The sequence below is a fragment of the Nocardia sienata NBRC 100364 genome (assembly GCF_001613205.1).
GTDB lineage: Bacteria > Actinomycetota > Actinomycetes > Mycobacteriales > Mycobacteriaceae > Nocardia > Nocardia sienata.
In genome coordinates this window covers 1-55367 of record NZ_BDBX01000029.1, presented here as the reverse complement: position 1 = coordinate 55367, position 55367 = coordinate 1, and the positions used below count along the sequence as shown (strand labels likewise).

Below are 55367 nucleotides of genomic sequence, written 5' to 3'. Positions count from 1 at the left end.
CCGGGCGCGCGGGCGTGCCGAAGACCTGCTGGGTCAGCCGGTCCAGATCGCGGAAGGGATCGGTGCGCATCAACATGGTCGCCACCTCCAGTTCACTCCTTCATTCTCGAAGAGAAACCAGATAATCTATGTCAACCGACACAAGTAATATGTAGCACTCGGGAAACCGGAGTGCAAGTGTCTTACGAAGAAAATATGACCGAGGGGATGGTGGAAAGAGGTGACGGGTACGAACCGCCACGTCCGCTACCTGCCCGGATCGGGGCAGGGCGTGTACGCGATATCGGTGGCCGCGGAACTGGCCGGCGTCGGAGTACAGACACTGCGGCTCTACGAGCAGTACGGACTGATCACCCCGGTGCGCAGCCCCGGCGGCACCCGCCGCTACAGTCCCGACGATCTGCGACGCCTACAGCGCATCACCGAATTGGCCGGGCAAGGAATACAACTCACCGCGATCGGACGCATCCTCGAACTCGAAGACGCCAACACCACGCTCCGCGAAACCAACGCCGCTCTCACCGCCGAACGCGACCGACTCCGCGACCGCGAATCCTCATAACCGAAGTCGCCCAGATCATTCGGCAGTTCTGGGCGTGCGGCGGGGGTGGCCCCGCACACCGCGGACGGCATCTCCCGATTCCGGTATCCGATCCCGAAATCGACCATTACGCTGCCAGCATGCGAACGCTCGGGGTGTTGTTTCTGGTTGTGTGCGGCTCGGTCCTGCTCACCGGCTGCGGGGACGACTCCCATTCCAGCACCGCGGACCAGACGATGTCCTTCGAAGGCGGTGCGCCCGCACCCGCCACCGCGCCGGGGATCCGGGTGCAGAAGGCGCCGAACCGGGAGCAGGCTCCTACCGCCCCGCCGGATGCCGCCGACCGAACCGCCGATCGGAAAGAGGTCGTCACCGGCACGGTCGACCTCACCGCCGACGATCCCGTCGCGGCCGCGCAGACACTGGTCGACCGGGTGGCCGAACTGGACGGGCGAGTCGACCAGCGCACCGAGAACCCCGGAACCGCCGACGACGATCCACACGCGAATCTGGTCGTCCGCATTCCGGCCACCGATACCGACGCGTTCATCGACGGCCTGAGCGATCTCGGCGAGATCACCCAGGTGAGTACCAATCGGGACGACGTCACGCTGCAGTGGCAGGATCTCGACGCCCGGATCACCGCACTGCGGGCCTCGGTGGACCGGTTGCGCGATCTCATGGCGCGTGCGGCCAACACCGCCGATCTGATCGCCGCGGAGGAGGCGCTCGCCGACCGGCAGGCCGAGCTGGACAGCCTCACCGGCCAGCGGCGTTACCTCGACGATCAGATCTCGCTGTCCACTCTCACCGTCGATATCCAGAGCACGGCCGAGAAGACAGGCGAGGACGGGCCCGCCAATTTCTGGGACGGGCTCGTGGACGGCTGGAACTCCCTGTTCGACTGGCTGAAGGGCGCGGTGGTCTTCATCGGCCAGGCGCTACCGTGGCTGGTCTTCCTCGCCCTCCTCGGTGCGATCGTCGGCGCCGTCCTCGGGTTGGCCCGCCGGCTGAGCGCCGCCCGTTCCGGCGCTCGAGCGGCCGGGAGCTCGACCGCGCCGACCCGGGCTCCGGCGCCCGAGGCTCCGCACACCACTGTCGTGCCCGCGGACGCACCGAACAGGATCGCTGCGGAGGTGGACAAGCCCGCCGAGCACACGGACCTGACAGCAACGGGCGCGGGCGAGACGACGAAGGGCGGAGACGAGACGCCGCAGAGTGCAGATCGAGCCGCGAAGGGCGCGGACGAATCCATGCCCACCGGGGACGAGTCCGCCGAATCGGACGGCCCGGACGCGGACCGGGCCTGACCGGTGCCCACCACGGTCCGCGCGGTGATCAAACCGAACAGCCGGAAGGGCCCGCTGGTCGAAACCCTGCCCGACGGCACACTGCAACTGTGGGTACGCGCGCCGGCCGTGGAGGGAAAGGCCAACCGGGCCGCGGCCGAACTCCTGGCCGCGCATCTCGGCGTCCCGAAGAGCGTGGTCCGGCTCACCGGCGGGGCGACCTCCCGGCACAAACGGTTCGAGATCGACGACTGATCGGACCGGTCAGACCGCGCCCGGAAAACCGTGCTGCCGCCATGCCTCGTACACCGCCACCGCGGCCGCGTTGGCCAGATTCATCGACCGTCGGCCGGGCAGCATGGGGATACGCAACTCGGCGTCGATGTGTTCGTCGGCGAGCACCTCCGCCGGTAGACCCGTCGGCTCCGCGCCGAACAGCAGTATGTCACCGGGCCGGTAGGCGATATCGGTGTGCGCGGTGGTGGCGCGGGTGGTGAACGCGTACACCCGCTCGGGTCGCAGCTGCTTCCACGCGGTCGCCAGATCCGGATGCACTGTCACCGAGGCGAGGTCGTGATAATCCAGTCCGGCCCGGCGCAGTTTCGCCTCCGACATATCGAAGCCGAGCGGTTCGATCAGATGCAGCTCACTGCCCGTGCCGGCGGCGAGCCGGATGGCATTGCCCGTATTACCCGGTATGCGCGGTTCATGGAACATCAATCGGAACACAGCCGACCAGTCAATCAGGTGACGGCGGCGCCGCGGCGATCGAGCCCGGATGATCGGCCGGTGACCGCAACGGTGCCGGACAATTCGCCGGCGCGGGCCACACCGTCGCCTCAACGGTCTGACCACAGCAAATGCGATCACCGAGGTTGTGCGGGTGCCGCACAGGGCGCAGGTTGAGGCAGCGTACCGTAGGGCCGCCCACTCTGCAGGAACCCGCTTCCGGTGGTCGAATGGGCTGTCCGATTCATTCCGGAGGGAGAAATATGGCCGTGCTGCAGGGCCACGGAAATCCAGGCGACGACGCGAGCGGCGTGAGCGATCCGGGTGCCGGCCCGGAGAAGCTGAGCCGCCAACTGGCGAACCGGCATATCCAGCTGATCGCGATCGGCGGCGCGATCGGGACCGGCCTGTTCATGGGCTCGGGTAAGACCATCTCGCTTGCCGGCCCCTCGGTGATCCTGGTCTACATGATCATCGGCTTCTTCCTCTTCTTCGTCATGCGGGCGATGGGGGAGCTGCTGCTGTCGAACTCCGGGTACAAATCGTTCAGCGATTTCGCCGGTGACCTGCTCGGCCCGTGGGCGGGGTTCTTCACCGGCTGGACCTACTGGTTCTGCTGGGTGGTGACCGGTATCGCCGATGTGGTGGCGATCGCCGGGTACGTCTCCTATTGGTGGGCGGATCTGCCGCTGTGGATACCGGCGCTGGTCTGCATCCTCGTCCTGCTGGTACTCAACCTGCCCACGGTGCGCGCGTTCGGTGAGACCGAGTTCTGGTTCGCGCTGATCAAGGTGATCGCCATCGGCGCGCTGATCGTCACCGGTCTGGTGATGGTGATCACCGGTTTCACCGGCGACAGCGGCACCACGGCCTCGCTGGCCAACCTGTGGAACGACGGCGGCTTCTTCCCGACCGGACCCATGGGTTTCGTGGCCGGCTTCCAGATCGCTGTCTTCGCCTTCGTGGGTATCGAACTGGTGGGCACCACCGCGGCCGAGGCCAAGAATCCCGAACGCACGCTGCCCCGCGCGATCAACTCCATCCCGGTGCGCGTCCTGCTGTTCTACGTCGGCGCCCTGATCGTCATCTGCGCGGTGACTCCGTGGCGTGAGGTCTCGGCCGACGAGAGTCCGTTCGTGGCGATGTTCTCCCTCGCCGGGCTGGGTGTCGCCGCGAGTGTGGTGAACTTCGTGGTGCTGACCAGCGCCACCTCGAGCGCGAACTCGGGTATCTACTCGACCTCGCGGATGGTGTACGGCCTGGCCGGTGACGGGGATGCCCCCGCGTTGTTCGGGAAACTGTCCCGGCGCAAGGTCCCGGCCAACGCCTTGCGCTTCTCGTGCGCGTTCCTGCTGATCGGGGTGGTGCTGCTCTACGCCGGACAGTCGATCGTGGAAGCGTTCACCGTGGTCACCACCATTTCGTCGCTGTGCTTCATGTTCGTCTGGACGATGATCCTGGCCAGCTACCTGGTCTACCGGAAGCGGCGGCCGCATCTGCACGCCGCGTCGACGTTCAAACTGCCGGGCGGTGTGCCGGCGGTCTGGGCGGTGCTGGCCTTCTTCGTGTTCCTGGTCTGGGCGCTCACCCAGAAGACCGACACCCTGCAGGCCCTGCTGGTGACCCCCATCTGGTTCGCGGTGCTGGGAGTGGCCTACCTGGTGGTGCGGCGCAGTCCACACCATGCCGCGCTGCGCGAGCGGCATCGGGAGAAGGTTCGCGCCGAAAACGCCGCGCTGCGCTGATCGCTCTGTCCCGGGCGATGCCGTGGGCGCGCCGCGCCGCCCGGGAGCAGGCGCATCGACGTGGGCGGGGTGCACCGGCCCCGCCGGGCCGGCGCACCCGCGTTCCAGGACCCCGCTCGCGAAGGCCCCTGTCGGACTGCCCGTGAGGGCGTCGCCTGGACATTCGGTGTACCTGTGCGGGACTACGAACCGCCTGTGCAGACCTGATCGGCCGGATCTGGAACAATCGCCCCCGTGACCGACGCCGCGACCCCGACCCACGACGATCCCGGCACCGGAAGCCGATGGGCCGGTTTCCTGCGTTGCCATCTGCCTATGGTCGTGGTGGCGGTGGTGGTGCTGATCGCCGTGGTGTTCGTCGCGCAGGATCGCTGGCGCCGTGGTGCCTTCTTCTTCGGCGGCGCGACCCTCATCGCGGCCGCATTCCGACTGTGCCTGCCGACTGCCCGGGTCGGCCTGCTCGCGGTACGCAGCAAGCCGTTCGATGTGGGCGCGCTGACCCTGCTGGGTGGCGCGGTGGTCTTCCTCGCCGCGACCATCAACACCCTCGGCGTGGGCTGAACCGGTCCGGTTGCCCGTCGGCGCTCAGCGTCCGGCGCGGGCCAGGTTCATCGTCTGGACCAGTAGTTTGCCGATGGCCGCCGCTTCGGTGAGGAAGGCATCGTGGCCGTCCCGCGAGGAGATCACCTCGAAATGCCGGCAGCCCGCCAGTCCGTCGGCCAGTTCCTGCTGGGTGTGCAGCGGGTACAGCCGGTCGGAATCGATACCGCCCACGATGCACGGCACCTCGGTGGCGGCCATCGCCGCCTCGATACCGCCGCGGCCGCGGCCGATATCGTGCCGGTTCATCGCCTCGCTCAGCAGCACATAGGTCGCGGGGTCGAAACGCCGGCCCAGCTTCTCGGCCTGGTACTCCAGGTAGCTCTGCACCGCGTAGCGGCCGCCGTCCCAGGGGTCCTCGCCCGCCTGCGGGCTGTTGGCGAATCGACTGTCCAGTTCGGCCTCGGTGCGGTAGGTGAGGTGCGCGATCCGGCGCGCGATACCCATTCCGGCCATCGGCGCGCGGCCGGTGCCGTGGTAGTCGCCGCCCTGCCAGTCCGGGTCGCTGGTGATCGCCGCGATCTGGGTGCTCTGGGTGCCGATCTGGTCGGCGGTGGCCCGCGGGCCCACCGCGAGGATCAGGGCGGCGGCCAGGCGCTGCGGAGCGAGCAGCATCCATTCCAGGACACGCATACCACCCATCGAACCGCCGATCGCCGCGGCCAGCCGGGGCACGCCGAGCAGGTCGAACAATTTCAGTTCCGCGGCGACCTGGTCGCGGATGGAGATCCCCGGGAACCGCGAACCCCACGGTGCGCCGTCCGGTGCGAGCGAGGCCGGGCCGGTGCTGCCCTGGCAGCCGCCGAGGACATTGGTCGCGACGACGCACCACTCGTCGGTGTCGACCGGAGCCCCCGGGCCGACCATCCCGTTCCACCATCCGGCCTGCGGATGGTCATCGTCCGGGTCACCCGCGACGTGGGAGTCACCGGTCAGCGCGTGCTCGATCAGGACGATGTTGTCCAGGGCCGGGGACAGTTCCCCCCAGCGTTGCACGGCAAGCCGCACCTGGGGCAGCCGGGCGCCGTTCTCGAGGGTGAGTTCGCCGATATCGACATATCCGAGGGTGCCGTCGGGCGGCGGTAACTGGGCCACCGGCCGAGCGGTGGTCGATTCGGTGCCCACCTTCACGCGAGGGCTTCCACGGAACCGGGGGACGGTACTGATGCTCGGAGCGTATGAATCGCCGCTACGGATCCGCCCGGATGGGCGCGGAGGCCGCCGGGTGCGACCACCGGTCGCCGGCGGGTGGCTCCGGCAGCGGTCGCACCACGAATACTGTGATCGGTCATATCGTGCTCCAGAAAATGGGGGGCTTCTCGTCGAATCGGGACAATGCCGCGGTCAACGCGACCAGCACCGGCACAAATCGACGACCTCCTGACGTGCGCTTGCTCCCGGCTCTCGGGAGCCAGGTCATCACCCGGAGCACCCCACCGCAGCAGGAGGGTTGCCGGCCAGCGAGCCGGGGCTTGGTGCTGGCGCTCATGACCTGCCGAATATGGTAGCGGGGCGCCGATAGGGATCGAAATCGGCATACGCGCCCACCAGGTAATCTTGTGGCGTGTCTCACCCATGTGAGATCTCACGACCGGGGCTGGCTGCACCGTGAGACCGCCACAAGCAGTACGCTCGTCTTGGTTACACCAGACGTCTCGTGGACAACGCGGGATGTATACGTTGTCTGTTGAACAGCTGGGGTCCGCTCACAAGCGTGTTCGCCTGGCCGTGCAATGAGGGCACCAGTCTTAGGAGGACACGAAGATCCATGTCCAAGATCAAGGTTGAAGGCACCGTCGTTGAACTCGACGGCGACGAGATGACCCGGATCATCTGGCAGTTCATCAAGGACAAGCTGATCCACCCGTACCTCGATGTGAACCTCGAGTACTACGACCTCGGCATCGAATACCGCGACAAAACCGACGACCAGGTCACTGTCGACGCCGCCAACGCCATCAAACAGCACGGTGTCGGCGTCAAATGCGCGACGATCACCCCCGACGAGGCCCGCGTCGAGGAATTCGGTCTCAAGAAGATGTGGCGCTCGCCCAACGGCACCATCCGCAACATCCTCGGCGGCACCATCTTCCGCGCGCCGATCATCATCTCCAACGTTCCGCGCCTGGTGCCGGGCTGGACCAAGCCGATCATCATCGGCCGTCACGCCTTCGGCGACCAGTACCGCGCCACCGACTTCAAGGTCTTCCAGGCCGGCACCGTCACCCTCACCTTCACCCCCGAGGACGGTAGCGAGCCCATCGTGCACGAGGTCGTGCAGATGCCGGAGGACGGCGGCGTCGTGATGGGTATGTACAACTTCAAGAAGTCCATCGAAGACTTCGCGCGCGCCTCGTTCAACTACGGGCTGCAGCAGAACTACCCCGTCTACATGTCGACGAAGAACACCATCCTCAAGGCCTATGACGGCATGTTCAAGGACACCTTCGAGGCGGTCTTCGAAGCCGAGTTCAAGAGCCAGTTCGAGGCGGCCGGTCTCACCTACGAGCACCGGTTGATCGACGATATGGTCGCCTCCTCCATGAAGTGGGAGGGCGGCTACGTCTGGGCCTGCAAGAACTATGACGGCGACGTCCAGTCCGATACGGTCGCGCAGGGCTTCGGGTCGCTCGGCCTGATGACCTCGGTGCTGCTGACTCCGGACGGCCGGACCTGTGAAGCCGAGGCCGCGCACGGCACGGTCACCCGGCACTACCGCCAGCACCAGCAGGGCAAGCCGACCTCGACCAACCCGATCGCGTCGATCTTCGCTTGGACCCGCGGCCTCGAGCACCGTGGCAAGCTGGACAACACCCCCGAGGTCATCGGTTTCGCCCAGACCCTCGAGGATGTGGTCATCAAGACCGTCGAGGGCGGGCAGATGACCAAGGACCTCGCGCTGCTGGTCGGCGGCGACCAGGGCTACCTCACCACCGAGGAGTTCCTGGCCGCGCTGGACGCAAACCTGGCCCGCGCGCTGAGGTAGGGCCATTCGAACACGACCTCGCCTCCGGGGCCGCCGGGCATGTGCGCCTCGCGCGCCGGTTCCCAGGGAGGCGGGGTCGCGGTGGCCCCGCCGGTTACGGCGGACCGGCGCCTGATGGACCTGGGACGCGGCGGGTATGCCTCGGTGCGGGAAGCTGCTGCTGATTGGCCGACGCGGAAATCGCGGGCCAGTATTGCCCATGCCATCACCGCCGTGCGAGTGCGCAAACAGAGTGAATCCGGTTCGCCGCATCCCCCCGATGGGGTCGCAATGACCGAGCGAGTGCGCCGGGTCATCGGGGAGGCGGTCAAGCGGCTGGGCGCGGTGGCCACCGGAACCTGTGGCGGGCTCAGGCGCTTTTATCAGAGCTCCGGCTCCGGGGTCCATGTCGATGTATCGGTGAAGACGAGCGCGGAGGCCGCCGGCCGCGACCTCGTTACGGACACCGAGGTGCGTACCGCGGTCGGTCGTCCGGTCGTCGCGACGTCACCTTTGATGTCGGTCGACGAATTCACTGCTCGTCTGCGCGCCGCCGAGCGTTCCGGAGAACCGGAAATCCGATCGGGGGAGATGGCCAGTACGAAGAACGGTGCCGAGCTCATGGTGTATCCGGATGGATTCGAGGCGGTACGAAGGGTCGGCCTCAGCCCGGCCCGGCGGTCCGCCGAAATTCTCGTAGCCGCGGTCGGTCGTGCGATCGGCGCCCCGGTCGCACCGGTGATCGCGGGGGAGGGCGGCATTCTGCTCATGCAGCGACTGCCGGGGCGTGTCGTGCCAGGAACCAGCGCGGACCCCGGGGCTCGCGCTGCCATGGAGGCGGTCAAGGATTCACCTGGCGCCCGAAAACTCGGTGAACTGGATGTTCTCGTCCGCAACTGGGACCGGCCCAACAATTGGCTGCTCGACGGTGACCACGTCTTCGGGTACGACCACGAGGAGGCGTTCCGTGCAGACTGTGACTTCGACTCGGAATCGAATCCGTTCACGAGCCACTACGCGACGCCGAGTCCTCGCGGCGCGCAAGAGTGGAACGAGTGGAAGCCCAATGATCTGAGCCGGACGGAATTGAGTCGGGACGCCGCCGCGATCGCCGCTCTGCGGCCACTGTTCGAAGAACATGCCCGGATGGATTGGGCCGTCGAAGGGGAGCCCCTGACCTGGTACGACAATGTTGTCTCGCGCCTGGACCGGTTGCGCGAGCATGCCACGCAGCCGTGACCCCCCGCCGCGAGTGCCCGGCAGTCGGCGTCCGCGGCCTCTCACGGATTTCGCTGGATCGCAGCGCGACGGGCCGAGAACTGGCAGGGTGTCAACAAGGTGGACGCGACGGTGTGTCCGCCCGGTGGTTTACACCGTAATGCTGCTGGTGATTCCGGAGGACGACGATGTTCGAATGGTCCGATACCGACCTGATGGTCCGCGACGCGGTGCGGACGTTCATCGATAAGGAAGTGCGCCCCCACCTGGACGCGTTGGACAGTGGGGAGATGCTGCCCTATCCGATCCTGCGCAAGCTGTACGCGGATTTCGGTATCGGCGCCATGGCCGAGGAGGCGCTGAACAAGCAGCTGGCGGCGAAACAGGCGGCTGCCGACGGGATGGAGAAGCCGGCCGCGGCGGACAAGGACGGGTCCGGGTCCGGCGGCGGTTTCGATCAGCAGACGATGATGGCCGTGCTGACCAGTGAACTGTCCGGCGTCTGTATGGGTCTGTGCAGTTCACTGGGGGTGAGCACCGGACTCGGCGGCGCCACCATCCTGTCCCGGGGCACCCTCGCCCAGCAGCGACGGTGGGTGCCCGATATCGTCAGCCTTCGCAAAATCGCGTGCTGGGCCATCACCGAACCCGATTCCGGCTCGGACGCGTTCGGCGGGATGAAGACCTACGTGCGACGTGACGGCGAGGACTACATCCTCAACGGTCAGAAAACATTCATCACCAACGGTCCCTTCGCCGACACCCTGGTCGTCTACGCGAAACTGGACGAAGGCGACGGCACCCCCTCTCGCGACCGCAAGGTGCTCACCTTCGTCCTCGACGCGGGTATGGAGGGGCTCACCCAGGGCAAACCGTTCAAGAAGATGGGTCTGCACGCCTCGCCCACCGGGGAGCTCTTCTTCGACAACGTCCGTCTCGGCCGCGACCGATTGCTCGGCGAAACCGAGGAGCACCGCGGCGGCGACGGCCGGGAGAGCGCCAAATCCAGTTTCGTGGCCGAGCGGGTCGGCATCGGGTTCATGGCCCTGGGGGTGATCAACGAATGCCTGCGCTTGTGCACCGATTACGCCCGCAACCGGAAACTGTGGGGCCAGGAGATCGGCCGCTTCCAGCTCATCCAGCTCAAACTGGCGAAGATGGAGGTCGCCCGGATCAATGTGCAGAACATGGTGTTCAACATCATCGAGCGCGGGCGCGCCGGTAAACCGCTGAGCCTTTCGGAGGCCTCCGCCGTGAAGCTGTACTCGTCGGAGATCGCGACCGAGGTGGCGATGGAGGCGGTGCAGCTGTTCGGCGGTAACGGCTACATGTCGGAATATCGGGTGGAGCAGCTGGCTCGCGACGCGAAATCGCTCATGATCTACGCGGGCAGCAACGAGATCCAGGTGACGCACGTGGCGAAGGGGCTGCTCGGACACTGAGACTCGACCGGCGACGCCGCCTCCCTGAGCGGCTGTTCGAGGAACCGAGGTGCCTCGCCGGAATGGTCGGTGAGCTGCACCGGATGCTCTGAACCGGGCGGCGACCCCAACACCTCCGATCGCCATTGCCCCGGGGAACGCCCACCCCCTTGGCGCCGCGTCTCGCGAGGCCCACAAAGGGTCGAGGTCCGTCCCGCCGCAGGCGGCGCCGATTACACAGCGCGCAGGTGGTCGCGGCTGGCGTAGATGTGTTCGGCTATGAGATTCGCGATCCGGTCGGGAGCCTCCAGCATGGGCACATGCCCTGCCCGGTTGAGCATGATCCGGTCCGCGGCCGGCGGCAGCTCACGGAGGAACCGGCCTCCGTGGGCCCGGGCCGGGAGGACCCGATCGGCATCGGCGAGGATCAGTCGGACAGGGGTCGTGATGTCGGACATATCCGCCAGCGACGGCCCGCGCAGTGTGCCGAGGGTGAGCGCGGGCAGCGCCGGGCAGTGCAGCGCGGCCAGGATCACCGCCGTGATGTCCGCGCGGGAAACCGCCCGGGTGTTCTTGGTCAGCAGATGGGCCATGGCCCACCGCAGGATCCGGCTCTCGGTCGGGAAATCGCCGAGCCGACGGAGGATTTCGGCGAGCGGGATCATCGGCGCGATCTTGGCGGCGGCGCGGATCTGGAGCGGCGACGGGGTTTTCCAGCCGCCGGCCGGGGCGATCGCGGTGAGTGTGCGGGCCCGGCCGCGGCGGGCCAGTTCGAATCCCACCCAGCCACCCAGCGAGTTGCCGGCGATATGGCAGGTCCGCCAGCCGAGATCGTCCAGCTGCGCTTCGACCCGGTCGGCCAGGGTGGCGGCGGAGTACCTGCCATCGGAGAACTCCGGCCCGCCCCAGTGCCCGGCCAGGGCCGGGGTGAAGACCTCACAGCGGGCGGCCAGGAGTGTGGCGGTCCGCTCCCAGCAGTGCGGTGAGAGCAAAACGCCGTGGAGCAGCAGCAGCGGCGCGCCTGAACCCAGGTGCAGAGCCTTGACCGGCTCGGGCAGCGTGGTTGCGGAGGTGCCTGACATCGATGTCGTCACCCCTTCCTGGCAAGTAGCGGTGACCTGTCATTGTACGGTCGATCGGTGCCGTACATCCTTTCCACTGTCAATGTCAACGGGGTCCGGGCGGCCGCGGGCAAGGGGCTGCTCGCCTGGCTGGCCCGAACCGAGGCCGATATCGTCTGCCTGCAGGAAACGCGTGCCGACGATGCCCAGGTGGCCGCCGCTCTCGCGCCCGCGCTGGACGACGGGTGGTCGCTCGCCCACGCCGAGCCCGGTGCCAAGGGCCGGGCAGGGGTGGGGGTGCTGGCGCGGCGGCCGATGCGAGCGGTGCGGGTCGGGATCGAACCGGACAGCGAGTTCGCCGCCACCGGCCGCTACCTCGAGGTGGACTTCGACGACGTGACCGTCGCGAGCGTGTACGTCCACACCGGAGAGGCGGATACGCCCCGGCAGGACGAGAAGTACCGGTTCCTCGACGAACTCGCCGCCCGGATGTCCACCCGCACCGGGGCTTTCGTCATCGCGGGCGACTGGAATATCGCGCACACCGAACGAGACCTGAAGAACTGGAAGGGAAACCTGACGAAATCCGGGTTCCTGCCCGCCGAACGGGCCTGGCTGGACCGGCAACTGGCGGCCGGATACGTCGATGTCGTCCGGGAACTCCACCCGGAGGGTGACGGTCCGTTCAGCTGGTGGTCGTATCGTGGGCGCGCGTTCGACAACGACACCGGCTGGCGGATCGATTACCAGCTGGCGACGCCGGAGGCCGCCGAGCGGGCGAAGCAGGCGGTGGTCGAACGTGCCGCGACCTACGCGCAGCGCTGGTCGGACCACGCTCCGGTGACCGTCCAGTATCGATGAAGGGGTAGCCGTGCGTGCGCAAGTTGTGAAGGTCCTGTCGGCGGTGGGCGCGGTGCTGGTGGCCGTCGTCGTCGCCCTGCTCGGTACCCAGGGGGGTGGGGACGACAGCGGGTCGCCGGCGGCGGCTCGGTCGGGGACCACGGTGACCTCCACATCGGCCGTTCCGAAGCCGGCACCGGGCCGGACCACGGCGTCCGATGCTCCGGTGGTGTCGAAGGTGGCCGGGGTACCCGACCGTGCCTACGCGACGCTCGAGGAGATCGATGCCGGGCGCTGGCCCGGTTCGGCGAACGCACCGGGTACCAAGGGCGGTGTCCCGTTCGGGAATCGGGAGGGCCGCCTGCCTGCCACGGGTTCCGCGGGCAAGGCCGTCGAGTACCGGGAGTGGGACGTGAACCCGAAGAAACCGGGGCAGTCCCGTGACGCCGAACGCATCGTCACCGGAAGCGATGGATCGGCCTGGTACACCGGCGACCACTACGACACCTTCACCAGGATGCGCTGATGGCCGAACCTCTCCTACTGGCCGATTTCCTCGCTCTGCCGCGCCACGGAACGCCGACCGGCGTCGCGCCGCCGGCCGTCGGTTCGGCGGCCGTGGACGCCGCCGAGTTCAGCAGGGTGCGCTACGGCGCGCCCGCCGGCTATCAGGTGCGCGAAGTCCGCGGCAGCCGGATGCGCACGGTCGCGGCATTGTTCGACGAATTCGCCGCGGCCCTGCAGTTCCCGTACTACTTCCGGCCGAACAAGGACGCGTTCGACGAATGCCTGTTCAACCTCGAGGATCTGCTCGGGGACGCCACCGGCTATGTGGTCGCCGTCCGCGATGCCGAGCAACTGCTCGCGGATGCGCCGGGAGAGCGGACGTGGTTCGATTCGGTACTCGCCGCATGCGCGGAATTCTGGATTTCGCGGGAGGTGGCGTTCCGGGTCGTGCTGCAGGGGGCGCCGGAGGGGCTGACCGCGGTCCCCGTCCGCGTCTGACGGCCTCGCGGTGCGGGCGGTTCAGTTGCCGCGGTGCGCGAAATCCTCGCCGAGGAGGACGAAGACGTCGGTGGTGTATTCGATCAGCTGGTCCCGGTCGATCGGCAGATCCCCGCGCACCCAGCCGGTGAGTGTCTGGACCAGCCCGCCCACCAGATAGGTGGCCCGGAAATCGATCACCGGGTCCGGCGCCGGATCGCTGACTCCATAGAACTCGATCCCCTCGCTGGCCACCAGCCGGGCGAAGACCCGGATCGTCTCGGTGGTGCGCGCCCGCAACTGCGGGGTCGCCATCGCGGCGACCATGGTGACCTCGGTCTTGCGGGGATCGTCGGTGAGCAGATGGATACCGGCGGTGATGGCCGCGTGCGCCTTGGCCCGCGAGTCGTCACCGGCGGTCTGCAGAGCCCCCGCGATCGCGATCACCAGTTCCTCGGCGATACCGTCGACCAGCGCGGTGAGGACATCGTCCCGGCTGCCGAAACTCTCGTAGTAGTAGCGCTCGTTGAGCCCCGCCTCCGAGCACATCCCCGACACGGTGAGCTTGTCCAGTCCCTGGGTACCGATGATCTCGAGTGCCGCATCGAGCAACGCGGTGCGCCGCCCGACCCGCCGTTCCTCCGCGGACAGACCGCCATAGGTGCGCTGCGCTGCCATAGCTGGATTTTATGCGCGTCGGCGAACACGGCAATTTGGGAACAGTCCTTGCCAGAAATGGCACAACTGGTGGATGCTATTGCCAGATGCGGGTGCGCAGTGCTCGACGTGGAGCGGACCAGGAGGCTGAGATGGCCGTGGACACCGGATACTTTTCCGACGACTCGATGATCAGGCGGGTTATGCGCAAGCGCGCCGTAGGCCTCACCTACGGATTGCGGGCGCTGGTGATCGGCGCGGTCAACCCCCTGCTCTACGTGGGGACCGCCGAGTCGACCGAGCATCGCGACACCCCCTACACCCGGCTCGCGCTCACCGGGAAACTCTTCGAAGCCGTCTTCTTCGGCACCCGGGAGGAGGCCGACCGGGCGCTGGAGTTCACCGGGAAGAAGCACGCGAAGGTGAAGGGCCGGCTACCCGAGGACGCGGGCGCGCACCACCCGGCGGGTTCGGCCTACTCCGCCTACGACCCGCAGCTGAGCTTCATGACCATGGCGTTCACCTTCGAATCGGCCGAGGTCATGTACGACCTGCTGGTCCGGCGGCTCAGCGATACCGAACGCGAGGACCTGTACCAGGACTATGTGCGCTGGGGTGAGCTGTTCGGTATGCCGCGGGAGGCGGCGCCGATGGACTACCGGGCGTTCCGGGCGTACTTCGACAGCTACCTGGCCTCCGACGAGCTGTTCCTCACCGACGAGGCGCGCATGGTGGGCAACTACCTTTCCGGGCACACGGTGCCCTACCCGCAGCGCGCGCCGGGTCGGCAGGTGAGTTCGGCCTACTACCTGCTGGTCCAGGGCAGCCTGCCGGGGCGGATCCGCGAAATGTACGGGATCGAGTGGAAACGTACCGACGAGATCGCCTACCGCGGGCTGACGCAGTCGGTGCGCAATGCGCACAGCGTGCCCTCGGTGCTGGTACCCCGGCCGGTGAAAGCCGCGCTCAACGGGCCGAGCGCACCGGTGTACCGGCTGATCACGAAGCAGGAGCAGCGGCTGGCCCGGGAGGGGAAGCGCAGTATGCCCGGTATCGATCCGCGCAACTGGGTGGAACGAAATTCGGCGTGAACCACATGCGAAGATCGGGGCATGTCCAGTCCTGCGCAGACCCCGGCCGCCGGGGAACGTAAACAGCGGGTGCTTTCCGGTATCCAGCCGACCAGTGCCTCGTTCCACCTCGGGAACTATCTCGGTGCCCTGCAGTACTGGGTCAATATGCAGGACGAATACGACACGCTGTACTTCATCCCGAATATGCACGCGATCACGGTGGTGCAGGATCCAAAGGAACTGCGCCGCCGCACCCGGGTCGCCGCGGCGCAGCTGCTGGCGCTGGGTATCGACCCGCAGCGCTCGACCCTGTTCGTGCAATCACAGGTCCCCGAGCACGCCGAACTGACCTGGGTGCTGAATTGCCTCACCGGGTTCGGCGAGGCGAGCCGCATGACCCAGTTCAAGGACAAGTCCGTGAAGCAGGGGGCGGAGAACACCACCGTCGGCCTGTTCACCTATCCGGTGCTCATGGCGGCCGATATTCTGCTCTACCGGGCACATCAGGTACCGGTGGGGGAGGATCAGCGCCAGCATCTGGAGCTCACGCGCAATCTCGCCCAGCGGTTCAACAGCCGGTTCAAGAAGACTTTCGTGGTTCCGGAAGCCCATATCGTCAAGGGCACCGCGAAGATCTACGACCTGCAGGATCCCACCGCGAAGATGAGCAAGTCCGCGAGTTCGGACGCGGGTCTGATCAACCTCCTCGACGACCCCAAGGTGACGGCGAAGAAGGTGCGTTCGGCGGTCACCGATACCGAGCGCGAGATCCGCTACGACGTAGAGCGCAAGCCAGGGGTCAGCAATCTGCTGGTGATCCTGTCGGCGCTGACCGAGACGCCGATCGTGACGCTGGAGAAGGACTACACCGGCCGCGGGTACGGGGACCTGAAGGTCGACGTCGCCGACGCGCTGGTCGAATTCGTCACGCCGCTGCGTGCGAAAGTGGAAGAGTACATGGCGGATCAGGGTGAACTCGATCGCATACTCGCCACAGGAGCCGAGCGTGCGCGCGAGATCGCCGGCAACACTCTCGCACAGGTTTACGACCGGGTCGGTTTCCTGACCCACTGATTCCGGTCCGCGGCCGTGCGTGTGGCGATGAGGGGCGCGAACAGTGCAGGTGATCGACAACGGCAAGGCCGCAGTCCAGCGTATGATCGGACAGCGGCCGTGGCTCGACCATCTGGTGCGCGCTGCCGGTAGATATCAGAATCAGCGCGGGGACTACTACGCGGCGGGTATCACATATTTCACTGTGCTGTCGCTGTTCCCGCTGCTGATGATCGCTTTCGCCATCGCGGGTTTCGTGCTCGCGGGTAACGCCGACCTGCTGGGCGAACTGCAGGAGAAGGTCGTCGAGAACATCCCGGGCGAGATGGGTGATCAGCTCAACGACCTGATCGACCAGGCGGTGAACTCGCGCGGGACGGTGGGTGTGCTCGGTCTGCTCACCGGGTTGTACTCCGGTCTCGGTTGGATGGCGAACCTGCGCAAGGCGCTCACCGAACAGTGGGAGCAGCCCTCGGACGAGGACAACTGGCTGCGCACCAAACTGTCGGATCTGGGTGCGCTGCTGGGGCTTTTCCTCGCGATGGTGGTGTCGCTCGGGTTGTCGGCGGTGGCGTCGAGCCGGCTCGGCGTGCAACTGCTCGAACTGGTCGGGCTCGACGAGATGCCCGGGGTGCGCTGGCTGCTGTGGCTGCTGTCCACGGTGCTCGCCATGGTGGCCTCGTGGGCGCTGTTCGCCTGGATCATCGCCCGGCTGCCGCGCGAGCCGGTCACACTGCGCAGCGCACTGAAGGCCGCGGCGCTGGCGGCGGTGGGCTTCGAGGTCTTCAAGAACATCGCCGGGATCTATATGCGGTCGGTGCTCAACAGTCCGGCCGGTGCGGCCTTCGGCTCGATCATCGGCATCATGGTGTTCAGTTATGTGGTCTATCGGATCATTCTGTTCGCCACCGCCTGGGCCGCGACCGCGCGGGAAAACGAACAACTGGCCTCGGTGCCGGTACCCGGGCCCGCTGTGATCCGGCCACGAATGGACAGTGGCCGGTCGGGGTTCTTCGGTGGTGCAGCACTGTTCGGCGTGGGCGCGCTCGTCACCCTGGGAATCACCCGGTTGCGCCGCCGCCGGCGCGGCTGACTCGCGCGCCCGGACTCGCGCGGCGCGGAAGTCGCCGGTCCACCGACTGTTCGGTCATATTTCACCTCGGCGGGCCGATCCCCAACTGCGGGCGACCGATGGGCGACACAGGTGAATCCTGTGCTGGGCGAATCGGTCCTTGTGAGGGGCCAGGCGGTCGTATGCGCCCGGGGAAGGCGCTGGTGTCACTCCACGGATGAGTGCCTGTCGACGGCGAATACGGATATTTCGAATCGCATGACGGATGTTCCGGCGCGGTGCTTGTCTTATCGTCCGATTCGAGGCGGCTGAATTGCCGGAAATTCGCCAGGGCGCACTGTCTTTGGCGTGCCGCCGAGTAGAGGAGGACCCGGTGGATTCCGAGGCGTCGACCCGGCATCCCGCACCCGAGGTGGTGCGCCCGGCGGATTCGAGGCGGAGCACCCGTTGGCCGTCGCATTAGCAGACAAGCGGAAACCACCGAAGTTTCCCGCGGAAGTATGGATCATTTCGATCACCACCTTTCTGAGCAGGTCGGTCGGCTTTCTGGCGCTGTTCTCCACGGTGTTCTACAAATCCATGGGACTGAGTGCGTCGGCCCTGACCCTCGCACTGTTCGCGGGCGGTTTCGCCGGTGTGCTCGGATCGGTCGCCGGCGGCTGGTTCGCCGCCCGTTTCGGCTCCACCGATGTGCTCATCGCCGGTTCCCTGCTCAATGCGCCGCTGCTGTACCTGCTCGGAATGTCGACGACCGATCCGGTGCCGGCCATTGTGCTCGCGTCACTGAGCGTGGCGGTGACGCAATCGTTCTCGGGGCCGGCGGCGGCGCTGGTGACGGGATCGGCCTACGAGGGAAATACCGTTACGGTGGTCGCTTTCCACCGTATTTTTCTCAGCAGCGGCGTCACGGTCGCTCCGATCATGGTCTCCGCGGTGGGCGAGAACAATTTTCCGATGCTGTTCTTCCTGTCCGCGCTCGGGTCGGCGGGTACCGCCGCGTTCCTGTTCTCCGAGCGCTCGAGGCTCCGGGGTGCCGAGGCGCTGGCGGCGGCGCGGGAACGGAACGCGTCCGTGCCCGCCCTCGTCTCCGATTCCGCGGCGGCACCGTATGACCCGTCCCGAGTGTCGCGTCTGTGGGCGGTGGTCGTGGTATTCGGCACGGCCATGGCGGTCTACGCGCAGAGTATGAGCGGGATTCCGCTGTCGGTCGAGAAGATTTCCGACGGGGGCCGGCTCTACAGCGTGCTGCTGGTGGTCAATTCGCTCTTCATCATCTTCTTCGAGCTGCCGATCAGTACGCTGACGGCCAGACTGAAATGGAACTACGCGCTGGGACTGGGGATCTTCGTCACCGGGCTCGGTCTCTTCGTCTGCGGTGCGAGCTCGAGCTGGACCGGGTGCATTGCCGGATTCGTGCTCTTCTCGCTGGGTGAGGCAATTTTCATCCCGCAGGCGAGCGCTTCGATAGCCGATATCGCGACACCTTCGGAGAACCCCAGGTATCAGGGATATCTCGCGGCCGCCCAGTCCTTCGGATTCGCGGTGGGCCCGGGCCTCGGGGCTTTCGGGGTGCTACACGACAGCGCGCTGTACTGGACGCTCGTCGTCCAGATCTCGTTCGCCGCGGGTGCGGTGGCGGTAGTTGCAGGAATGTCCAAGGACAGGAGTTCGGTTCGTGTCGGATAATTCGGTATTGATCGTGGATCCCGTGAGCTCGGGAAAGCTGTACCCCCGGGTTCTCCAGCAGTACGGGATCGAACCCATCCTCCTGGATACCGATCATGCGCTGGTATCGGAATTCCGTACCGCCCGCACCCCGGGCGCACTGGATTTCGCCGCCGATCTCGGTAATTCCTATGAGGCGTTGCTGCGCATGTGCGCGGAGCGGTCGGTCGCCTATGTCATCGCCGGATCCGAACCCGGTGTCGAATTGGCCGAGCGGCTACGCGCCGATATTCCGGGCTGCCCGGCCGGCGAGGCGGTGCTGCCGCAGCGAAGATGGGACAAGCAGTACATGTTCGAGGCCCTGGTCGCCGCCGGGGTACCGACACTGACCACCCGGGTCGTTCCGGCGGGGCACACCGGAGTACCGGCCGAAGCGGTGGCCGAACTACGCGCGGGCCGCAAACTGGTGGTGAAACCGGCTCGCGGCGCAGCCTCCGTCGACGTCCGACTGGTCGAGACCCCCGGCCAACTGGCCGAGGCGGTCGCCGCGATCACCGACCGTGCCGGCTTCTTCGGTGGTGCCTCGGCCGCCCTCATCCAGGAAATGTATCCCGCCCCCCGGGTGGAATACGCCGTGGACACCTTCTCCACCCCGGCCGGGCACGAAATCCTTTGCGTCACCGTCTACGACAAATGGATTTCCGAGTCAGGTGATTTCGTCTACGAAAAGGGCCGGTGGCTCGACCACGACGATCCGATCGTGCGCCGGCTGGCCGATTACGCGCGCCGGGTGCTCGATGCCCTGGGTATGCGGATCGGGCCTGCGCATATGGAGATCATGTCCGGACCGCTGGGTCCCCGGCTGATCGATTTCGGAGCGCGCGCCCATGGGATCGGTCATCCGCAGCACACCCATGTGCTGACCGGCACCTCGCAGATCCACCGCGAAAGCGAATACATCGCCGAACTCTTAGGCAGGCGGGCGCCGGTGGCCGGACGTGGCAGCGGCTATGTACTGTCCCGCCGCGGTGCGCTGGTGCTGCTCAGCGTCGAGCGGGAGGCCCGGTACCTGGGCGGAGCGGATGCGGAACTGGCGGGCCTGCCCGGTGTGCAGGAAGTCCGGATGGCGGCCGAGCCGGGGAAGACCTATCCGGCGACCAGGTCGATGATGGACTCGGTGGCGCTGGGCCTGGTGTTCGTGGTCGCGGATACCGCCGACGAATTGGATTTCCGGTGCACCGAGGTGCGCAAGCGCGCCGGCGACTTCTTCACCACCGATTGATTTCGAGCCGGCCGGGGGTGGTGAGGACCCCCGGCCGGCGCTATCGGCGGGAAACTCCGGTCACCGCCTGCTGGTGCGTACGTGCCAGGTGCCGAGCAGCAGAATCGGTACCAGGATCAGACCCGCGACCATGAGCAGCATCCACAGTTCGTCGAATTCACCGCCGCCCGGGCCCTGCGCCGAATACGCCACCGCGTCCTGCGGCGGCGGTGCCGCGAGCCCCGGTGTGCTGAGCGCGGATTCGTCGTCGTCGCCGGGGATTTCGCCGACCTGCGCGCCCGGTCCGAGCGCGAAACCGTAGTCGAGCAACCGAGCCGCCTGCTCCCACGGGCGGATCGGCAGTACATCGGCCTGGAGCAGGGTTACCGCCAGCCTGCGGCCGTCGCGCTCGGCGGCGGCGACGAAGGTCTGGCGGGCGTCGTCGGTGTAACCGGTCTTCCCGCCCAGTGCTCCCGGATAGTTGTAGAGCAGTCCGTTGTCGTTCGCGATCGGGAACCCGGGATGGTCCTGGTCGCCGGCGATGCGTGGATCGGGCGGATAACCGGGGAAGTCGAACTGCTCGGTGTTGATCATCTCCGCGAACAGCGGAATCGACATGGCTTCCCGGAACAGCAGCGACAGATCGTAGGCCGAGGTACTCATGCCGGGCCCGTCCAGACCGGAGGGTGTGGCCGCGCGGGTGTCGTAGGCGTGCAGTGATTTCGCGAGATCGTTCATCTTCACCACGGCCACGTCGTCGCCGCCCATCTGGGCGGCCAGTGCGTGGGCGGCGTCGTTACCCGACGCCATCACCAAGGCGTGCAGCAACTGCCGGTTGGTGTAGCGGCCGCCCGGACCGATCCCGACCCTGGTGCCCTCCACATCGGCGTCGGCCTGGGTTCCCACGACGACCTTGTCCAGGTCCAGGGTGCGTAGCGCGACGATGGACAGCAGCACCTTGATGGTGCTGGCCGGGCGGTACCGGCCGTGTGGGTCCTTGGTGGCGAGTACGGCGCCGGTGTCCAGGTCCGAGACCATCCAGGCGGTCGCGGAGATATCGGCGGGCAGCGCCGGCGCGCCGGTGGGTAGAACCACACCGCATTCGCCGAGCCGTTTCCCGCCGATCGGGGAATCGGGGACCGACAGCGGCGTCGGCGCCGATTCGCCGGGTTCGGGTACCTCGGAGAGGTCGATCGCCGGTGGCGGCTGGGTTTTCTGCGGACACGTATCGGTGACCGGGGTGGTGAAGGGAGTGCTGGTGGGTGGCGCGGGCTGCGCTGCCGCGCTCCCGCAGACGGTGAGCGGTCCGGCCGCGAGAACCGCGGCGGAGAGCACCGAACCGAGGAGGCGGGCGGTGCGCTGGTGTAGCAACCTGTTGTACATATCGACGCCGAGCCTAGAATCCCGGCGCGCGAGACGTGCGGCTCGGGCTCCCACCGCTGGTTTCCGGACCGACCGGTATTCGCCGGTTCACCCCAGCAGCACCGCGTATCCCGGTTTGATGATGTCGTCGATGATCCGCAGCCGCTCCGGGAACGGGATGAACGCCGATTTCATCGCGTTGATGGTGAACCGTTCCAGATCGCTCCAGCCGTAGCCGAAGGTCTGGTGCAGTTTGAGCATCTCCCGGCTCATGCTGGTATCGCTCATCAAACGATTGTCGGTGTTCACCGTGACCCGGAAGCGCAGCCGCGCGAGCAGGTCGAACGGGTGTTTGTCCAGTGAGGGCACCGCGCCGGTCTGCACATTCGACGACGGGCACAGTTCGAGCGGCACCCGGGTGTCGCGGACATACGCCGCCAGCCGCCCGAGCCGGGCATTCTCGATCCCGCCGGGCACCTCTATATCGTCGACGATCCGGACGCCGTGCCCGAGCCGGTCGCAGCCACAGAACGCCAGCGCCTCGTGAATGGACGGCAGGCCGAAGGCTTCGCCGGCGTGAATGGTGAAGTGCGCGTTGTTGACCCGCATGTACTCGAAGGCGTCCAGGTGCCGGGTGGGCGGGTATCCGGCCTCCGCGCCCGCGATATCGAAACCGCAGACGCCCCGGTCGCGGAAGCGGACCGCCAGCTCCGCGATCTCCCGGGACCGCGCCGCGTGCCGCATGGCGGTCAGCAGACAGCGCACCACGATGGGCTGTCCGGCCGCGGCGGCGGCCGCCTCACCCGCGGCGAACCCGGCCAAAACGTGTTCGACCACCTCGTCCAGGGTCAGATCCTTTTCGAGATGTTGTTCGGGCGCGAACCGCACCTCGGCGTAGACGACCCCGTCCGCGGCCAGGTCCTCCGCGCATTCGCGGGCCACCCGGTGCAATCCCCGCGGGGTCTGCATCACCGCGACCGTATGGGTGAAGGTCTCCAGATAGCGTTCCAGCGAGCCACTGTCGGCCGCGTCCCGGAACCAGCGCGCCAGCGATTCGGCATCGGTGGCGGGAAGCCGGTCGTACCCGCAGTCCGCGGCCAGTTCGAGCACGGTGGCGGGCCGCAGGCCGCCGTCGAGATGATCGTGCAGCAGCGCCTTGGGTGCCTGGCGCAGTGTGGCGAGATCCAGCGGAAGAGGTCCGGTCATATGCCGACGGTATCGCCGAATGTCGCGCCGGTCAGCCGGACGGCCCGAAAGGTTCCACCTCGTCGACGGACGCTCACCTCGAGTTCCCTTCGTGGTCGGCGGCCGGATGCGGGTGGGTGTGCACGGTGGCCGGGCCGGGCCGGGCGTGCGGGCGACCGGAATGCCGGTGCGGCGACCAGTGCTGCCCGCTGCGGTGCGTATCGGGGCCGACCCGGTCGACAACGAGCGGGCCGGGGGCGGGCCGGTCGGATCCGGACTGCACGGTGATCGCCTCGGCCAGGGCCTCGAACGCGCCGGGAAACGCCTCGGGGGTGTCTGTGTGCAGGGTGAGCAGCGGTTGTCCGGCGGTGACCCGGTCGCCGGGGCTCGCATGCCACTGCACCCCTGCGGCGGCCTGGACCGGGTCGCCCTGCCGGGCGCGGCCGGCGCCCAGACGCCAGGCGGCGATACCGACCCCGCGCGCATCGAGCCGGGTCAGGGTTCCCGAAGCCGGGGCGGACAGCGTTTCGGTATGCGCGGCCGTCGGCAGTGGGGCGCCGGGGTCACCGCCCTGCGCGCGGATCATCGCGGCCCAGTGGTCCATGGCGCGTCCGTCGGCGAGCGCGTCGGCGGGATCGGTGTCCAGCCCTGCCAGCGCGACCATTTCCCGCGCCAGGACCAGCGTCAGCTCTACGACATCGGCGGGTCCGCCGCCCGCGAGCACCTCGACTGCCTCGGCGACCTCGAGCGCGTTGCCCGCGGCGCGGCCCAGTGGGGTGTCCATCGCGGTGAGCAGGGCCACGGTCCGTACGCCCGCGTCGGCGCCCAGCTCGACCATGGCGGTGGCCAGCGCGTGCGCCTCCTCGCGGGTGCGCATGAACGCGCCGGAACCGACCTTCACATCCAGCACCAGAGCGGCGGTACCCTCGGCGATCTTCTTGCTCATGATGGAACTGGCGATCAGCGGGATCGACTCGACCGTTCCGGTGGTGTCACGCAGTGCGTAGAGGCGTTTGTCGGCGGGCGCCAGGTCGGCGCCGGCCGCACAGACCACGCAGCCCACGGCCGGGTCGGTGAGGATCTCGCGCATCCGGTCCGGTTCGATATCGGCGCGCCAGCCCGGAATCGATTCCAATTTGTCCAGCGTGCCGCCGGTGTAACCCAGTCCGCGGCCGGACAGCTGCGGTACCGCCGCGCCGCAGGCGGCGACCAGCGGCGCCAGCGGCAGGGTGATCTTGTCACCCACGCCGCCGGTGGAATGCTTGTCGACCGTGGGGCGCGGAAGGTCGGTGAAGTCCAGCCGCCGGCCCGACCGCAGCATCGCCGCGGTCCAGCACGCGGTCTCGCGCCGGTTCATCCCGCGCAGCACGATCGCCATGGCCAGCGCCGCCATCTGCTCGTCGGCCATTTCGCCGCGGGCGAAGGCGGCGACAGCCCACTCGATCTGCGCGTCGGACAATTCGCCGCCGTCGCGTTTGGCCCCGATGATCGATACCGCGTCGTGTGCCGTCACACCATCAGTCTGGCAGCGCCGCGGCGGTCGTGCCGGGGTGCGCGGAGCCGGGCCCCTGCGGTCCGCCTGCCTCGCCCACCCGACCACCTCGGGTCGCGGTCGCGGCGGGCAGGCCGCCCGGGTGGGCCCGGGCTCCTACTCCTGGAGTGCCCGCAGGGTCTCGAGGCGGTGCTGCACCGTGGGGCCGGTGGGAGCCACGATGATCTCGTCCGCACCGGTGTCCTTCACCAGCGTGTCGAGCCGGTCGAGGACCTGCTCCCGAGTGCCGATCGCCTGGTCGGCGTTGCGATCGTCGACGAAGGCGTTCTCCGCGTCCGACCAGGGGTACTCTTCCGCCTCGGCCAGGGTCGGTATCCGCTGCGGCAGCTGACCGGTACGCATCCGCAACTGGACCAGACTCTGCGGCAGGGTGCGGCGGCGGGCCTCCGCGGCGGAGTCGGCGACCACGGTCGCCACGGCCAGCATCGAATGCGGTTCGCTGAGCACTTCGGAGGGACGGAACTCGCTGCGGTACAGCTCGAACACCAGCGGTGTATTGCGTCCACCGGCGAAATGATGGGCGAACGCGAACGGCAGACCCATCATCGCTGCCAGCCGGGCACTGAAATCGCTGGAACCGAGCAGCCACATCTCGGGGGCGTCGCCTTTACCGGGCACCGCCTGGATACGGTCGCCCTGCCCCCCGCGCAGCGGTGGAATCGTCCCGAAGTAGGCGAGCAGTTCCACCACCTGCTTCGGGAAATCTTCCACCGCCTCGGCTGCCGCGCCGCGCCGGATGGTGGCCGAGATGAGCGGATCGGTACCGGCGGCCCGCCCCAGCCCGAGGTCGATGCGGTCACCGTAGAGCGCCACCAGGGTGCCGAACTGTTCGGCGACCACCAGCGACGAATGGTTGGGCAGCATCACCCCGCCGGAGCCCACCCGGATCCGCTCGGTCGCCGCGGCCACCCCGGCGATCAGCACCGGCGGCGCCGAACTCGCGATACCCGGCATGCCGTGGTGCTCGGCCACCCAGAACCGGCGGAACCCCAGTCGCTCGGCCTCGCGGGCGACGGTCACAGTGTCGGCCAGCGCCTGCCGATGCGATCCGTCGGCGGCGACGGCGGCCAGGTCGAGCACGGAGAGCTGAACAGTCATATCCGAACCAACCCGCTCTGCCCCGCCGGGATTCCACGGCGCGGTGCCGGCGAGGGCGGTCAGGTCCTACCGGCGGCGAGGTCGTCGGGTCCGAAGGCATCCGCCAGCAGCCGGCCCAGGGGTACCGGCCCGTCGGGGTGGTCGATGAGCAGTCCTTTCCCGCCGAACTCGTAGAGCACCTGCCGGCACCGGCCGCAGGGCAGCAGGATCGCGCCCCGGGAATCGCAGACCGAGACAGCGAGCAGCCGGCCGCCGCCCGCGGTCCTGTTGTTGCCGGCCAGGACGCATTCCGCGCAGAGCCCCAGCCCGTAGGACACGTTCTCGATATTGCAACCGACCGAGACAGTGCTGCCATCCCAGCCGGCCGCCCCGACCGGAAATCGGGAATAGGGTGCATGGGCGCGTCGCATGGCGGTGTACGCGCTGGTGCGAAGAAGATTCCAGTCGATATCCATAGCTGCTCCCGCGTCCGTGGGCGACCCACCGGGTCCCGGCCCAGCCTGCCGCATCACCGTGTCCGTTGCGCGCCCGCGCGCACGATCTGTTCCGAGTGGATGTGAAACACGTCGTTCCGCTCGGAGATAAGTAGAGTGCCCGGCCGCTCGGCCCGGGTCCCCTCACCAGGAAGGTGCGAATGACACTTCCGAAGTTCCTCATCGTCATGGTGTATTCGAAGTTGCTGCTGTCCAGGCTCGACGCCTTCGACAAGGTCGAGGTGCGGATGGAGTACCAGATCGTGCCCGATCACGAGGCCGATCCCGCCGTCGGCAAGTACCCGCAGAGCGCGCCGGCGAGTCAGGCGCTGCTGGGGCGGGTGCCCGGCGATACCGTCGAGACCGTTTTCAACTACGAAGCCGTGCGTCTACGGGTCGATTCGATCCACGAGGGCGACTGATCCGGCGGGTCCCACCGGCGGCGTGCCGCGCAGGCGCCGCGGCCGGTGGCTCCGGCTCCTGCCCTCGGCCCGGGCGGCGGGGAGTCGGCCGGCACGCAATTCCGGGAATCGCGGAAAGCTTTCGTCGCTACGGCACTCTGTCCGCTACTCTTGAGTAACTTCATCTCTCGTACTGAGACATTTTGCACATTGCCGCCGTGCGCGAGGGCGAGATCGACATTGTGGGCCCGGGCGGGTGCGGAAAATCGCGCGGTGCGGGCGTGTGCTGGGGGGCGGATGTGAAACCCCCTGCACACCAAGGTTTTGCGGAACAGATCGGCGCTGCGGAGGGGTTCTCGGGATAGGCGATCGAGGGCGCGACGAACCCGCCGCGGAACCCCTCCACCGCCCTACAAAGGTAAACCTAACCTGTGTGATCTGGGCGCAACGCGCGGCACGCCGAATTAGTTCCCCGATTGTCAGAGGATTAGAGTCCAGAACAGATCGGTTCAGGTTCGGCGGCGGCGAGCCCTATCGACAGCGGCCCCGGAGCAGGTCCCTGTCGGCCGCGGGTTGGTACGCCACCGAATTTCCGGCCCGCCACACCGGTGCCGGGATCTGTGACCGGGTCCATCAACGATGTTGGAGGCACCGAAACTCTATGGCCACGATAGAAGCTCCGGCTCAGCCGAAGCGCAAAACGCTGTACCGAGGCGACCCCGGCATGTGGTCCTGGGCCCTGCACCGGATCACCGGTGTCACGGTTTTCTTCTTCCTTTTCGTGCACGTCCTGGACACCGCGCTCGTACGGGTCAGCCCGCAGATGTACGACGAAGCGATCGAGATCTACAAGACGCCGATCGTCGCGCTCATGGAGATGGCACTGGTCTTCTGTGTGCTGTTCCACGCGCTCAACGGTGTGCGGGTGATCCTGGTGGACTTCTGGTCCCAGGGACCGCGCTACCAGAAGCAGATGCTCTGGGGCATCATCGGGCTCCTGGTCGTGCTCCTGGTGCCCTCGATCGGCCGCATGTTCTACCTACTGTTGACGGAGCACTGACCATGTCTGCACCCGTTCTCGGCAAGTCCTACGACCGTCCGGCGAGCCTGGACCTGCCCCGCTCGCCGCGTTCGCACGCCAGCGGGAACTTCGAGAAGTACGCATGGCTGTTCATGCGCTTTTCCGGTCTCGCGCTCATCGTGCTGGTCTTCGGCCACATGGCGATCATGTTGCTGCTCGACGGCGGCGTGAAACGGCTGAACTTCGCCTTCGTGGCCGGCCGGTGGTCCAGCCCCTTCTGGCAGATCTGGGATCTGGCCATGCTGTGGCTGGCGCAGCTGCACGGCGGTAACGGTGTGCGCACCGTGATCGCCGACTACTCGCGCAAGGATTCGACCCGGTTCTGGCTGAACACGCTGCTGGTGCTGTCGATGATCCTGATCATGGGCGTGGGCACCTACGTCATCTTCACCTTCGACCCCAATATCAGTTAGGAACGGGCCACCTCGCATGAGTGAGCGCAGCGAACGAACCGACGCCGCAGGTGAGAGCAGCGAACGAACCAGCGGACCCGTTGAATCCCGACCTGTTCAGGAGCACCGCTACGACGTCGTGATCGTCGGTGCCGGCGGCGCGGGCATGCGGGCGGCCATCGAGGCCGGCCCGCGGGCGCGGACCGCGGTGCTGACCAAGCTGTACCCCACCCGCAGCCACACCGGCGCGGCCCAGGGCGGTATGTGCGCGGCCCTGGCCAACGTCGAAGAGGACAACTGGGAGTGGCACACCTTCGACACGGTCAAGGGTGGCGACTACCTGGTCGACCAGGACGCGGCGGAGATCATGGCCAAGGAGGCCATCGACGCGGTGCTGGACCTGGAGAAGATGGGTCTGCCGTTCAACCGCACGCCCGAGGGCAAGATCGACCAGCGCCGGTTCGGCGGGCACACCCGCGACCACGGCAAGGCCCCGGTCCGGCGCGCCTGCTACGCCGCCGACCGGACCGGTCACATGATCCTGCAGACGCTGTACCAGAACTGCGTCAAGCACGACGTGGAGTTCTACAACGAGTTCTACGTGCTGGACCTGGTGCTGACCGATACCGATCGCGGTCAGGTCGCCACCGGTGTGGTCGCCTACGAGCTGGCCACCGGTGAACTGCACGTCTTCCACGCGAAGTCGATCGTCTTCGCCACCGGCGGTTCGGGCCGGATGTACAAGACCACCTCCAACGCGCACACGCTGACCGGCGACGGTATGGCGATCGTGTTCCGCAAGGGGCTGCCGCTCGAGGATATGGAATTCCACCAGTTCCATCCCACGGGCCTGGCCGGGCTGGGCATCCTCATCTCCGAGGCGGTCCGCGGTGAGGGCGGCATCCTGCGCAATGCCGACGGCGAGCGGTTCATGGAGCGCTACGCGCCCACCATCAAGGACCTCGCGCCGCGCGATATCGTCGCCCGCTCGATGGTGCTCGAGGTGCTCGAGGGCCGCGGCGCCGGACCGAACAAGGATTACGTCTACATCGACGTGACCCATCTCGGCGAGGACGTGCTCGAGGAGAAGCTGCCCGATATCACCGAGTTCGCCCGCACCTACCTCGGTGTGGACCCGGTGAAGGAACTGGTGCCGGTGTTCCCGACCTGTCACTACGTGATGGGCGGTATCCCCACCCGCATCCAGGGCGAGGTGTTGAAGAACAACACCGATATCGTGCCCGGCCTGTACGCCGCCGGGGAATGCGCGTGCGTCTCGGTGCACGGCGCGAACCGGCTCGGCACCAACTCGCTGCTCGATATCAACGTGTTCGGCCGCCGCGCCGGTATCGCCGCCGCGGAATACGCCCACCGCGCCGAATTCGTCGATATGCCGGAGAACCCGGCGCAGATGGTGCAGGACTGGCTGGCGCTGATCCTGTCCGACCACGGCAACGAGCGGGTCGCCGATATCCGCACCGAACTGCAGCGGTCGATGGACAACAACGCGTCGGTGTTCCGCACCGAGGACACGCTGAAGCAGGCCCTCACCGATATCCACGCGCTCAAGGAGCGCTACGCCCGGATCACGGTGCAGGACAAGGGCAAACGCTACAACAGCGATCTGCTCGAGGCCGTAGAACTCGGCTTCCTGCTGGAGCTGGCCGAAGTCACGGTGGTCGGGGCGCTCAACCGCAAGGAGTCGCGTGGCGGGCACGCGCGCGAGGACTATCCGGACCGCGACGACGTGAACTTCATGCGGCACACGATGGCCTACAAGGAGGGTGCGGATCTCCTCTCCGATATCCGCCTCGACTTCAAGCCGGTGGTGCAGACCCGTTACGAGCCGATGGAGCGTAAGTACTGATGACCGCTGTAGCCGAGAATCCGACGGCCGCGAACCCGGCGCCGGTCCCCGAGGGTTCGACCATGATCACCGTCAAGGTGGCGCGGTTCAACCCGGAGGACGGTCAGGGTCAGCGCTGGGAATCGTTCCAGGTGCCCGCGCTGCCGACGGACCGCTTCCTCAACCTCCTCATCTACATCAAGTCCTACCTGGACGGCACCCTCACCTTCCGGCGTTCCTGCGCGCACGGCGTGTGCGGGTCCGACGCCATGCGGATCAACGGGGTGAACCGGCTGGCCTGCAAGGTCCTGATGAAGGACATGCTGCCGAAGAGCGGTAAGCCGGTGACCATCACCGTCGAACCCATCCGCGGGCTGCCGGTCGAGAAGGACCTGGTCGTGGATATGGAACCGTTCTTCGACGCGTTCCGGGCGGTGAAGCCCTACCTCATCACCTCCGGTAACGAGCCGACCTTCGAGCGGATCCAGAGCCAGGCCGACCGGGCCCGGTTCGACGACACCACCAAGTGCATTCTGTGTGCCTGCTGCACCACGTCCTGCCCGGTGTACTGGCATGACGGCAGCTACTTCGGCCCGGCCGCGATCGTGAACGCGCACCGCTTCATCTTCGACAGTCGCGACGAGGCCGCCCGGGAGCGTCTGGACATCCTCAACGAGGTCGACGGTGTGTGGCGTTGCCGCACCACCTTCAACTGCACCGATGCCTGCCCACGCGGTATCGAGGTCACCAAGGCCATCCAGGAGGTCAAGCGGGCGTTGCTGTTCGCCCGCTGACCTCGGCCGGACACCGAGGGTTGTTCTCCTGATAGCGGGAGAACAACCCTCGTTTCTCGTTTTCAGGTGTCCGGGTACTCATCGACCCTGACGCCCCAGGGCAGGATCCCGGCGGAGCCCACCGAGGTAGGCGGAGTCCGCGAGGTATCGGTGGCAGTCGGGGGCATGGGCGGTGGGTGGGTGGTACCGGTGGAGAGTGCGTGGTCCGGATCAGCGGTGTCGAAGGCCAGGTCGGTGTAGCAGTCGCCGGGATTGCCACCAGCGCTGCGGTGGTTCGGGTCGATATATGGGCGGACCTCCCGGAACTGTGACTCATAGAGGGTGAGTGCTTGATGCACGGCCAGCGAATACCGGATCATCCCCGGTCACCGGCGTCGTGCCGGAGGTCGACCGGTGGGGAGGGCCGGAAGGTGACCGGTAGCGCGGTCAGTGCGCGGTGGAACGGTCCGGGCCGCCACCCCAACTCCGTGGGTGCGACCGCGAGCTCCATATCCGGGATCGCGTCCAGGAGTTGATCGACAGCGTCTTGCACGATCAGGTACGCGAGGGTGCGGGCGGGGCAGGCGTGTGGTCCCGCACTCCAGGCGAGGTGTGCCCGGTTACCGGTGGGGTCGCCGCCGGTCAGAGCGGGGTCGGTGTTGGCGGCGGCGAGGCTGATCACCACGGGTTGATGCGCCGGCAGCCAGGTATCACCGACGAGGACCGGGGTGCGGGGGTAGGTGGTGCAGAAATTCGCGATGGGTGGGTCGTGGAACAGCACCTCGTCGAGGGCGTCGCGGGTGGACAGGCTGCCGCCGAGGAGACTGCCGCCGAAGCGGGGGTCGGTGAGCATGAGCAGGATGGTGTTGGTGATCAGGTTGGGTTGGGCTTCGCCGCCCGCGCCGTAGAAGCTCATCAACTGTGCCAGTACTTCTTCGTCGTCCAGGCGGTGGGGATGGGTGAGTAGGCGGGTGGTGGCGTCGTCACCGGGGCACCGGTGTTTGAGCGCGACCAGCTCGGTGAGTGCGGTGTGCAGGAGGTACATGCCGTCGGCGGCCTGGACGGTGTCGAAGCGGGCGGCCGTGCCCGTGACGATTCGTTGCCCTATATCGGATGGGCAGCCGATGATCCGGTTGAGGACGGTGATGACGAGGGGCCGGGCATAGTCGGTGACCAGTTCCGCGGACCCGGACGTAGCGAAGGCGTCGATCAACCGGGCTGCCATGTGCTCCACCGTCGCGTGCATGGCGTGGCCGTCGATGGCGTCGATGGCGGCCGTGGACGCCTGCCGGTAGCGGGTGTGCGCGACCCCGGTGTTGTACCGGGCCGCGGGTTGCCAACGCATCATCGGCAGCACCGGGCAGTCGGCGGGGACGGTGTGCTGCCAGGTGCGGGGGTCGGTGGGGAAGTGGTCCGGGTCGTGCAGGATGCGGCGTGCGGTGTGGTAGCCGAGGACGAGGGTGGCCGGTACGCCCGGCGCGAGTTCGATGGGCGCGAAGTCCCCGAACTGTTCGCGCATCGTGCGGTAGGTGCGGTGCGGGTCGGCGGCGAATTCCGGGGTGTACAGGGGCACTCGGGAACCGGTTTCGGCGGGAACGCCGTGGGCGACCCGGCAGCCGGTCGGCGATACGGAGCCGGGAAGCGAGACCGATGGTGGCGCAGTGAACGAGGGCATAGCAGCTTTCTTTCCGGAGGACAAAGGGCTATCGGGTGGGGGCTCGGCGGCCCGGAGTGAGCACAGACCGGCCCGCGCACCGGCCACCGACCGCGATCGGACAACTCGGTCGGGCGCGGCAGGTGGCGCGAGGCGGGCAGGGTGAGGCAGGCGGGCGAAGTGGACGGTTCCAGGGCGGGCACCGGCGGAATGCCCGGGTGCGGCGGGTTCTGCGGTGGCAGGTGTGGGGTTGCGGATCAGGCGAAGGTCGCGCGTAGGGCGGTGTGCAGGGTGCGGTGCTCGGTGGTCCGGCAGGCCAGATAGCCGTCGGGCCGGATCAGGCACAGCGTGTCGGTGGCCGGGGCGCCGTAGCGTTCGTGGACCTGGTGGCTGTCGGCGGTGATCGCGCCGGCCGGGGCGGGCCGGTGGTGGCCGGGGGGAGTGATCACCACCGGTTGCACCCGGTGGCCGAATTGCGGATACAGCCGGTGGACCAGCGCCGCGGTGTGTGCGGCCGCGCTCGGGTCGCGGTGGGTGATCAGCAGGGTGTGCCCGGGATGCCGCAGCTTCTCGTACAGGCGCAGCCGCGGGGTGATCTCCACATCCGGCGCGCGGTCCCCGGCTCCGAGACCGTCCGATCGCGTGCGCCCGGAGAATGCGTGTGCGGCTGCGGTCGCCGGATACCGGTAGGCGAGGCCGGAGATCCGGGCGACCGCACGGTCGGTGAACCCGGGTTCGCGGGCCATGGCGAGACGTTCGGCGAGGGGCATCCCGTGGTTCATCAACACCGAATGCAATTCATGGGTGCCCGCCTTCACCTGTTCGGCGATCGGGCGCCGCTCCGCCTCATAGGTATCCAGCAGCGCGGCGGGGGAGTCGCCGTGCACCACCGCCGCGAGTTTCCACCCCAGATTGAAGGCATCCTGCATCGAGGTGTTCATTCCCTGCCCACCGGCCGGTGAGCGTTCGTGCCCGGCATCCCCGCAGACCAGGACACGCCCGTTTCGGTACCGGGAGGTCAATCGCCGCCGGGTCCGGAACACCGACGACCATTGCGGGGTCCCCAAACGCACCGCGCCACCGAAGTGCTCGTCGACGACGGCCTGGAAAGCGGACACCGACATATCGGCAACCCGCGCGTCGCCGGTATCGCTGATCAACACTCGCCACACCCCGCCCGGCAGTGCGGCCGTGAGCAGCATCCGATCCCGGGTGATGCGGTAATCGACGCCCCCGACCTCCACCGGCCGGTCCGCTCGCGCCCGGAGTGGGACATCCATCATCCGCATCGTGGTGCCGGCGTACTCGACACGATCGGCCGGCGCACCGAGCGCGGCGGCGACGGTGCTGCGCACCCCGTCGCAGCCGATCAACCAGTGTGGTCGCACTGTTTCAGTGCGACCGGACCGCGTATCCCGCACCGTCGCCGTGACCTCGCCACCGGGGCCGATATCGACGGCGACGAGTTCCCGCTGCCAGTCGACGACCCCGCCCAACCCGGTGAACCGGCGCCGAAGAATCTCCTCGGTGTCCTGCTGGCTCAATGCCCGGTAGTACGGGTAGCGGCTGTCCAGCCCGGTGAAGTCCAGGCGCACTTTCTCCGCGGCACCCTGGAAGTGGTAGTCCATCCACTCACCCCGCAGGCCGCGGTCCTGGAACTCCTCGACCACCCCCGCCAATTCGAGGAGTTCCAGCGTGCGGGCGTGCACGGTGAACGACCGCGATGTGGTGACCGGGCCGTCCAGCTTGTCGATGACACGGGCATCCACACCCCGGCGCAATAGTTCGATGCCAAGGGTGAGCCCGGACGGACCGGCACCGACCACGAGAACGCGACGATCGTAGACAGGGGAAGAAGACATGACGGAACACACTCCAGACAATCGAGATCGAGAAGTGGACTCGCGTACCCGCGGATTCGCGGGATAGGAACGGGGAAGTTCCCGGTAGGAGCCATCCGGTCGGCGCGGTATCGATTACCGCGACGAGGGGATGGGTCAGCAGCCGAATTCGAGCACCGCGGAGGCGGTGATCAGATCCGCGATTCGGGTCACCGCGCGCCACGGTTGCGACCGGGCCGCGTCGGTGCCGAGATCCGGAACCAGGATGACGTCGGCGTCGTGTTCGATCGCATGGCGGGCGGCGATCACCGGCGCGTGCACCGACCCTGCCCCGATGTACGCCGTGAACACGACACGGAGGGCGTGGATATCGCATAACCGGTCGATATCGCCGCTATCGCTGCCGTGGGCGCGCACGGCCACCGCGCGCCGCAGCGTACTCACGTGCGGACCCGCACGGTATGGTTGCCAGCCGAAGTCCCGGGGCAATTGCCCGCGTGTACGCCGCGAACCGGACGGTGCCCGCGAGATGTTCGTGCCGCGCCGGTACAAATACCCCACAGTATTCGTGCCGCGCCGGTACGCGCCGGCCGACGGGCCGGCGTACTGGGTGGACCTGCTCCGTTGATCGTCATGGTTACGGCTCCCGGTCGACGGGTGTGGGTGGTGGGCCCGGCGGCCGGAGGCGATGTGCGGAATTACTGCCACTTGATTGCCTGAGAATTCGCGGTAATGTCTCGAACCAGTCGCACCTGAGATGGGGATCTTTCTGGGCGGCTTGCTGATTCGATAATTTCCCGGCTGCCGAGTGAATCCAGCACACCACCGGACACGAGGCCAGCACAAGCGCAGCGCGCAATTGCTTCCCAGTATGTCCAAAAGGCCAGAGCGGTTGTCACAGCTGCGTACAAGGGTTGCAGCGTGCAAATGGCCATCGCTCGAAATGCAAAGCGAGGAACCCCCTGTGCCAGAGAACAGCTCGACCACCCTGCCCCGCCGCCAGCTCGGGCGCTACCTCCGGGAAGCCCGCGAAGCGGTCAATATGAACCTCGACGATGTGGCACCGCTGATCCAGCTCTCGGTGAGCACGCTCTCGCGGATCGAGCGGGGGCTCGCCGGTATCCGGGTGCCGTATGTGGAGGCGCTCTGCCGGGTCTACGGTATCGACGACGCCGGAGTCATTGCCGCCTTGACCAGCCTGGCGAGGCAGGCGGCAGTCAAGAACTGGTGGCAGGAGTTCGACGATGTCATATTCCGCAGCTTCAACCTGTACGTCGGACTCGAATCCTCGGCCCGGCACCTGACCATCTACCAGCCGAACGTGCTGCCCGGACTGTTCCAGATCCCGGACTATGCCCGCGCGCTCGAACGCCTCACCCTGCCGGACGAAACCGAGGAAGCCCGCGACAGGCGCATCCAATTCAAGACCAAGCGTCAGGCGCTCATCACCCGCAAGACCAAGCCCGCCGACGTGGACCTGACCGTCCACGAATCGGTGCTGCGCACTGTGGTCGGTGGCGCGAACGTGATGCGCGCGCAGTTGAATCACCTGGCGAATATGCCCGCGAATGTGACGGTGTCCGTACTCCCTTTCTCGGCGGGGTTTCCCGCTGGCCTCCCGACCGGCCCGTTCATAATCCTGGACTTCGGCCGGGACGGCAGAGGGCGCGAGAACTCACCCACGGTTGTCTACATCGAATCCTCCGCGGGTGATGTGTACCTGGAGCGCGCCAAGGATGTGAGCCGGTATCGTCAGACCTACGACGTCATCCAGCGATCGTCGCTTGACGTTGCAGCAAGCAAACGTCTGATAAGGCAGATAGCAGCCAGGGAGTACCGAGCATGACCGTAGATCTGTCCACGGCCCGGTGGTTCAAATCGAGCCGCAGCGCAGGCGGCAGGGAGTGCGTGGAGGCTGCCTTCCTCGACGGTGGCATGGTCGGTGTGCGTGATTCGAAGAACCCGGCCGGACCCGCCCTCGTCTTCACCCCGGCCGAGTGGGACGCCTTCACCACAACCCTGCGGAAAGGGCGGCTCGACCGCCCGTAGCGGGCTATACCGGCGGGTTCCGCACCGCTTCCTTGTGGCGCCGCCGCGCCACGCTGGACACGTGCCGTGACACTGCCGCCCCACCTTCGACCAAATTGAATTGAATGCAACTTCGGTCGAGTCCACGCCGACACAGTATCGAAGCAGGGCTATCGGCCGTCCCGCTCCACCCCACGGCTTCTATTCCGTCCGGGCGCCTCTCCTCTGCGCGTCACCTGGGGAGATTCCCGGAAGGGCGATTGGGACCCGGGCGGTGGCCGGTTGATCCGGAGGATATCCGCGGCCTCGTGACCGGTCATGGCGGGTCTTTCTCCGCGGGCTACGGCCTCCCGCTCTTGGCAAACACGCTCGGCCACCCGATTCACGGCCTCCCGCTGCCTACGCTGTTCCTCGAGTATCCGGCGTTCCCGCTCCCGCTTCTCTATCGCCTCCCTGGCCGCGGCCTGGACTCGGTCCTTCTCCTGTCTCTTCTCTCGCATCTCCTTCGCGCGTTCCCGGGCCCGCAACTTTCCGGAGTCGAGGAGCTCCAGTTGGTTGGGATTCCGCTCCAAGTCCTGGCCGATCTCTGCGGCTTTCCGGGCCTGCTCCGGGGTTATCTCGATGAGCTGGAACCGCCCCTCGAATTCCCGTTCGAGTTTCTCCAGTTCCCTGCGGGCGGCCGGATCAGGGGAACCTTCGATGACGACCCAGGCGCCTTTGGCCTTCGGATCGGTCTGGAGGTTCTCCCGATCCTTGGATATCTGCTCCATCACGAACTCGCCGCCGACCGTTTTGGCGTGCTTGTACTCCCTGAATTCGTTGTCGTTCAGGGATCTGGCACCGTCGTGTATCCGCTCTCGGCCGGACGGTAGCTTGATGGATCTCTGGCTCTGCCAGCCGTTTTGGTGCGTCTCGCCTCGCATCTGCGCGATGCCGTTGTGAAAGAATCTCCCGATGTCGTTCGACTTGCGGCCGAGTTCCGATCGTGTGCGCTGTTCTTTACGTTCTCGCTCTACAGCACGACGACGGCGTTCTTCCTCTTCGCCGGACATCCCCCCGTCCCCTGATCAGGTCAGGCCGTGCTTCCGTCGTAGCTCTAGACCCTCGTGTGCCAACCCGTGCGTCTCGGCGTAGTCGATCGACCTGGAATACCACCCGAGACTGATCACCATGAAGCGGTTCTGGTCTGCTGCGTCGAATAGCAGATTCATCGGGTAGTCGATCTGGTCGGTCCAGTCGTAGCGGATCGTCGGACCGAAGCTGTGGAACACCTGCACTTCCGGGTCATTGACCCACCGGCCGCCACAGTGCCGAACGAAATACTCGCCGATGTAGCAGGTGAATTGATCGACGAGTTCGCGATTCTCGTCCGAGTAGAGCACATCCTCCTCTGGGACGAGGTAGTCGAACGCATCGTCGAGCCAGTGCAGGGTCATTTCGTCGCTGTACCGGTCCACGCCCACCGGCATCGAACCTATCGGCTTGGCCGAACCGGTCAGTGTTTTCCAGTCGGCTGGAATCCCCGCGAGCGTCTCCGCGAACAGCTTGTCGATCGCTGCCGAGATGCGCTCCGGACTCGACCACACCACCCACTCCGGGTCATTCTGCGCCGCTTTGTCGATGTCGTCCATCGCCCAAGCGTACTGAGACCCCCCGACGTTTCCCGCTCTTATCGAGAGAGATTCATGGATGCACGCAGCTCGTCGAAGCTCAGGTCGAGGCCGCCCGATTCTCCTCCGCGTACCTCGGTGCCAGCACCTCCATCTGGTCGATGACCTGCCGGATCGCGGTCGGTTGCTTGTCCGGCGGGTAGCCGTACTTGCGTAACAGTCGTTTGATCGTCGAACGGAGCTTGGCCCGGACATCGTCACGGACCGTCCAATCGGTCTTCACGTCGCGCTTCATTCGATCGCGGCTCATGGTGATCGGGTCAGCGCACCAGCTGGATCAGCGGCGCGAACTTCTCCATATTGGGCTCGAGCACAGTGATGTAGTTGATGCCGTAGGTCTCGCGGCGCTCGCGCAGCCGGTCGGCCATCTGTTCCGGTGTGCCGACGAGGATGGTGATGAACTCTTCGAGTGGGTCGGTGTTGTGCGCGGGCAGGTGCGGCGCCAGTCGTTGGCGGGCTTCGTCGCGTTCGCCGGGCGAGACCAATGCTTGGATCAGCAGGTTCAGTTCGACAGTGTCGGCCCGGTCGCCCAGCAGCCGGCGTAGGTAGGCCATGCGGCCCGCGACCTCGGACGGCCCGGCCAGCGTCAGCTGCCCGTTACCGGCGGTCCCCGCTCCGGTGACCGCGACGATATCGGCATGCTCGGCTGCCACCCGCAGCATGCGCTCGCCCCAACCCGCGATCAGCAGGGGCGGGCCGCCTGCTTGTGCCGGGCGAGGCCGGTAGTCGGCGTCGGCGTAGAGGCGTTTCAGGGTTGCGGCAGTCTCGGCCACGTGGTCCACGCGTCGACCACCGCTGGGAAACGGAATGCCCGCGGTCTCGAACTCGGCCTCGACGTAGCCCGCGCCGAGTCCCAGCTCGACCCGGCCGCCGCTGAGCTGATCGACCGTCGCGACATCACGCGCCAGCAGCGCCGGATTATAAAAGGGCACATTGAGCACAAAGGTGTTGAGTCGCACCCGTTCCGTCGCCTCCGCGGCCAGCATCATCGCAGGGAACGGCGCAGGCAGGCCCAAGTGGTCCGGAATGCCGATCACGTCATAACCGAGCGCTTCCGCCCTTCGGCATTTCTCGACCCACTCGTCCCGGGAATCCGAGGAGACCATGTTCACACCGAACCGGAAATCCATACCCATCCTCTCTTTCTACCAAGCGCAGCCGAAGCGAGTTCGGAACCGGAATCATCTGGCAGATCGCCGACGACGCCGGACCCCGTGCGGTCCACGTGCGCCCGGTCCAACACCTTGTTTCATTGAGCGAAGTTGAAAATTAGGGTTCCCGAACTTATGGCCTAGCGCGGAAGGCGGGTGGTTCGGTATGCAGGTGCCAGGCCGTGCTTCCGTCGTAGCTATAGACGCTGACAACCTTCGGCTCCCATACTCAGGTGTCCAGGTGCCCGTCGAACACACCGATGAGTATTTTGCCGTCGTGCTCGGCGAGGGGCAGCGAGAAGTGGATGCGGTCACGATCCCACAGACGCTTGCCGTGCCACTCGCAGCGGTATTCCCGCCCGCGGTATTCGATGTTCCGCTGCGCCCAGGCCCTTTTATCCTTCTTGGTCTTCGGGCTCTCCGGCGAGATATCGATGCCCAGCGCGCTGAATTCGCTGATCACGCGGTTGTGATCACCATGATGCTCGGCCAGGATTTCGGCGAAATGGTCGTCTACCGCAGCCAATACCCGGACGACCCAGGGCAGTACCTCGGTGTACACGCCGCGGAAGTGATGAAACCCGAGTGAATCCGCGAGGAGCAGACCGGGGAACGCCGACGCCGCCATTGCGAAGAACGAGGCCTCCGGCACCTGCTCTCGCAGTATTACACCGCGCCAGAAGTCTGGGATCTCGGTCTCGTCGGTGAGGATGTGCAGTTCGGTCCGGCCGGACTCGTGTTCGACGCTGATCCAGCCGGAAGACCATAGTGGACTGTGCACGACCAGGCAGGAGGTCATCCAGCCGGCAGCGCAGCGGTTCAGCGCATGTGCCATGCCCCAGGAGGTCTCGCGGGTCGTTCCGTGTACTCGGATCTCCTGCGGCAGATCTGCCTCGGACGGGGTGACGGCCCGACATTTGTCGAGTAGCCGGGCCAGCCGGACTCGTGTATCCCGGGGTACCCTGTCATCCGGCACGTACCAGAGGTCCGCGAGCGTGACTGTGTCCCAGCACTCGATCTCGTACGCGAAATCCATGATCGCTACCTGCCGACCATCGGCCAGCGGTTCCAGCAGATCAGCGAACCTCTCCAGCGCATCACACAGTTCAGTGGCGGACAGGCTGCCGAGTGCGAGGCTGCCTTCGTCGACAACCGTGCGGTACCGATCAGCGGCGTCGAGCACGGGCGAGTCTCCCCAGGTCGCTTTCGATTTGGTCGAAGAAGCCGCTGGGCCAATGGTCCAGCTCCCCCTTGTCGTTGATCTGGATCGGCGCGACGCCGTCCCGATCGAAATAGTGCACCACCATATCGCCCGCCCGCAGAGTCTCGTCTTCCGCCACAGCCAGGCGCGCGCCGTTCAGCACATGATCGCTGTGCGTCTCGACCACCACCTGTACACCGCTGCCCGCGACTCTGGCCAAGAACTGGCCGAGGCGAGACTGGCCGGCCGGGTGCAGGTGGGCTTCGGGGTTCTCGACGAGCAGCATATCCCCGGGCTGTGTCAGTAGACCCGCCACGATCACCGGAAGTGCGTAGGAGACACCGAAACCCGTGTTCACCGGTCGGATTTCCGCTCCGTAGCTGCCGGTTTCCTGGAATCGGATAGTGCTCGCCATGATTCCGGCGGCCCACTGTGCGGTGATGCGTATCGGCCGGATGATTTCCGAGGCCCACGCCTCGGCCTGGAGTCTCGGCGAGGCGCTCCCGGCTTCGGGGTGCTGGAGCTGTTCGCGGACGGTCAGCCGAGCGGTGACCTGTCGCATCTCCCGCAGCGCCAGCACCTGTGCCGTGAACTCACCATGCACGCCGACGCCGATCGCGTCCGGCTCCTGCGCGGATACTGACAAGATATCCCGTGGTCCAAGGCGTTCCGCGCAAAGGTAGGTGAATCCTGCGCCCGGATTACGGATTCCCGGTGCGTGGTGGTCGGGAGCGCTGTTCAGCGTGAGATGCAGCGCCTGTTCTTTATCCGGCACTCCGAACCGGTATTCCCAGCTCTCCGTCCCGCCGTTCGATGCTTCGGCGAGCCGCACGCAGATTTCCGGATTCGACGAGGCCGGGTGCAAGACCTCGAGAGCTTCTCCGAGTGTCAAGCCGTAGGGGCCGTTCAACTGAACAGTTCGGCCATCCCCGGTGGTCGCCTGGCGTGCAAGTAGCAGCGATTGCAGCACTGTACTTTTTCCACCGCCATTTACTCCGGTAAGAACGGTCAACGGCCGCATGGCGAATGATGCTTGTTCGAAGCATTTGAAATTCGAGATATCGAGGGACCCGATCATCTTCCGGCCTCCGCGTCCTCTGCTGCGGCTCGGAAGCGGTAGGCAACTCGCCGACGATCGGAAGTGGACGACGTGATGGCATCGAGGTATCGGATGTCGTGCGTCATCCTTGCCTGGGCGGCGTGCCTGATGTCATTGCGTCGTCGTTCCAGGTCGTCCCGCTCCGATTTTGCCACCGCGATAGACCAGGTTTCGAATAGTGCTCGGTTGATAGGCGAGCGTCGTACCGAACCCCGTGGCCATTTCCTAAAAGTGTGGTCACCGAAAATGGTATAGGCGTTGATCATCGCGGATTTGAATGTTTCCTCCAGCTCGCGGACTGTGCTGTCCGGAAGCTTCTCGGGATCATCCAACAGTCGTGTGGTGTGCATGAGAAAGCTTTCCATGACAGGTTGTTCGAAGTAGCGCTCGATGCCGAGCAGCCAGAATGCGGAGAAGCGAAGTGCCATCTCGCGGTCGTCCATTCGAATATGATCCGTGAGCCCATTGGTTGCCATGGAAAATTCGTCGGTGTGGGTCATTCGCTTCAATATTTCCCGGCTGCGTGATTTGCTCATGCAGTGTCGTATCTCTTGCGCGTTGAGCGGGGTGCCACCTGTGTTGATACGTTTGAAAATGTCGTACATCACGTCCGGTGTGGCGGTCGGATCGATGACATTGACGACTAATTGGGTGTTGTATATTCGACGCTGCCATTGGACGGGCAGGTCGGAGAAATACTTTCCGTCAGCACCCTTGACGTACTCTAGGCCCTTGAGAGAGAAGCGCGTATCCTCGCCGCGAACAAAATCATGCAATGTGGAAAGGCGCTGCAGGCCGTCCACCACGTGGAAGGCTGTGTCGCTGTCCTCGGCGAAGTAGAAGGCCGGCAACGGAATTTTCAGCAACAGTGACTCGACCAGCAGCGATTTCTGTTCCGGGCGCCATACTCGACCGCGTTGGAAGTCCGGTGCGAGTTCCAGCGACCCTTCGTCGATCTGATCGAGAATATTCCGTAAGGAAAACTGGCTGGTGTTGACGCGAATCTCTTCGGGATTCCAGGGGCGCTGGATCGCGGGAGCGTCGGCGTCGGGTGCTTCGACTTCCACACCTGTAGCCATGCCCTCGAAAACGTCTTCCACCACGTCTGGCGTGCCCTGTGTTCCCTCCGCAGTCATGCCAGGCATCCTACGTCGCCGTCATGGGCAATCGGGTCTCTCGAACCGGTTCGGTCAGGCCACTTCCCGGCGTCATGCGATCCGCGGTTGCCCACCCACCGGCTCGGTAAGCGCGGCGGGCGATCAGTCCGCTGCAACGCGGTTGGCAACGGCCTCGGTCCGTTTGCTTCCGCGCTCGTCGAACTGTGTGTCCCTCGGCGAAGCGCGGGGAGTCGAGGGGTTGTCGATGACGCAGGGCGTTGTGTGGGTTGTGCGACGCGTCGGATGGGTGCCGGCGGGAGCTTCTGCCTCGACGGGCACTCCGCCGGGGGACGCATTCCCCAAGATCTTCCATTGGGCGAAGTTGTAAATTAGGTTGGCCGAACTTATCATCGAACGCGGAAGGTGGGTGGTTCGGTATGCAGGTATTTCCCCGGATCGCCGCCGTGCTCGCGGCCTGCGGTCTCACCGTCGTGCTCACCGCCTGCGATACATTCCATCTGCCGCGTACCGGTGAACCGGTCGTCGTCACCTCCTTCACCGTGCTGGCCGATATCGCGTCGAACGTCGCGGGCGGTCACCTCGAGGTGCAATCGCTCACCAAGCCCGGTGCCGAAATCCACGGCTACGAGCCCACCCCGGGCGATATCAAACGCGCCGCCAAAGCGGATCTGATCCTCGACAACGGGATGAACCTGGAGGCCTGGTTCGGTCAGTTCGTCGCCGACCTGGACGCCGAGCACATCACCGTGAGCGAAGGGGTCGCCTCGGTCCCGATCACCTCCGACGCCTATGCCGGGAAACCCAATCCGCATGCCTGGATGTCACCGCTGAACGTGCGCGTCTATGTGGACAATATGGTCGCGGCCTTCGCCCGCCTCGTGCCCGAGCACGCGGCGGACTTCCACGCCAACGGCGAGGCCTACAAGCAGCAGTTGCAGCAGGTCCACGACGAACTCGTCGCTGACCTCGCGAACCTGCCCCGGCGCCAGCGCGCGCTGGTGACCTGCGAGGGCGCCTTCTCCTATCTGGCCCGTGACGCCGGCCTGTCGGAGTACTACCTCTGGGCGGTCAATGCCGAGCAGCAGGCCACCCCGCAGCAGATCACCCGGGTCATCGAGTATGTCCGGGACCACGAGGTTCCGGCGGTATTCTGCGAATCCACCGTCTCCGACGCCCCGATGCGCCGGGTCGTCGAGGCCACCGGGGCGAGATTCGGCGGGGTGCTCTACGTGGATTCGCTGTCGGCGGCCGACGGCCCGGTGCCGACCTATCTCGACCTCATCCGGCACGACGCCGAAACCATCGCCGCAGCACTCACCGGGAGCAGGCCATGACAATCCCCGCGATCGACGTCGACGGCGTCACCGTCTACTACGGCGAGGTCCAGGCACTCGACCAGGTCCGGCTCACTGTGGACGCCGGCCGCGTCTGCGCGCTCATCGGGATGAACGGGTCCGGGAAATCAACCCTGTTCAGAACCCTCATGGGAATGATCACTCCCGACCGCGGCACCGTCCGGATCGGCGGGGCCGCCCCGGTCGCGGCCCGGCGGGCCGGGCTCCTCGGTTATGTTCCGCAGAACGAGGCCGTGGACTGGTCGTTCCCGCTGTCGGTGCGCGATGTTGTGACCACCGGGCGGTACGGCCGGATGGGGTTCACCCGGCGGGCGAGCCGGGCCGACCGGGCGGCCGTGGAGGAGGCGCTGGAGCGGGTCGAACTGACCGAACTGGCCGACCGCCAGATCGGCCGGCTCTCCGGTGGCCAGCGCAAACGCGCGTTCGTGGCCCGCGGTATCGCGCAGGGCGCCCGGATCCTGCTGCTCGACGAACCGTTCGCCGGGGTGGACAAACGCTCCGAGGCGACGATCACCGGGCTACTCCGCGAACTCGCGGCCGACGGGGCGACCGTCCTGATCTCCACCCACGATCTGCACGCCTTGCCCGGCCTGGCCGACGAGGCCGTGCTGCTGATGCGGCGGGTACTCGTCCACGGCGCACCGGAGGAGGCCCTGCGGCCGGAGAACCTCGCCCTCGCCTTCGGCCTCGACGTCATCGGACAGCGGTGAGCGCGATGGACCTGATCGAATTCCTGCTCGAACCCATGCGCTACGCGTTCATGGTGCGCGCGCTCACCGCCAGCCTCGTCGCGGCCGTCGTCTGCGGACTGCTGTCCTGCTGGTTGGTCCTGGTGGGCTGGTCGCTGATGGGAGACGCGGTGTCGCACGCGGTGCTGCCGGGCGTGGTGCTGGCCTATATCGCAGGGGTGCCGTTCGCCGTCGGGGCGGTGATCTTCGGATTCCTGGCGGTCGGATTGATCGGCGTGGTCCGTGACACCAGCCGGGTGAAGGAGGACGCCGCCATCGGCATCGTGTTCACCACGCTGTTCTCCTTCGGCCTGGTACTCGTCTCGGTGACGCCCAGCAATACCGACCTCAACCACATCATCTTCGGCAACCTGCTGGGCGTGAGCCAGGAGGAACTGGCCCAGATCGCGGGACTGGCCGCGCTGGTCTTCGTGGCGCTCGTCCTCAAACGCCGCGATTTCACGCTCTACGCGTTCGACCCCACCCACGCCTACGCCCTCGGCCTGAACCCGCGAGTCCTGGGCGCGGCCCTGCTCGGACTGCTCGCGCTGACCTCGGTGGTGGCCCTGCAGGCGGTCGGGGTGATCCTCGTGGTGGCCATGCTGATCATTCCCGGCGCCACCGCCTACCTGCTCACCGACCGGTTCGGGCGGATGCTGGTGATCGCCCCGGTGCTCTCGGCGCTCTGCGCGGTCACCGGCCTGTACGTGAGCTATTACGCCGACACCGCACCGGGAGCGACCACTGTGCTGGCCCAGGGCATCGTCTTCACCGCGGTGTATCTGTTCGCACCCCAGCAGGGCCTGATCGGTTCCCGGCTGGCGGCCGGTCGCCGCCGGGGCCGCGAGATACCCGCGGGATCGACGGCTGCCGTGGCAGTCGAACCGAGAACCTGACGGGCCCGAGATACCGGAAATACGCGTTCATGACCGGCACCGAGCGAGAGCCGCTCGGTCGGATACGGCCGGGATCCGCATGCGCTACCGAGCCGGCGGTGAGCGGGCGTGGGGGTGGATTCACGGGAAGGCATCCTCGAACGGGGCGGCCCGCCGCCAGCAGTCGCCCGCGATCACCACATGGTCGAGGAACCGCAGGCCGACCGTTCGCGCCGCCGCGGCGAGCAGGGTGCTGGCCCGGCGATCGTCCGGGCTGGGGGTCGGGTCACCGGAGGGATGATTGTGTGCCAGCGCGAAGGCGCGACCGTCGTGGCGTAGGACCGTGTTCAGTATCTCGCGCACCGGTACCGCGACCTCGTCGATGGCGCCCTCGGCGACGAAGACCCGCTGCCGTGGCCGGTTGCGCGCGTCGCAGATCAGCACCAGCAGCCGCTCCACCCGGGCCCCGGCGAACAGCGGGGCGGCCTCCCGGGCCACATCGTCGGCGCGCAGCAGCGGTGCCGGGGCCTGCGTGCCGGTGCGGGCCCGGGCGGCGAGCTGGAACGCGGCGGCGATGGCCGCGGCCTTGGCCACTCCCACACCGGGCCGGCGCACCAGTTCCTCGGGCCGTGCCGAGGCCAATCCGCACACTCCGCCGAACTCGGCGAGCAGGGCCAGGGCGAGCTCGACTGCGCTCTCGCCGCGGCGGCCCTGACCGAGCAGCAGGGCGAGCAGCTCACCGTCGTTCAACGCTTGGGGGCCGAGCGCGCACAGGCGTTCCCGCGGCCGCTGTGCCCTGGGCAGATCGGTGATCGGTACCGGCATGATTCCCCCTCCAGATTCCGTGCCATCATGCCAGCGGGTACCGACAGTTCCGGTGGGTCCGGCCGGGATCGGAGGGGACAGGTGCCCGGCCCGGATCGGCGGGGACGGGTGCCCGGCCCGGATCAGCCGTCGACCACCGCCGGCTGCGGGGAACGGTTCAGCGCCGACGCCGCCAGCCGCTCGAAATGCCGTAGCTGCCGCTCGTGCACCACGATCCGGCGCAGCGCCTCGTGAATGGTCGCCTTGTTCGACGCCGTGCCCATGATGGCCCCGGCAGCCGCCAGCAGATCCTGATCGAGCTCGATCCGCACTGTCGGCATGCGTCCTCCTTAGTACATCCGCCCTTATACGGCGGCGTGTCACCGCCGACCGGGACGAACCGGGCAGTGGCTGCGCAACGACAACGCCGCTGGCCAGTCAGTTTGCCCAGTCGCTGCCGGTTTATCGACCGATTGTCACGCCGTGTGTCCACATCGAGACCTAGGGTCCCGACCGCCGCGGGGCGGGTCAGTGCGGAGACAGGCGCGACTCGAAATTACGTTCGAGTTCGCGCCAGGCGCGCGCCTCGGCGTCGAACGGCGGATTGGGCGCCATCCGGGTCGGGTCCGGATTCAGCAGGTAGGACACATACCACCCGAGCGGGGTCGATTTGGACAGGGCCTGTTCCACCGCGTCGTCGTCGGCGTAGTCGGCGGCATCGGAGAACAGCTCCAAGACCAGGTCGAGCTGCTCGGTATCGACCGCTTCCGGTCCCTCGGCCAGGTCATCGGCCAGGCCGGGCAGTACGTAGACGTTCTCCTCGGTGACCTCGACCTCGAGCGATCCGTCGATGGCGGCGGTCTGCACTTCGGCGAAGGTACTGATCCGTGCCAGATCGTGTTCGTGGTCGTCGGCGAGATACCGGGCAAGTGCCCGCTCGCTGGCGAATACCGAAATCGAGTTTCCGGCCCCGAGGAAGATCGGTTCGTCGTCGAGATAGCAGCGCAGGGTGAAGTATTCGGTATCGGCCGTCACGATCTTGACCGGGTCGATCCCGACCTCTTCCCAGAAGGTGAGCTCCGCGTCTTCGTCGTCGTCCTCGTCCAGGTCGACCGGCTCGAAATCGCTGTCGTCGTCGGTGTCGGCCGCGTCGTCGGCGTCGACCTCGTTCTCCTCGGCGGCCAGCAACTCGGCCTCGGCCAGGGCGACCGCCTCGGCGTCGACCTCGGGCACCCGCACCACCGAATCGATGGCGTCGAGCACATCATCCCAGCTCTTGGCCACCGCGGCACCGATCTGATCCCACAGTTCCTCGCCGTCGCGGCCCGCGAACATATGGGTGCCGCCGGCCAGGGCGCCCAGTGACGGATGCGAACCGAAGAACTTGGTCACCGTTTCGAGCTCGCAGACCTCACCGATATTGCGCACCATGGCCAAGGTGTCCTCCAACTCGGCGACGGTGTCCACATCCGGGTCACCGGCGGCCAGTTCCGGCACACCGACCAGATCGAAGGAGTAGTTGTCGCCGGGCTCGAGCTCGGCGGCCGATAGGCCCGCGACCACCTTCCATGCCGGGTGGTCGATCAGATCGTTGTCCGCGTCGGTCCGGATGAAGGCCGCTAGTTCGGCCACGGACTCGAAGCCGTAGAGGGCGTCCTCGTGTCCTAGGAACGCCTCCCACTCGTCGTCACCGTCACGCCAGCGCGGTGCCCACAGGGTGACAAGATCGCCGTCGGTCAGACCGAGCTCGATCGGGACGATGTCTCCAGAAGCCATACGCGGAAGCCTAATAGGTCCAGCTGGGCGGAGCCCACTCCTGGTGCGCACAGCTGCAGCGGAGGCGGGGTTTCCGGGGCCGCGGCCCGCGCGCAACCGCGCCGCGCGGGCCAGGTGTGCCCGGCGAGCTGCCCGATCAGGCGCCGCCCGGTCCGGTTCCGGTCGGTTCGACCACTCCCTGAGGTGCCGGTGCGAACGATTCGTTCAGCGCGGCAACGACCTCCGAACGCTGCCCGCCGGCGTCCTCGGCCGCCTGCCGGCAAGCCCAGATGATGAGCTGGGCGGCTTCGGCGGGCGGTAACGCGGTCACCGCCTCGGTGAGTTGCAGACTCACCAGTGCGCCGTCGCTGTCGACCTCGGCGGTGACCATCCCATCCTCGGTGCCGAACCGGCCGCGGACCTGCTTGAGTCCGTACAGGGCCGCTTCCAATGCCTCCAGTTTCCGCGTGGCGCCGGCGACCAGGGCGTCCATTTCCGCGCTCATACATCTCTCCTGGGTCCGAGCGGGAATCCGCTGTGGTGGTGTCGCGTGTGCGGGCCGCTCATACCGGTCTCATCCAACTTGTCGGACCGGTGTCGGCATCGTCCATCCGGTCCAGTTCGTCGACCGCCTGCTGCCGGGTGGGCAGACCGAGCTGGTCCAGGATGTCGGCCGGCATACCGTTCTCCGCCAGCAATTCCCGGCGCTTGGCCTTGGCCGCGATGGTGGAACGACGGGTCAGCCGCAGGATCTCATCGGCGAGAGCTTGTGCGCCGTAACGGTATTCGCTGCGTTCGAATTTGATCTCCACCGGCATGCCCTGGTCGGTGGCGCGCACCGACAGCGTGCCGGTTCGATTGCGGCTGACCGCCATCGTGACGTTCGGCACCTCGGGAAGCTGCTGCTCACTCATAATTCTGTCCACTCGTCATGATCGGCTGTCCGTCCCCGATAAGGGTGTCTGTACTGGGTGCGGTTCATTCTGTGGGCCGGTAGAACCCGAGGAATTCCATGCCGCTGTTCTCTGTCCGGACCGAGCTGATCTGCACCGGGTCACCGGCTTCGATCAACTGGCCGTTGCCGACCACCATCGCCACATGGCCGTCCCATACCGCGAGATCGCCGGGCATGAGATCGCCCGGCGACACCGGGGTGGCGCCGTTGGCCTGCTCATGGGCCAGCCGGGGCAGCTCCACGCCGGCCTCGCCGTATGCGTATTTGGTCATCCCGCTGCAGTCCAGCCCGGCGCCGGGGGTGTTGCCGCCCCAGACATAGGGGGTGCCGAGCGTGCCCAGGGCCGATTTCACCGCGGTGGCGGCCTTTTCGTTCGGCGCCTCCACCACACTGCCGTCCGGCAGGGTGACCTTTACGCCCTCGCCCGTGGTGGTACCGGTCGAGGTGGCGGTTTTCTGCGGGGTCCCGGAGCTGGAGGTGGTGCCGCTCGGGCTCGACGACATGGCGGTGCTCATCATCGAGCCGGCCATCCCGGCCGCAGTGCTCAGCCCCGACGCCACCGTCGACACGGCCTGGGTGCTCACCGGCGCGGTACCGGCGGCCGACGGGGTGGGCGGTGGCGGGGTGAGTTCGTTCATCGAGGAGGTCTGGGTCTGCAGTTCGTTCTGCACCCGGCCCACCACGCCCAGCGCCTGGCCCAGATGATCGATCGCGGACCCCACCAGCAGCGACATACCCGCCGGGGTGCTCAGGGCGGGCGCGGCCGCGGCAGCGGTGTTCACGAACGACTGCGCGATGGCGGTGAGATCCTTGTTGCCGGTCTCCACATGCGCCGCGGCCTGGCCCATCACGGTGGCCATCTCGTTGCCGCGGTCGGAGATGCTCGCGGCCGAGGTCTGCACGCGCAGCGCCTTCGAGGTCGCGGCGTCCGCGCCGGTACCGTCCCATGCGGTGTTCATCTGATTGATGCCGCTGCGGCCCAGCGTGTGGACCTGGTCGATCGCCGTGGACGCGGAACGCAGTGCGTCGCCGGGGCCACCGGTGGCCAGCACGCCGGTGCCGAAACTGGCGAGCAACTCGAGAATCGGCCTGGCCAGCGTATTGATATCGATCACCGGGTCACTCCCCGGCGACACCGCGCAGGGCGGCCGCATTGCTGGTATCGGCCTCGGCGTAACTCACCGCGGCCACACCGGCCGCCCCGCTCATCGTGCCCAGCACCGCGGACAGCTGGCCGATCGTCGCCACATGACCGGCGTGCGCGGCCGCGTAGGCCGCGAGGAAGTCGCCGCCGATCAGACCGAAGATCGGCCCCAGAACCGTGGGCGCCGCACCCGCGGCCCCGGCCCCCGCCGCCGCGAGTTCGGAGGCCATCACCCCGGCGGTGGTGCCGTAGGCCGCGATGCCCTGGGCATCGGCTGAGATGTTCACCATCAGAGGTTCCCCCATCGACTTCGTTAACGGGCAGAGTATGTCATCTACCGGTTTCGACGCATCGGCTTCCCGCACGGTTCCGCGGAATTCGATTTCCGCGAAAGTCACGGCGCGACGGCCGCCTCCACCCGCTCGACTTTATCGTTCCCTCATGCGCACGCACACGCTGGATCATCCGCTCGTGGCGATACTGCTCACCACGCTCCGCGACGAACGCACTCCCGACCCCGCCTTCCGGGCCGCCCTGCGGGACCTGTCCAGACTGCTGGTCTACGAGGCGCTGCGGGACGCGCCCGTAGAACATTTCGATATCACGACGCCGGTCGCGGCCACGCGCGGCGTGCGGCTGGCCCGGCCGCCGCTGCTGGTACCGGTCCTGCGGGCGGGACTCGGCATGGTCGGCGCCGCCACCGACCTCATTCCGGACTCACAGGTGGGGTTCGTCGGTGTCGCGCGAAACGAGGAGAGCCACCGTCCGGTCCCGTATCTGGAATCGCTGCCCGACGACCTGTCGGCCACCCCGGTGATGGTGCTGGACCCGATGCTGGCCACCGGCGGATCCATGCTGCACACGCTGGGTCTGGTGGCCGACCGGGGTGCGCTCGACATCACCGCCGTCTGCGTGGTGGCGGCGCCGGAAGGTATCGCGGCGCTGGCGGGTTCGGGATATCCGGTCCGGTTGGTGACGGCGGTGATCGACGACCGTCTCGACGAGGACGCCTTTATCGTGCCCGGTCTCGGCGACGCGGGGGACCGGCAGTTCGGACCGCGCTGAACCCGGCTCAGCCGGCGAGCGTGCGGCAGTAGTCGCGCAACTGCGAGAGCCGCTCCTGCGCGGCACCTCTGGCGGCCGGCAACCCGGCCGGGCCGGAAACCGGGTGCACCACCTCCAGATAGCATTTGAGCTTCGGTTCGGTGCCCGAGGGCCGGACGACCACCCGCACGCCGTCCCCGGTGAAGACCAGTGCGTCGGTACGCATCCGGCCCCGTAGCGCCGCCATGTCGGTGTAGTCGACCGCGGTCCCGGCCAGTGTTCCCGGCGGCGCGGCCCGCAGCGCCTCCACCACCGCGGCGGCCGCCCGCTGATCGGGCAGCCGTAGCGAGACCTGATCGCCGGCATGCACGCCGAATTCGATGGCCAGATCGTCGAGCTCGTCGTTCAATGTGCGGCCGCGGGCACGCAGCCGGGACACCAGGTCGGCGGCCAGCACCGCCGCGGAGATACCGTCCTTGTCGCGGACGGTCGCCGGATCCACACAGTGCCCGATCGCCTCCTCGTACGCGTAGACCAGGCCCTCGCCCGCGCGCGCCAGCCATTTGAAGCCGGTGAGGGTTTCGGCGTAGCGCGCGCCCCGCGCCGGCGCCAGCCGGGACAGCAGACGCGAGGAGACGATCGTGGTGGCGACCAGCGAGTCCGCGGGTGCGGTGCGCAGCACGTCGTCGGCCAGCAGCACCCCCGTCTCGTCCCCGCGCAGCATGCGCCACCCGTCCGGGGTGGGGACACCCAGCGCGCACCGGTCGGCGTCGGGATCCAGCGCCACGGCCAGATCGGCGTCCACCCGCTCGGCCAGCCGCAGCAGCAGATCCGCCGCTCCCGGCTCCTCCGGGTTCGGAAAGGCCACCGTGGGGAAATCGGGGTCGGGCGTGAACTGTTCGGTCACCGCGTGGATATCGGTGAAACCGGCGGCGGTGAGCGCGTGCACGGCGGTGGCGCCGCCGACACCGTGCAGCGGTGTGAATGCGATTCGGACCCCGGCGCGCTCCCCGGCACCGCCGAGCAGCCGCGGTAACTGCGCCACCCGCGCCAGATAGTGCGACAGGACCGCACCACCCGACGCGGCGACCCGAATGCGTCCGATCGGTTCGGTGACCGCCGTGATCCGCTGCTCGATCTCGGTATCGGCGGGCGGCGCCAGCTGGGCGCCGCCGTCGACGAAGACCTTGTACCCGTTGTCGCCGGGCGGATTGTGCGAGGCGGTGATCTGCACACCCGCCACCGCGCCCGATTCGCGCACGGCGAAGGCGGTCACCGGTGTCGGTAGCGGTTCGGGCAGCCGGGTCACCGCGAAACCGGCCGCGGCCAGCACCTCGGCGGTGACCGCCGCGAATTCCGCGGATCCGTGCCGGGCGTCCCGGCCGACCACCACCGTGCCGCCGCCGAGGCAGCGGTCCCGCAGCCAGGCTGCGAGCCCGGCCGTGGCCCGCGCCACCGTGGTCTCGTTCATCCCGTCCGGGCCGGGAGCCAGCGGTCCGCGCAGACCCGCCGTGCCGAAGGTCAGCATCTACAGCTGCTCCAGCACACCGCGCAGCAACTTGCCCAGTCGCGGCGCTGCCGCGCGGCCCTCCGCGAGCACCTCGGCATGGGCCAGCGGCGCCCCCGTGACCCCGGCCGCCAGGTTCGTGACCAGGGAGATGCCGAGCAGCCGGACGCCGAGGGCGCGCGCCGCGATGGCTTCCAGCACCGTCGACATCCCCACCAGATCGGCCCCGATCGTGGCCAGCATGCGGATCTCGGCGGGTGTCTCGTACTGCGGTCCGGTGAGCCCGGCGTACACACCCTCGGTCAGGTCCGGGTCGACACGCCGGGCGAGATCGCGCAACTCCGGATCCCAGGCGTCGACCAGATCGACGAAGGAAGGTCCGGTCAGCGGCGTGGTACCGGTGAGATTCAGGTGATCGCGCACCAGCACGGCGTCCCCGACCCGCATACCCGGGCGGATACCGCCGGCGGCGTTGGTGAGGATCACCGTCTCCGCGCCCGCCGCGATCGCGGTCCGCACCGGATGCACGACCTCCTCGGCGGAATGACCCTCGTACAGGTGCTGGCGTCCCATCAGCACGAGGGCGTGGGTGTCGCCGATCGATACCGACACCACCCGCCCCACATGACCTTGCGCCGTGGGCGCGGCGAATCCGGGCAGCTCGGGCATGGGTATCTCGGCGTTGGGGGTTCCGAGTTCGGCGGCGGCGTCCTGCCAGCCCGAACCCAGCACCACCGCGACCCGGTGTCGATCCACCGACGACCGGGCCGCGATCTCCTCGGCGGCCTCTTCGGCAAGCATGGCGGTCAGTGTATGGCCTCCCACGCCGTCGGCCGCTCCGAACCACCTCCGCCGGTTGGGCCTCCGGCGGTCCTCACCGTTCCGTAGCCGATACGCTGCACAGATGCCGTACCTGGAACGTGATGGGAACGTGTTTGTGCTGTCGCTGGGCAATGCGGGCCAGACCGACAGCGAGAACCGCTTCAGCCACGAGTGGATAGACGAGACGCACGCGCTGCTGGACACCGTAGTGGCCAGCGAGGGGCCCGCCGCGCTGGTGACGACCGCCACCGGCAAATTCTTCAGCAACGGACTCGACACCGACTGGCTGTTCGCGAATCTCGACCGGATGCACGGCTACCTCGACCGCGTGCACAGCGTGTTCAGCAGGCTTCTAGCGTTCCCGCTGCCCACCGTCGCGGCCGTCAACGGTCATGCCTTCGGCGCCGGCGCCATGCTCGCCACCTCCCACGATTTCCGGGTGATGCGCGCCGACCGCGGGTTCTGGTGCCTACCCGAGGTGCACCTCGGAATGCCGTTCACCGTCGGGATGAACGCCCTGCTCAGCACCCGGTTGACCAACCAGGTGGCGGTCGCGGCCATGACCACCGGCCACCGGTTCGGCGCGGCGGAAGCCCGAGCGGCGGGTATCGTGGACGACATCGCCGAAGCCGAAGCGCTACGCGCCGCCGCGGTGGAGCGGGCCGCCGGGCTGGCCGCCAATCGGACGCCCAGCCTGCCCGTCATCAAACGCTCTCTGCACGCCACGGCGCTGGCCGGCCTCGCGGTGCCGACCACGCCCGATAACCTGGCATTCGCCTCGAACTAGCCCGGAGCGAGCCGGCCGGGCGGCGACCGGCTCGCCCTCGCCCCACCGGACACGCGGGTGCGGCGCGGATGCCGCCGCGCGGGGATGCGGTAGCGGTGCGAAACTGGAGGATACGGCCGTTCCCCGGGGGATAGCGGAACCGCCGGTATGTACCGCGGCCACGGCCGCGGCCGATACGTGTACGGGCGATCCGCGCACGTGGCGAAGTGGTTCACAGCTGCTCGTTCTACGACAGGAGGACATTCGGTGAGCACAACCGGCCGTACGGTGCGAGACGGACAGGACGCGGTGACGGCGTGGCTGGCCGAGCACACGGTCGATCTCGTTCAATGGCGCCGGCACATCCACGCCAACCCGGAGTTATCCCGCACCGAATTCGCGACCACCGAATTCGTCGGCACCTGGCTGACGAAGGCCGGACTCTCGTTCCGGGTGCTGCCGAGCGGCACCGGCCTGATCTGCGATATCGGTCCCGAGGACGCGCCGCGGATCGCGTTGCGCGCCGATATGGACGCGCTGGCGCTCCAGGAGTTCACCGGCCGGCCCTTCGCCTCGACGGTGCCCGGCGTCTCGCATGCCTGCGGCCACGACGCGCACACCAGCATTCTGCTCGGGACCGCGCTGGCACTGGCCGACCTCGATCTCCCGGTAGGGGTCCGGCTGATCTTCCAGCACGCCGAAGAGGTCATGCCCGGCGGTGCCATCGATATGGTCGCGGCCGGCGCGATGACCGGCGTGGACCGGGTCTTCGCCCTGCACTGCGATCCGCGCCTGGAAGCCGGCAAGGTCGGCATCCGGGTCGGTGCCATCACCTCCGCCGCCGATACCGTCGAACTGGTGCTGGACTCGCCCGGCGGGCACACCTCCCGCCCGCACCTCACCAGCGACCTCGTCTACGCGATCGGCACCGTCATCACCGGTCTGCCCGGCCTGCTCACCCGCCGGATCGACCCGCGCACCAGCACGGTCATGGTGTGGGGCGCCGTCAGCGCCGGCAAGGCCCCGAACGCGATCCCGCAGACCGGTATGCTCACCGGCACCGTCCGCACCGGCGATCACGCCACCTGGTCACTGCTCGAACCGATGGTGCGTGAGATCGTCGACGGCCTGCTCGCACCGACCGGCGTGCGCTACCAACTCGACTACCGGCGCGGTGTGCCGCCGGTGGTCAACGACGAACAATCGGTCCGCATGCTCAGCGACGCGGTCCGCGCCATCGGTCCCGACGCCCTCGCCGACACCCCGCAATCCGGCGGCGGCGAGGATTTCTCCTGGTACCTGGAGGAAGTTCCCGGCGCCATGGCCCGGCTCGGCGTCTGGTCCGGCGAAGGACCTCAGCTCGACCTGCACCAGCCGACGTTCGACCTCGACGAACGGGCACTGCCGGTGGGCGTGCGGACCTTCACCAACATCGTTCTACAAGCGGGGCAGGAACTGGCCTGACCCGGGGCACCGACCGCGAAGCTGGGTACGTGAGCTCGCTCGTGAGGGT

58 protein-coding genes, 1 pseudogene and 1 riboswitch (1 of these 60 running past the window's edge) are annotated in these 55367 nt (G+C 67.3%); of the genes and pseudogenes, 29 read left to right on the top strand and 30 right to left on the bottom strand.

Going from position 1 to position 55367, the window contains the following annotated elements:
• Positions 1 to 91 carry the 5' end (the start) of an Hsp20/alpha crystallin family protein gene (locus NS4_RS16705; protein WP_174552103.1) on the bottom strand. The gene continues 347 nt to the left of window position 1, outside the view, so the window shows 91 of its 438 coding nt (coding positions 1–91); it begins with the start codon at positions 89 to 91; the stop codon falls past the left edge of the window.
• Between the two features lie 129 nt (positions 92 to 220).
• On the opposite strand from NS4_RS16705, the gene NS4_RS16700 reads away from it, so the two are divergent.
• The 3 genes from NS4_RS16700 (at position 221) to NS4_RS16690 (ending at position 2085) form a co-directional block, all read left to right on the top strand.
• Complete coding sequence (locus NS4_RS16700; RefSeq protein ID WP_245665459.1) at positions 221 to 562, top strand: MerR family transcriptional regulator; 342 nt, start codon at positions 221 to 223, stop codon at positions 560 to 562.
• 119 nt (positions 563 to 681) lie between these two features.
• Positions 682 to 1851: a DUF4349 domain-containing protein gene (locus tag NS4_RS16695; RefSeq protein WP_063060466.1), complete on the top strand. Its 1170-nt coding sequence runs from the start codon at positions 682 to 684 to the stop codon at positions 1849 to 1851.
• 3 nt (positions 1852 to 1854) lie between these two features.
• Positions 1855 to 2085: a DUF167 domain-containing protein gene (locus tag NS4_RS16690; protein WP_063060465.1), complete on the top strand. Its 231-nt coding sequence runs from the start codon at positions 1855 to 1857 to the stop codon at positions 2083 to 2085.
• Between the two features lie 9 nt (positions 2086 to 2094).
• On the opposite strand, the gene NS4_RS16685 is transcribed toward NS4_RS16690, so the two are convergent.
• Positions 2095 to 2559, bottom strand: a complete 465-nt coding sequence (locus NS4_RS16685; RefSeq protein ID WP_063060464.1) for a tRNA (cytidine(34)-2'-O)-methyltransferase — start codon at positions 2557 to 2559, stop codon at positions 2095 to 2097.
• Between the two features lie 263 nt (positions 2560 to 2822).
• Here NS4_RS16685 and cycA point away from each other — a divergent pair, with 263 nt between their 5' ends.
• The gene (cycA, locus tag NS4_RS16680; RefSeq protein ID WP_063060463.1) at positions 2823 to 4304 is read left to right on the top strand and encodes a D-serine/D-alanine/glycine transporter; all 1482 of its coding nucleotides are present in this window, start codon (positions 2823 to 2825) and stop codon (positions 4302 to 4304) included.
• Positions 4305 to 4619: 315 nt separating this feature from the next.
• Positions 4620 to 4865, top strand: coding sequence for a DUF3017 domain-containing protein (locus NS4_RS16675; protein ID WP_084487403.1), 246 nt, complete (start codon positions 4620 to 4622; stop codon positions 4863 to 4865).
• A 24-nt stretch (positions 4866 to 4889) separates the two neighbouring features.
• Here NS4_RS16675 and metX read toward each other — a convergent pair whose 3' ends face one another.
• On the bottom strand, positions 4890 to 6035 hold the full coding sequence (gene metX / locus NS4_RS16670) for a homoserine O-acetyltransferase MetX (protein ID WP_063060461.1): 1146 nt from the start codon (positions 6033 to 6035) through the stop codon (positions 4890 to 4892).
• Positions 6036 to 6286: 251 nt separating this feature from the next.
• Positions 6287 to 6397: riboswitch (SAM riboswitch) on the bottom strand.
• A gap of 275 nt (positions 6398 to 6672) precedes the next feature.
• On the opposite strand from metX, the gene NS4_RS16665 reads away from it, so the two are divergent.
• The 3 genes from NS4_RS16665 to NS4_RS16655 all read left to right on the top strand — a co-directional run bounded on the left by NS4_RS16665 (position 6673) and on the right by NS4_RS16655 (position 10529).
• Positions 6673 to 7890: an NADP-dependent isocitrate dehydrogenase gene (locus NS4_RS16665; protein WP_063060460.1), complete on the top strand. Its 1218-nt coding sequence runs from the start codon at positions 6673 to 6675 to the stop codon at positions 7888 to 7890.
• Between the two features lie 270 nt (positions 7891 to 8160).
• Positions 8161 to 9108 carry a hypothetical protein gene (locus NS4_RS16660; protein ID WP_063060459.1) on the top strand — a complete coding sequence of 316 codons (948 nt, stop codon included), beginning with the start codon at positions 8161 to 8163 and terminating at the stop codon, positions 9106 to 9108.
• A 167-nt stretch (positions 9109 to 9275) separates the two neighbouring features.
• Positions 9276 to 10529, top strand: a complete 1254-nt coding sequence (locus NS4_RS16655; RefSeq protein ID WP_063060458.1) for an acyl-CoA dehydrogenase family protein — start codon at positions 9276 to 9278, stop codon at positions 10527 to 10529.
• A 212-nt stretch (positions 10530 to 10741) separates the two neighbouring features.
• Here NS4_RS16655 and ephH read toward each other — a convergent pair whose 3' ends face one another.
• Positions 10742 to 11590: an epoxide hydrolase EphH gene (ephH, locus tag NS4_RS16650; protein ID WP_063060457.1), complete on the bottom strand. Its 849-nt coding sequence runs from the start codon at positions 11588 to 11590 to the stop codon at positions 10742 to 10744.
• Positions 11591 to 11647: 57 nt separating this feature from the next.
• Between ephH and NS4_RS16645 the strand changes: the two genes are divergently transcribed.
• The 3 genes from NS4_RS16645 to NS4_RS16635 are packed head-to-tail and all read left to right on the top strand — an operon-like array spanning position 11648 to position 13414.
• The gene (locus NS4_RS16645; RefSeq protein WP_063060456.1) at positions 11648 to 12430 is read left to right on the top strand and encodes an exodeoxyribonuclease III; all 783 of its coding nucleotides are present in this window, start codon (positions 11648 to 11650) and stop codon (positions 12428 to 12430) included.
• 10 nt (positions 12431 to 12440) lie between these two features.
• Complete coding sequence (locus NS4_RS16640) at positions 12441 to 12935, top strand: guanyl-specific ribonuclease (RefSeq protein WP_084487382.1); 495 nt, start codon at positions 12441 to 12443, stop codon at positions 12933 to 12935.
• Positions 12935 to 13414 (top strand): barstar family protein, encoded by a 480-nt coding sequence (locus NS4_RS16635; protein ID WP_063060454.1) that lies wholly within the window; start codon positions 12935 to 12937, stop codon positions 13412 to 13414. Before NS4_RS16640 ends, NS4_RS16635 begins: the two co-directional genes overlap by 1 nt.
• A 21-nt stretch (positions 13415 to 13435) precedes the next feature.
• Here the strand turns inward: NS4_RS16635 and NS4_RS16630 are convergent, their stop codons facing one another.
• Positions 13436 to 14071, bottom strand: a complete 636-nt coding sequence (locus tag NS4_RS16630; RefSeq protein ID WP_063060453.1) for a TetR/AcrR family transcriptional regulator — start codon at positions 14069 to 14071, stop codon at positions 13436 to 13438.
• A 131-nt stretch (positions 14072 to 14202) separates the two neighbouring features.
• Here NS4_RS16630 and NS4_RS16625 point away from each other — a divergent pair, with 131 nt between their 5' ends.
• From NS4_RS16625 to NS4_RS16605, 5 genes are all read left to right on the top strand, one after another.
• Positions 14203 to 15141 carry an oxygenase MpaB family protein gene (locus NS4_RS16625; RefSeq protein WP_063060452.1) on the top strand — a complete coding sequence of 313 codons (939 nt, stop codon included), beginning with the start codon at positions 14203 to 14205 and terminating at the stop codon, positions 15139 to 15141.
• Positions 15142 to 15162: 21 nt separating this feature from the next.
• Entirely contained in the window at positions 15163 to 16197 is a 1035-nt protein-coding gene (gene trpS / locus NS4_RS16620) for a tryptophan--tRNA ligase (RefSeq protein WP_063060451.1), read from the top strand.
• Between the two features lie 43 nt (positions 16198 to 16240).
• Positions 16241 to 17269 (top strand): inner membrane protein YhjD, encoded by a 1029-nt coding sequence (gene yhjD, locus NS4_RS16615; RefSeq protein WP_245665457.1) that lies wholly within the window; start codon positions 16241 to 16243, stop codon positions 17267 to 17269.
• Between the two features lie 426 nt (positions 17270 to 17695).
• On the top strand, positions 17696 to 18934 hold the full coding sequence (locus NS4_RS16610; protein ID WP_063060450.1) for an MFS transporter: 1239 nt from the start codon (positions 17696 to 17698) through the stop codon (positions 18932 to 18934).
• Positions 18924 to 20195, top strand: coding sequence for an ATP-grasp domain-containing protein (locus NS4_RS16605; RefSeq protein WP_063060449.1), 1272 nt, complete (start codon positions 18924 to 18926; stop codon positions 20193 to 20195). Before NS4_RS16610 ends, NS4_RS16605 begins: the two co-directional genes overlap by 11 nt.
• A gap of 60 nt (positions 20196 to 20255) precedes the next feature.
• Here the strand turns inward: NS4_RS16605 and NS4_RS16600 are convergent, their stop codons facing one another.
• The 5 genes from NS4_RS16600 to NS4_RS16580 all read right to left on the bottom strand — a co-directional run bounded on the left by NS4_RS16600 (position 20256) and on the right by NS4_RS16580 (position 25826).
• Positions 20256 to 21557: a D-alanyl-D-alanine carboxypeptidase family protein gene (locus NS4_RS16600; RefSeq protein ID WP_063060448.1), complete on the bottom strand. Its 1302-nt coding sequence runs from the start codon at positions 21555 to 21557 to the stop codon at positions 20256 to 20258.
• A gap of 87 nt (positions 21558 to 21644) precedes the next feature.
• A complete protein-coding gene (locus tag NS4_RS16595) occupies positions 21645 to 22742 on the bottom strand; it encodes an adenosine deaminase (protein WP_063060447.1) in 1098 nt (365 codons plus the stop codon).
• A 73-nt stretch (positions 22743 to 22815) separates the two neighbouring features.
• On the bottom strand, positions 22816 to 24234 hold the full coding sequence (locus NS4_RS16590) for a thymidine phosphorylase (RefSeq protein ID WP_084487380.1): 1419 nt from the start codon (positions 24232 to 24234) through the stop codon (positions 22816 to 22818).
• 135 nt (positions 24235 to 24369) lie between these two features.
• Positions 24370 to 25371, bottom strand: a complete 1002-nt coding sequence (locus NS4_RS16585) for an LLM class flavin-dependent oxidoreductase (protein WP_063060446.1) — start codon at positions 25369 to 25371, stop codon at positions 24370 to 24372.
• Positions 25372 to 25430: 59 nt separating this feature from the next.
• Positions 25431 to 25826 carry a cytidine deaminase gene (locus tag NS4_RS16580; RefSeq protein WP_063060445.1) on the bottom strand — a complete coding sequence of 132 codons (396 nt, stop codon included), beginning with the start codon at positions 25824 to 25826 and terminating at the stop codon, positions 25431 to 25433.
• A 179-nt stretch (positions 25827 to 26005) separates the two neighbouring features.
• On the opposite strand from NS4_RS16580, the gene NS4_RS16575 reads away from it, so the two are divergent.
• The 5 genes from NS4_RS16575 (at position 26006) to NS4_RS16555 (ending at position 30358) form a co-directional block, all read left to right on the top strand.
• On the top strand, positions 26006 to 26266 hold the full coding sequence (locus tag NS4_RS16575) for a GreA/GreB family elongation factor (RefSeq protein WP_063060444.1): 261 nt from the start codon (positions 26006 to 26008) through the stop codon (positions 26264 to 26266).
• Positions 26267 to 26906: 640 nt separating this feature from the next.
• Positions 26907 to 27305 (top strand): succinate dehydrogenase, cytochrome b556 subunit, encoded by a 399-nt coding sequence (gene sdhC, locus NS4_RS16570; protein WP_081876974.1) that lies wholly within the window; start codon positions 26907 to 26909, stop codon positions 27303 to 27305.
• A gap of 2 nt (positions 27306 to 27307) precedes the next feature.
• Positions 27308 to 27739 (top strand): succinate dehydrogenase hydrophobic membrane anchor subunit, encoded by a 432-nt coding sequence (locus NS4_RS16565; RefSeq protein ID WP_030522532.1) that lies wholly within the window; start codon positions 27308 to 27310, stop codon positions 27737 to 27739.
• Between the two features lie 16 nt (positions 27740 to 27755).
• On the top strand, positions 27756 to 29585 hold the full coding sequence (gene sdhA / locus NS4_RS16560) for a succinate dehydrogenase flavoprotein subunit (RefSeq protein ID WP_083872257.1): 1830 nt from the start codon (positions 27756 to 27758) through the stop codon (positions 29583 to 29585).
• Positions 29585 to 30358, top strand: coding sequence for a succinate dehydrogenase iron-sulfur subunit (locus tag NS4_RS16555; RefSeq protein WP_063060443.1), 774 nt, complete (start codon positions 29585 to 29587; stop codon positions 30356 to 30358). The genes sdhA and NS4_RS16555 overlap by 1 nt, the downstream gene beginning before the upstream one ends.
• Positions 30359 to 30420: 62 nt before the next feature.
• Here the strand turns inward: NS4_RS16555 and NS4_RS16550 are convergent, their stop codons facing one another.
• The 4 genes from NS4_RS16550 to NS4_RS16535 all read right to left on the bottom strand — a co-directional run bounded on the left by NS4_RS16550 (position 30421) and on the right by NS4_RS16535 (position 34276).
• A complete protein-coding gene (locus NS4_RS16550; RefSeq protein ID WP_063060442.1) occupies positions 30421 to 30717 on the bottom strand; it encodes a hypothetical protein in 297 nt (98 codons plus the stop codon).
• Complete coding sequence (locus NS4_RS16545; protein WP_063060441.1) at positions 30714 to 32012, bottom strand: cytochrome P450 family protein; 1299 nt, start codon at positions 32010 to 32012, stop codon at positions 30714 to 30716. Before NS4_RS16545 ends, NS4_RS16550 begins: the two co-directional genes overlap by 4 nt.
• Before the next feature lie 236 nt (positions 32013 to 32248).
• Complete coding sequence (locus NS4_RS16540) at positions 32249 to 33853, bottom strand: FAD-dependent monooxygenase (RefSeq protein ID WP_084487378.1); 1605 nt, start codon at positions 33851 to 33853, stop codon at positions 32249 to 32251.
• Positions 33854 to 33988: 135 nt separating this feature from the next.
• A complete protein-coding gene (locus tag NS4_RS16535) occupies positions 33989 to 34276 on the bottom strand; it encodes a hypothetical protein (RefSeq protein ID WP_063060439.1) in 288 nt (95 codons plus the stop codon).
• A 520-nt stretch (positions 34277 to 34796) separates the two neighbouring features.
• Between NS4_RS16535 and NS4_RS16530 the strand changes: the two genes are divergently transcribed.
• Both NS4_RS16530 and NS4_RS16525 read left to right on the top strand, forming a co-directional pair.
• Positions 34797 to 35678, top strand: a complete 882-nt coding sequence (locus NS4_RS16530) for a helix-turn-helix domain-containing protein (RefSeq protein ID WP_063060438.1) — start codon at positions 34797 to 34799, stop codon at positions 35676 to 35678.
• Positions 35675 to 35881: a DUF397 domain-containing protein gene (locus NS4_RS16525; RefSeq protein ID WP_063060437.1), complete on the top strand. Its 207-nt coding sequence runs from the start codon at positions 35675 to 35677 to the stop codon at positions 35879 to 35881. Before NS4_RS16530 ends, NS4_RS16525 begins: the two co-directional genes overlap by 4 nt.
• A gap of 149 nt (positions 35882 to 36030) precedes the next feature.
• Here NS4_RS16525 and NS4_RS16520 read toward each other — a convergent pair whose 3' ends face one another.
• The 7 genes and pseudogenes from NS4_RS16520 to NS4_RS16490 form a co-directional block, all read right to left on the bottom strand.
• Entirely contained in the window at positions 36031 to 36912 is an 882-nt protein-coding gene (locus tag NS4_RS16520; protein ID WP_157106084.1) for a hypothetical protein, read from the bottom strand.
• A 15-nt stretch (positions 36913 to 36927) separates the two neighbouring features.
• Entirely contained in the window at positions 36928 to 37491 is a 564-nt protein-coding gene (locus tag NS4_RS16515; protein ID WP_063060435.1) for a hypothetical protein, read from the bottom strand.
• Between the two features lie 79 nt (positions 37492 to 37570).
• Positions 37571 to 37765: pseudogene (locus NS4_RS16510) on the bottom strand (type I restriction enzyme endonuclease domain-containing protein); the annotation flags it as partial.
• Positions 37766 to 37790: 25 nt separating this feature from the next.
• Positions 37791 to 38666, bottom strand: a complete 876-nt coding sequence (locus NS4_RS16505; protein ID WP_063060433.1) for an LLM class F420-dependent oxidoreductase — start codon at positions 38664 to 38666, stop codon at positions 37791 to 37793.
• 244 nt (positions 38667 to 38910) lie between these two features.
• A complete protein-coding gene (locus NS4_RS16500) occupies positions 38911 to 39864 on the bottom strand; it encodes a hypothetical protein (RefSeq protein WP_063060432.1) in 954 nt (317 codons plus the stop codon).
• Positions 39848 to 40960, bottom strand: a complete 1113-nt coding sequence (locus NS4_RS16495; RefSeq protein WP_063060431.1) for a DUF3696 domain-containing protein — start codon at positions 40958 to 40960, stop codon at positions 39848 to 39850. Before NS4_RS16495 ends, NS4_RS16500 begins: the two co-directional genes overlap by 17 nt.
• Positions 40957 to 42117, bottom strand: coding sequence for a DUF262 domain-containing protein (locus NS4_RS16490; protein WP_063060430.1), 1161 nt, complete (start codon positions 42115 to 42117; stop codon positions 40957 to 40959). Before NS4_RS16490 ends, NS4_RS16495 begins: the two co-directional genes overlap by 4 nt.
• Positions 42118 to 42515: 398 nt before the next feature.
• Here NS4_RS16490 and NS4_RS16485 point away from each other — a divergent pair, with 398 nt between their 5' ends.
• From NS4_RS16485 to NS4_RS16475, 3 genes are read left to right on the top strand one after another with little or no spacing between them, the layout of a single operon-like run.
• Positions 42516 to 43433 carry a metal ABC transporter substrate-binding protein gene (locus tag NS4_RS16485; RefSeq protein ID WP_063060429.1) on the top strand — a complete coding sequence of 306 codons (918 nt, stop codon included), beginning with the start codon at positions 42516 to 42518 and terminating at the stop codon, positions 43431 to 43433.
• The gene (locus NS4_RS16480; RefSeq protein WP_063060428.1) at positions 43430 to 44164 is read left to right on the top strand and encodes a metal ABC transporter ATP-binding protein; all 735 of its coding nucleotides are present in this window, start codon (positions 43430 to 43432) and stop codon (positions 44162 to 44164) included. Before NS4_RS16485 ends, NS4_RS16480 begins: the two co-directional genes overlap by 4 nt.
• 5 nt (positions 44165 to 44169) lie before the next feature.
• Positions 44170 to 45078 (top strand): metal ABC transporter permease, encoded by a 909-nt coding sequence (locus NS4_RS16475; protein ID WP_063060427.1) that lies wholly within the window; start codon positions 44170 to 44172, stop codon positions 45076 to 45078.
• Positions 45079 to 45198: 120 nt separating this feature from the next.
• Here NS4_RS16475 and NS4_RS16470 read toward each other — a convergent pair whose 3' ends face one another.
• From NS4_RS16470 to NS4_RS16440, 7 genes are all read right to left on the bottom strand, one after another.
• Complete coding sequence (locus NS4_RS16470; protein WP_084487374.1) at positions 45199 to 45882, bottom strand: JAB domain-containing protein; 684 nt, start codon at positions 45880 to 45882, stop codon at positions 45199 to 45201.
• 122 nt (positions 45883 to 46004) lie between these two features.
• Positions 46005 to 46202: a type II toxin-antitoxin system VapB family antitoxin gene (locus NS4_RS16465; RefSeq protein WP_063035759.1), complete on the bottom strand. Its 198-nt coding sequence runs from the start codon at positions 46200 to 46202 to the stop codon at positions 46005 to 46007.
• A 187-nt stretch (positions 46203 to 46389) separates the two neighbouring features.
• Positions 46390 to 47637 carry a SatS C-terminal domain-containing protein gene (locus NS4_RS16460; RefSeq protein WP_063060426.1) on the bottom strand — a complete coding sequence of 416 codons (1248 nt, stop codon included), beginning with the start codon at positions 47635 to 47637 and terminating at the stop codon, positions 46390 to 46392.
• Positions 47638 to 47773: 136 nt separating this feature from the next.
• Positions 47774 to 48121, bottom strand: a complete 348-nt coding sequence (locus tag NS4_RS16455) for a YbaB/EbfC family nucleoid-associated protein (RefSeq protein ID WP_063060425.1) — start codon at positions 48119 to 48121, stop codon at positions 47774 to 47776.
• 58 nt (positions 48122 to 48179) lie between these two features.
• Positions 48180 to 48530 (bottom strand): hypothetical protein, encoded by a 351-nt coding sequence (locus NS4_RS16450; RefSeq protein WP_063060424.1) that lies wholly within the window; start codon positions 48528 to 48530, stop codon positions 48180 to 48182.
• A 64-nt stretch (positions 48531 to 48594) separates the two neighbouring features.
• Positions 48595 to 49686: a C40 family peptidase gene (locus tag NS4_RS16445; protein WP_174552101.1), complete on the bottom strand. Its 1092-nt coding sequence runs from the start codon at positions 49684 to 49686 to the stop codon at positions 48595 to 48597.
• A gap of 4 nt (positions 49687 to 49690) precedes the next feature.
• Positions 49691 to 50005: a DUF2563 family protein gene (locus tag NS4_RS16440; protein ID WP_063060543.1), complete on the bottom strand. Its 315-nt coding sequence runs from the start codon at positions 50003 to 50005 to the stop codon at positions 49691 to 49693.
• Positions 50006 to 50156: 151 nt separating this feature from the next.
• Between NS4_RS16440 and upp the strand changes: the two genes are divergently transcribed.
• Entirely contained in the window at positions 50157 to 50780 is a 624-nt protein-coding gene (gene upp / locus NS4_RS16435; RefSeq protein WP_063060422.1) for a uracil phosphoribosyltransferase, read from the top strand.
• Positions 50781 to 50787: 7 nt separating this feature from the next.
• Here upp and NS4_RS16430 read toward each other — a convergent pair whose 3' ends face one another.
• Complete coding sequence (locus NS4_RS16430) at positions 50788 to 52287, bottom strand: phospho-sugar mutase (RefSeq protein WP_063060421.1); 1500 nt, start codon at positions 52285 to 52287, stop codon at positions 50788 to 50790.
• A complete protein-coding gene (locus tag NS4_RS16425; RefSeq protein ID WP_063060542.1) occupies positions 52288 to 53067 on the bottom strand; it encodes a purine-nucleoside phosphorylase in 780 nt (259 codons plus the stop codon).
• 103 nt (positions 53068 to 53170) lie between these two features.
• Between NS4_RS16425 and NS4_RS16420 the strand changes: the two genes are divergently transcribed.
• Both NS4_RS16420 and NS4_RS16415 read left to right on the top strand, forming a co-directional pair.
• Entirely contained in the window at positions 53171 to 53875 is a 705-nt protein-coding gene (locus NS4_RS16420) for an enoyl-CoA hydratase-related protein (RefSeq protein WP_063060420.1), read from the top strand.
• Between the two features lie 288 nt (positions 53876 to 54163).
• On the top strand, positions 54164 to 55318 hold the full coding sequence (locus NS4_RS16415; RefSeq protein ID WP_439955791.1) for a M20 family metallopeptidase: 1155 nt from the start codon (positions 54164 to 54166) through the stop codon (positions 55316 to 55318).
• Positions 55319 to 55367 lie beyond the last annotated feature (49 nt).

Excerpts from the sequence above, each read along its gene's own strand:
- NS4_RS16430 (WP_063060421.1), bottom strand. The coding sequence starts at position 52,287 with ATGCTGACCTTCGGCACGGCGGGTCTGCGCGGACCGCTGGCTCCCGGC.
- NS4_RS16525 (WP_063060437.1), top strand. The coding sequence starts at position 35,675 with ATGACCGTAGATCTGTCCACGGCCCGGTGGTTCAAATCGAGCCGCAGC.
- NS4_RS16655 (WP_063060458.1), top strand. The coding sequence starts at position 9,276 with ATGTTCGAATGGTCCGATACCGACCTGATGGTCCGCGACGCGGTGCGG.
- NS4_RS16580 (WP_063060445.1), bottom strand. The coding sequence starts at position 25,826 with ATGGATATCGACTGGAATCTTCTTCGCACCAGCGCGTACACCGCCATG.
- NS4_RS16540 (WP_084487378.1), bottom strand. The coding sequence starts at position 33,853 with ATGTCTTCTTCCCCTGTCTACGATCGTCGCGTTCTCGTGGTCGGTGCC.
- NS4_RS16625 (WP_063060452.1), top strand. The coding sequence starts at position 14,203 with ATGGCCGTGGACACCGGATACTTTTCCGACGACTCGATGATCAGGCGG.
- NS4_RS16450 (WP_063060424.1), bottom strand. The coding sequence starts at position 48,530 with ATGAGTGAGCAGCAGCTTCCCGAGGTGCCGAACGTCACGATGGCGGTC.
- NS4_RS16585 (WP_063060446.1), bottom strand. The coding sequence starts at position 25,371 with ATGACTGTTCAGCTCTCCGTGCTCGACCTGGCCGCCGTCGCCGCCGAC.
- NS4_RS16440 (WP_063060543.1), bottom strand. The coding sequence starts at position 50,005 with ATGGTGAACATCTCAGCCGATGCCCAGGGCATCGCGGCCTACGGCACC.
- NS4_RS16515 (WP_063060435.1), bottom strand. The coding sequence starts at position 37,491 with ATGGACGACATCGACAAAGCGGCGCAGAATGACCCGGAGTGGGTGGTG.
- NS4_RS16575 (WP_063060444.1), top strand. The coding sequence starts at position 26,006 with ATGACACTTCCGAAGTTCCTCATCGTCATGGTGTATTCGAAGTTGCTG.
- cycA (WP_063060463.1), top strand. The coding sequence starts at position 2,823 with ATGGCCGTGCTGCAGGGCCACGGAAATCCAGGCGACGACGCGAGCGGC.
- NS4_RS16660 (WP_063060459.1), top strand. The coding sequence starts at position 8,161 with ATGACCGAGCGAGTGCGCCGGGTCATCGGGGAGGCGGTCAAGCGGCTG.
- NS4_RS16630 (WP_063060453.1), bottom strand. The coding sequence starts at position 14,071 with ATGGCAGCGCAGCGCACCTATGGCGGTCTGTCCGCGGAGGAACGGCGG.
- NS4_RS16665 (WP_063060460.1), top strand. The coding sequence starts at position 6,673 with ATGTCCAAGATCAAGGTTGAAGGCACCGTCGTTGAACTCGACGGCGAC.
- NS4_RS16520 (WP_157106084.1), bottom strand. The coding sequence starts at position 36,912 with ATGTCCGGCGAAGAGGAAGAACGCCGTCGTCGTGCTGTAGAGCGAGAA.
- NS4_RS16550 (WP_063060442.1), bottom strand. The coding sequence starts at position 30,717 with ATGATCCGGTATTCGCTGGCCGTGCATCAAGCACTCACCCTCTATGAG.
- NS4_RS16455 (WP_063060425.1), bottom strand. The coding sequence starts at position 48,121 with ATGAGCGCGGAAATGGACGCCCTGGTCGCCGGCGCCACGCGGAAACTG.
- NS4_RS16490 (WP_063060430.1), bottom strand. The coding sequence starts at position 42,117 with ATGACTGCGGAGGGAACACAGGGCACGCCAGACGTGGTGGAAGACGTT.
- NS4_RS16695 (WP_063060466.1), top strand. The coding sequence starts at position 682 with ATGCGAACGCTCGGGGTGTTGTTTCTGGTTGTGTGCGGCTCGGTCCTG.
- ephH (WP_063060457.1), bottom strand. The coding sequence starts at position 11,590 with ATGTCAGGCACCTCCGCAACCACGCTGCCCGAGCCGGTCAAGGCTCTG.
- trpS (WP_063060451.1), top strand. The coding sequence starts at position 15,163 with ATGTCCAGTCCTGCGCAGACCCCGGCCGCCGGGGAACGTAAACAGCGG.
- NS4_RS16470 (WP_084487374.1), bottom strand. The coding sequence starts at position 45,882 with ATGCCGGTACCGATCACCGATCTGCCCAGGGCACAGCGGCCGCGGGAA.
- sdhA (WP_083872257.1), top strand. The coding sequence starts at position 27,756 with ATGAGTGAGCGCAGCGAACGAACCGACGCCGCAGGTGAGAGCAGCGAA.
- NS4_RS16480 (WP_063060428.1), top strand. The coding sequence starts at position 43,430 with ATGACAATCCCCGCGATCGACGTCGACGGCGTCACCGTCTACTACGGC.
- NS4_RS16565 (WP_030522532.1), top strand. The coding sequence starts at position 27,308 with ATGTCTGCACCCGTTCTCGGCAAGTCCTACGACCGTCCGGCGAGCCTG.
- NS4_RS16635 (WP_063060454.1), top strand. The coding sequence starts at position 12,935 with ATGGCCGAACCTCTCCTACTGGCCGATTTCCTCGCTCTGCCGCGCCAC.
- NS4_RS16545 (WP_063060441.1), bottom strand. The coding sequence starts at position 32,012 with ATGCCCTCGTTCACTGCGCCACCATCGGTCTCGCTTCCCGGCTCCGTA.
- NS4_RS16485 (WP_063060429.1), top strand. The coding sequence starts at position 42,516 with ATGCAGGTATTTCCCCGGATCGCCGCCGTGCTCGCGGCCTGCGGTCTC.
- NS4_RS16495 (WP_063060431.1), bottom strand. The coding sequence starts at position 40,960 with ATGATCGGGTCCCTCGATATCTCGAATTTCAAATGCTTCGAACAAGCA.
- NS4_RS16465 (WP_063035759.1), bottom strand. The coding sequence starts at position 46,202 with ATGCCGACAGTGCGGATCGAGCTCGATCAGGATCTGCTGGCGGCTGCC.
- sdhC (WP_081876974.1), top strand. The coding sequence starts at position 26,907 with ATGGCCACGATAGAAGCTCCGGCTCAGCCGAAGCGCAAAACGCTGTAC.
- NS4_RS16425 (WP_063060542.1), bottom strand. The coding sequence starts at position 53,067 with ATGCTTGCCGAAGAGGCCGCCGAGGAGATCGCGGCCCGGTCGTCGGTG.
- NS4_RS16460 (WP_063060426.1), bottom strand. The coding sequence starts at position 47,637 with ATGGCTTCTGGAGACATCGTCCCGATCGAGCTCGGTCTGACCGACGGC.
- upp (WP_063060422.1), top strand. The coding sequence starts at position 50,157 with ATGCGCACGCACACGCTGGATCATCCGCTCGTGGCGATACTGCTCACC.
- NS4_RS16420 (WP_063060420.1), top strand. The coding sequence starts at position 53,171 with ATGCCGTACCTGGAACGTGATGGGAACGTGTTTGTGCTGTCGCTGGGC.
- NS4_RS16475 (WP_063060427.1), top strand. The coding sequence starts at position 44,170 with ATGGACCTGATCGAATTCCTGCTCGAACCCATGCGCTACGCGTTCATG.
- NS4_RS16600 (WP_063060448.1), bottom strand. The coding sequence starts at position 21,557 with ATGTACAACAGGTTGCTACACCAGCGCACCGCCCGCCTCCTCGGTTCG.
- NS4_RS16595 (WP_063060447.1), bottom strand. The coding sequence starts at position 22,742 with ATGACCGGACCTCTTCCGCTGGATCTCGCCACACTGCGCCAGGCACCC.
- NS4_RS16675 (WP_084487403.1), top strand. The coding sequence starts at position 4,620 with ATGGTCGTGGTGGCGGTGGTGGTGCTGATCGCCGTGGTGTTCGTCGCG.
- NS4_RS16555 (WP_063060443.1), top strand. The coding sequence starts at position 29,585 with ATGACCGCTGTAGCCGAGAATCCGACGGCCGCGAACCCGGCGCCGGTC.
- NS4_RS16505 (WP_063060433.1), bottom strand. The coding sequence starts at position 38,666 with ATGGGTATGGATTTCCGGTTCGGTGTGAACATGGTCTCCTCGGATTCC.